Raw genomic sequence first — 49,540 nt, 5'->3', positions numbered from 1 at the left:
TCTCCGGTGTCCACCTCGGCCGCCGCGCTGCTTCCAACCACGCCGGCTCCGTCTTCGTCGTCGCTGTGTTCGTCGTCATCGCGCCGCGCACTTTGCGGCCCCTCGCGCACCTCTACTACCTGGGCTGGATCGGAGGCTTACGGCGTGCCCTTGTAGCGGGGGATGGGCAGGTGCTGGCTCTGTCCACGCTGTCCCGGGGGCGGGGCGAGCGCATCGAGGGCGCGCAGGGTGGCGGCGTCCACCTTGCCGGTGGCCAATATCGCCGGGAAGGCCGGGCGGGCATGCACCTGGAAGTTGCGCACGGCCTTGGTCGACTGCGAGCCGAAGGAGCCATCCACGCCTCCGGGCACGCTGAAGCCCATGTCGGCGAGCGCCTGCTGCACGGCGCACACGCCCGGCCCCTTGGAGCCCACGCCGAGCGAAGTCTGTCCGGCGAGCACTCCCGTCAGCTCCGGTAGGTTGAGGAAGCGCTCGTTGCGCAGGACGGTGGGGGGAGTCGAGGATCCAGTGGAATCTGCGGTCATGGTGCACCCGGAGTCACAGGAGAGCGATGGCCCTTGAGCTTAGCCCTCCTGTCGTTGGCGGGGACACCTCCGTCTGGAGCCGCTGGCGATGGGCCATGCACCCGCACTGGCCGCAGTGACCGAGCCCGACATCTTCGAGTCGTTCAACGTGATGCTGCGCGCCGGTGGGCAGCCTTGCCTGGCGCCTCTTCAATCATGCTCGGCTCGCGAACGGTTTCCGGGTTTGTGTTCTAGAGGGGGATGCTTTCGATGCGCTCGCCGGAGGATGAATGCGCTAGGTAGCGGAACGCCGGGTCACCCCGGCCGATCTCGCTCCAGGTGAAGAGGCCGGCGTGCGTGGCGGCGCCAAAGGGATTTGTTTCGATGACGACGACCTCCTGACTTGCAGGGCTAGGCGTGACCGCGACATCCACGACCAGCTGTGCCATCGGCAGGGCCGCGGCAATACGGGCAGAGGCAGCGCTCAGCGCGGCAGCAAGTCGCGAGGCAGCGGGCGCTATTTCAGGAAAGAGGTCGCGGTAGTGGTATTGGGAAGCCGCCACGAGTCGCCGGCCGTAAAAGAAGAGCCGAAACTCGCTTTGCGGTGGGATGTCGCGCCATTCCCGGACAAAAAGTGAGACGGGCCGGTGATGGTGAAGGCAGAGGCTGGCGAGTCGAGCGACGCGAGGATGGGGGAGCATGAGGCGCTTGAGCGCCAACTCCGCTTTGAAGATCGGCCGCAGTAGGAATTCGTCGCTCTTGAAGCTGGCGCTACCCGTACGGAGGAAGACGCCAGCGGGAAACTCGCGGAGGGCGGTGGCGAGCGCGGAGCGGAACTCGCCGGAGAAGGTGAGCCGGCCATCCAATTCGAGGGGAGGACGTGCCTCGGGAGTCTGGGAAATGAGGGCGAGAAGATCCGGCTCGGCCAAGGGGATTTGCACCGAGCGAAAGGAGAGCCCATGGAGCGTGGGCGGCCAAGCTTCCATGAAGCTGGGCCAGACGTTGGCCAGCGGGGTACGAGGGCCCTGAACTCCCTGCTGGCTTTCCAGATCTTCATCCCCCGGCGAGCTCACGCGCTATTGCCGCTTCTGCAGGGAGTTGAGGAAGGTCTCGAAGGTGGGGGCGATGAGCTCGAGGCCCGCAGTGTTGTCGCCGCCAGCAGCATAGGGATCAAACGAAAGATGCCGGTAGTAGATACCTCCGGGGCGCGGTGCCTTGTCGCGTAGATCGCAAAAGATGCGTGCCTCGTCTATCTCATCCACGGCCGAGCCGATGACGATGATGCCGCGCGGCAGGGTAGGACGGCTCTTTTCGTCGTAGATGCTCGAATCCCAGAAGATCTTGGTTTGGGAGCGCATTTCATCGTGCGCGAAGATCCATTCCAGCCGTGGCTGCAGGAACTTGTCTTTTCGCTTCACACGGAAGCGATGCGTCTCTTCACCAAAAGCAGCGCCATCGCTCTGCTTGAGGAAGGCGCGCAGTTCCATCGGGAGCACGACGTCGAGCGCTTGCTCGAGTTCGAGGATGTCTTTGTCGTTCGCGGGATCGAGATAGCTGGCATCTGAATATTTTTTGAGGCTCATGGCATGGCTCGGCTTCGTGTCTAGAATTCGGGATTGCCCCACATGGAATCGCCGCCGACGTGCGGGGTGCCTGAGTTGGCGGTGCCATCGGCCTTGCGCATGGCGGTGTGGATGTCTCGATCAATCAGCGTCATGGTGACGCCATCTGGCTCATGATGCCAGGTGACGTTCTTTTCGTTCTTGCCCTTGTCCCATGCACCGTACTTCTTCTGGGCGGCCGCGCGGGCGCTGCTGAAGTCTGTATCGTTCCCCTTCATATCTATCTCCACCCGCACGGGTTTACCATCCGGCCCTTTCTGGGCGAAGCTGGTGAAGTCCGGATGGCCATCCTTGAAAGGAATACCTTCGTTTTCCTTGCCGTACTTCTTGAGTGCGGCGTGGAGGGACGGGTTCTTTTCCGGATCGGGAACGTAGTTTCCCGTGCCGGGCGGGACCGGCTTCCCCGTCTTGGGATCCACCCACTTGCCCTTGTCGGAGGAGGGCAGGCGGCCAGGATTCGCCTCGCCCTTCCGTGCATTGAGTGCATCCACCTTTTTCTTGGGGCATTTCTTGACGGCGCATTTCGCGAGTTCGTCATCCACCTTTTTACGGTTGGCCGCGACGACCTTGTCCCAATACTGCCGGGCTGCGGCTTTGCGAATGTTGTAGAGGTCGCCTGTGGCCTTGAGCGCCTCATCGAGGTGGCTCATGGTCTTGGCGGCCAGGAGTGATTTCTGGCGGGCGAGGGCGGTCTTGGCGGCACTGATGGCTTGGGCAACATCGTCCATCTTGGCCGCAATCTTGGTGCCGCGAATGCCGCCCTTGGCCACGATGTCCACGACGGGGATGAAGCCGACGATATCGAGGAGCGCCCCGCCCACATCTCCTTTGGCGACGGACTTGGCCAGACTGGCGATATCGGCCGCCGTGCCAAAAGGAGGCGGGGCAAAGCTGCCGGCGGTGAGGGCCGCATCCGCAGCCAGCTCGGCGTAGGCGGCGTCGAGTTTGCCGAGCTCTGCCTCGGCTTGGCGGACCTTGTCAGCGGCGTGTTTCTGCCCCAGCTCCTGGTAGACCTTTCCCACTTACTCACCTCCGCTGGTTTGCCCCGGCACGCGAAACCAGGCGCGATCATCGGCCTTGAGGATGACCTCGGACGCCACGGCTCCATCCACTTTGTAGAGGCGGTCAATTTTTTCCGTAGGCGAGAGCTTGGGATGATTGACGATGGCGGCGAAGACCGGGAACTCGAAAAAGTCCGCACCAACGGTCCACATGAAGGTGATGAAGTGCGCTTGGGTCGAGGGGTCGGTGAATCCCTTGGATACCGCGACGCGGCGTCCGTTCAAGACCATCCGGCGCAGCATGGCGTTTTCGATGTCGTGGTAGAAATGCGGGAGGTTATCCGGCATGAAGCTTTCGGTGTACCACTCGACGAAGGCTTCGTCGGGCTTGAGCAAGGCTAGTCTTTGCTGGCGGGAAATTTTCAGCACGTCGCGCTCCTTTGTTTCCACGACAAGCTCGATGAGGTGTTGCCCACCAGGAGTGAAGGGAGAGGCGGGGACGGTGTCTTGGTCCGTCTCCCTTCGGTGTAGCCGCCGTCAGGGCCTCCTGATGCGTCGTCTCGGCCCAGCTTTTCTTGCCGTGAGCTTGTGCGCAGGGGGGCCTGGGAGGTTTTGCTCGAAGATGAACACTCCGGTGACGGCGTGCTCAGCCCTTCCCGGCCAAGCGTAAGGGCACGGAGACCTGCGTGTTCTCCCACGAGATGTTCAGCGTGGATGCCTTCTCATCCAAGGCGATGGTGAGGGCCTGGGCGGTTTCCGTGCTCTTCGTCACCTTCATGTCCACGCGCGGATGTCATTGTCCTTGTTGTACTTGTAGGCGCCCCACTGACCGACGTCCTTGTTGATGATGAGCGTCCACTTGTCCTTGAGGAACGCAACAGAGCGACTGCGCATCACCGCCTCACCGATCGCGCGCGAGGAACTTCTTCAGTGCCGGCGAATGATAGAAGTCCATGCACTGTGCGAAGATCTTGTTGAACGGACCGACGTTACCCTCGTCCTTCATCGGCACTTCCGCCAGGTAGTAGTCGGCGGTAGTGGTCTTCACGAAGCTCTCCAGGCGCTGCCGTGCCTTGGGCCGCGAATTGTCCAGCGCGTACTGCAGCAGCAGGTAGGAGCGGTCTTTCTCGGCCCCCGGGCCGAGCGTGCCCACCTTGGCGTAATTGCTGTCCAGGCAGAGCTTCAGCGCATAGGCCTTGAGCGCTTCCGGATCTGGCGCGCGATTGCCGGCCGCGCCGCTCACCGTGGCACCAACGACCAGCGTGGCCAGCATCACCAGCGCGAGAAGACGTGCGTTCATTTCAACTCCCAGAACGAGACGGACGTGGTTTCGACCAGCTTTTTGCCATCGTCGGACGGCTTCACCAACCAGAAGTAGTACTCCGGGCTGGTTGGATTCTTCTCTGCGGTATTGGCACCGACGTACAGCAGGTTCTGCGTGGCGCCTTCCCACAGCGTGAAATGTCCGGTGGCATCGGACCATCCCGTCACATTGAACACCACGATGCCGTTCTTGTTGCTGATCTTGGACAGCAGCGTGTCCTGCGCCAGCTTCTGCCGTGCTAGGTATTCCGTGGGATGCTGCTGGACGTACGTCTCGGCGGTACGCGCCGTGCCACCCGGCTTCGGCATCGGCGTGGGATAGGTCAGAGTCAGGTCCGGCGCCTTGAACAGGCGGTTCAACTCGGCCGCCAGATCCTTGACCCGCAGCCAGTAGTTGAGCTTGTCATCGCCCTTGAGGTTGCCCCCCTTCGATGGCGCGGGCTTCAACTTCACACCGCTGTGGTTGAGCGCGTAGCTCATGCGCAGCGCGCAGGTATTGGCGTACGCCGGCTCGTCCGCGTCCTTGGCCAGCGCCTTGGAGATCTTCGGATAGAAGACATACCTGTCCTGCCCGTCCGGCGGGTAACTGGCCTTCATGTCCTTCCACGACGGCCGATGGACCACTACTGGCTTGGACGACGTGCCGCCTGCGCTTGCGACAATGCCCGTCATTGTTCCTCCTTCTCAGATATGGCCGGCCAGGATGTTGACCGTGCCCTTGTCGCGCAATTTGTTCTCGATGACCGCCTCGCCATCCTCGCCATCCTCGCCATCCTCGCCGACGACCGCGCTGAGTTCGAGCATCTGGCTCCGGCGAGCGGGCTGTCGTCGGCGACCTCGACCCGCACCGTCACCGTGTTACCGGGCGGATGGTTCTCGGTCAACACATGCGGGTTCAGATCGACGAGGAGCGTGGCAGCACCCGAGACGATGATCGCCGGGCGCTGGTGGCGTAGCCCCCACCCGCGCGCCCGCCTTGCCATCGATATACGTGAAAGGACATTCGGTCAGCACCCGGCCGCCACTGTCAGTGGCATCCCCACCACGATTCATGCCCAGGGCATGCCAGCTCCTTTGTTGTTGCGTCGTGGACGCAAATATCGCACTGGAGTGCGGGGTGGTCAAGCTGTGCGTGAAGGCGCGCCTTCCGCCCCGTTTGGCCTGCTGGCGAAACAATCGCGTGAACGCGCACCTCTCTGCTACATTCAGTGTCTCTCAGACGTCTGTCAGCCATGCTTGACGGGGAAAATACGCGATGCCTCCTGCCGCACGTATCACAGACCAGCACGTTTGCCCGAAAGTAAATCCAGGTCCAGTCCCTCACGTGGGAGGCCCCACGACGTCAGGTGAGGCGACCGTTTTTATCGGCTACCAACCTGCCGCAAGGGTGGGAGACTCCCTGTTGTGCGTTGGCCCGGGAGCGACAGATTCAATTTCTCAGGGTGAGCCAACAGTTATTATTGGAGGCAGCCCTGCTGCGCGGCTGGGGGATCCAACCTCTCACGGTGGCGTTCTCGTGGCGGGATGTCCCACCGTCCTTATCGGTTCATCAGTACAGTCAAACGTCATCCAACTTGCTGCCCGCGACGGCACACCATTCTGCGAGGAGTGTGAGAAGAAGCGGATCGTCCGGATGTATTGGACTTACGGCAAAGAGGAAATACCTCTGACCGACCAATCCCGGTTTTATGTCGATATGAATTTGCATATAGAAACAGAAAATTACGCACCAGGAGAGTCTGTCGCCGTAACAATATCCAGGGACGATGGCAGTGGTATTTCCGAAGGCGTCCAGGAACTGAGCTTCACCGCCATCGTCAAAGAGGGAGGAGAGGCGAAAATCGAAGACATCTTCAACAACAGCCGTGTTGACATCGTCATGAAAGATTGAGGCGAGGGAATTGGTACACGCTCACGCGACAGGGAAAAGGAGGAGTCGATGAGCCAGTGGAATCCGCGGTCATGGTGTACCCGGGGCTGCGGGAGAGCGGTGGCCTTCGAGCCTGGCGCTCCTGGCGGTGGCGGGGACATTTAGCTTGGTGTACGTGTCGCCCACCGACATGAGCTCGAACGATCCCATCCTCTACCGTGAGCCCACGCCACTCGTCGTTCCGCCGGTGACGATGGAGGGCCAGACCGTCCGTCTGGATCCGCTGGCGATGAGCCATGCACCCGCGCTGGCCGCGGTGGCCGAGCCCGGCATCTTCGAGCACTTCAACGTGGTGCTGCGCACGCTCGGGGACGTGGAGGCGTACATCGCCGACACGCTGGCGGTGGCGGAGCGCGGGGTGGAACGTGCCTTCGTCATCATCGAGAAGGAGACGGGCTCGCCAGTAGGTAGCACGCGCTACCTGGACATCCAGCGCAATCACCGCACCCTGGAGATTGGCAGCACCTGGTTGGCGAAGCTCGTGTGGCGCTCGCGGGTGAACACCGAGTGCAAGTACCTGCTGCTGCGCCATGCCTTCGAGGAGCTGAAGGTGATGCGGGTGCAGCTCAAGACGGACCGGAGCAACCTTCGCTCGCGGACGGCCATCGAGCGCATCGGTGCGCGTTTCGAAGGCATCCTCCGGCACCACATGCTGGTGCGCGGCGGCGTGGTCCGCGACACCGCCCTCTTCGGCATCACGGATACCGAGTGGCCCGAGGTGAAGACGCGCCTGGAGGCGATGCTCACCGGGCACTGCGCTCGAGGGTGTCCTCCAGCAGGCGCACCCGGATGGAGGGGAGGTAGAGGCTCTCCGCCCGCTGGCGGCCCGCGCGTCCCAGGGCCCGCCTGGCTCCGGGGTCCGCCACCCAGCGCGCGAGCACCTCGGCAATGGCGTCCGCCCGGGGCGCCACCCGGGCTCCACACGTCTCGTCGACGATCTCCCGCGCCCCGCCCATGTCCGTGGTCAACACCGGCAGGCCCGCGTACATCGCCTCGACGAAGACGATGCCGAAACCCTCGGGGACCACGTTGGGGTGGCAGAACAGGTCCGCTCCGGCGAACAGCCGCGGCACGTCCGTGCGCTGGCCGAGGAAGCGCACCCGGTCCGTCAGCCTCCCCTGCGCCGCCTGGGCACGCAGGCGCTCCACATAGGCCTGCTCCTCCGGACGTTGCGCGCCTCCCACCACCAGGCACTCCCACGCCGCGTCGCGCCTCAGCTTCGCCAGGGCCTCCAGCAACAGCGCATGCCCCTTGCCCGGCTCCATCCGGCTCAGCTGGAGGATGACCGCCGTTCCCTCGGCGATGCCCAACTCCCGGCGCACGGCCTCGCGCACCCCGGGCTCCTTGGGGGTGCGGTCCTCGACGGGACAGCCGGCGACGAGCGGCGTGGGCCGGGGCACCAGCGCCGAGACGGACCCGGCCGTGAACTCCGAGTTGGTGAGGAACGCATCCGGAGGAAACCGCGCCATCAACCGGTCCAACGGATGGTGCGGGTCCACCCGGCTGTGCACGAAGAGCGCCTGCCGGTAGCCGAGCAGCGCCGGGGCCGCGACGAGCTTCAGCCACGTGGAGTGGTACACTACCAGGTCCGGGCTCCACGCGCGCAGCAGCCGGCGCAACCTCAGCTGGGGCCCGACGAGCGTCCACGGCCGTCCCAGCCTCGCCGGGCCGAGCACCTCCACCGAGGCGCCCGCGGCCCGCAGCTCCGTGGCCAGCCGGCCCTCGAAGAACAGCGCGAAGCGGTGCTCCAGCCGCCGGGGCGACTTCGCCAGCGTCACCAGGAAGGTCTCCACGCCTCCGTACAGGTTTCCCGCCGCCAGATGGAGCACTCTCCCGGCCACATTGCCTCCTCGCCGCCGCGTCCTACCCTCTCCCCGAGGGCTCCGGCGCGACGCGAATCATCCGCTTGCCGATGTTGGCCCCGTGCAGCAGGCCCATCAAGGCCCGCGGCGCGTTCTCCAGCCCGTCGATGATGTCCTCGCGCACCTTCAGCCGTCCCTCGGCCACCCAGCCCGCCAGGGCCTGCTCGGCCTGGCTCCGGCGGCCGTAGAAGTCCATGACGATGAAGCCCTCCAGGCGCAGGCGGCGGATGGTGAGCAGTCCCGGAACGCCGAGCAGCCTCGGGGGTGGCGTGTCGGTGTCGTAGATGGACACGGCGCCGCAGCAGACGATGCGCCCGTGGGTCTTCATCCGGAACAGCGCCGCCTGGAACACCGCGCCGCCCACGTTATCGAAGTAGATGTCCACGCCCTCGGGGCAACAGGCCGCCAGCCGCTCGGAGAGGTCCCCGGACCGGTAGTCGAGGGCCGCGTCGAAGCCGAGCTCCTCCGTGAGCCATCTGCACTTCTCCGGGCCTCCGGCGATGCCGATGACGCGGCACCCGTGGAGCTTCGCGAGCTGCCCCGCGAACGAGCCCACCGCCCCCGCCGCCGCCGATACGAGCACCGTCTCCCCGGCGCGCACCTTCCCGACCTCCAGCATGCCGAAGTACGCCGTCTTCCCCGTCACCCCGAGCACGCTCATCCAGTGGGACAGGGGCCTCCGCGGCTCCAGTTTGTAGAGCGCGTCCCCTGGGAGCAGGGCGTAGTCCTGCCAGCCGCCATCGCACTCGACGAGGTCTCCGGGGCGGAAGCGCGTGTCCCGCGAGTCCACCACCTCGTTGAGCGTGAACCCGGCCACCACCTCGCCCAGGCCGATGGGCGGACGGTAGGTGGGGTCGGGGAACATCCACGCGCGGTTGGCCGGATCCATGGAGAGATAGACGGTGCGCGTCAGCACCTCTCCGGGACCGGGCTCGGGCACCGGGGTCTCGCGGTAGTCGAAATCGGACTCGCGCAACCGGCCCTCGGGCCTGCGCGCCAGGAGGAACTGGCGGTTGATGGCGGACATGCCGTGCGTCTCCTTCGCGGTTCCAGGAAGGAGTGCCCGGGACGCGGCATGTGATGGGCACCCGAGGGCGGGCTCGCCCGTCCGCCCGGCTGGCGCGGGAGATGGCGTCGTGAACCGGGCCATTCCCGAGGGCGGTGGTAGGGTGGCGCGATGGCTTCCGCTTCCTCTCTTCGTTTCGTCGTGGGCGCGCTCGCCGCGTGGGGGCTGCTCGCCGGCTGTGGCCGCACCGTGGCCCAGCCCGCCACCCTCGTGGACCTGAAGGACCGCACCCTGAAGTTCACCCTCACGGACGTGGACTCCCTCGAACGGGACTCCTCCGTGGGCGCGCATCGCTTCACCCTCATCTTCTCCGAGGGCCTGTCCTGTGTCCGGCTCGCGGACGGCGTCACCGCCACGCTCAATGGCCAGCCCATGAAGCTCGAGCCCGGGGGCGTGCCCGACACCGGTGTCGGCGGGCGCGAGGTATGCGAGCCGCCGCGTGCTACCTTCGACTTCGACCCCGAGCGCTGGGACAGCGAGCCCGTCGAGGACCTCCGCATCATCCTCCAGGACGACAGCCACTCGATGGTGCTCGTCCTGCGCGATGCCAAGGCCAAGCGGCGCTTCCTGCGCGAGAGCGGCTCGCCGGGCACCCTGCGGCGCGGACAGACCTACGCCTATGCGTGGCTGCCCGAGACGGATGTCCTCCAGGAGCCCGCGAAGGCCAGCCTCATCCACAAGAACAGCGGCGCGTTGGCCGTGCTGGACGTGCGGCAGGAGGGCAACACGGCCCGCTTCACCGTCCCCTCCGAGACGGTGGAGGGCCAGTACCTGCTGAGGCTGAGCGGCACCGCCGTGGCGCAGGTGCTCACCTGCGAGGGCGTGGCCGGCTGCGAGGGCGGCCTCTTCCACTCGGGGGACGTGGACGTGACCGTCAGCCCCTGAGCCCGCCCGCCTCCCTGGCGAGGGTTCCTCCTCCGTCGGTTGCCGGGGTTCCGCCCCCTCCCCACCGTGGCAGGGCAAGAAGGTGGAGAAGTTCGAGGCGCTCACGGCCGAGCGCGTCGAGCGCACCTTCCGCACCAACATCCTCGCGATGTTCCACCTGGTGCGGTACGCGCTGCCGCACATGAAGGCGGGGGCCTCCATCATCAACACGGCCTCCATCCAGGCCTACCAGCCGTCACCGGGTATCCTCGACTACTCGTGCACCAAGGGCGCCATCGTCACCTTCACCAAGGGCCTGGCGCAGGAGCTCATCGAGCGCGGCATCCGCGTCAACTGCGTGGCGCCGGGCCCGGTGTGGACGCCGCTCATCCCGCAGTCCTTCGACGCCGAGAAGGTGAAGAAGTTCGGCCAGCAGTCGCCCATGGGCCGGGCCGCGCAGCCGGTGGAGCTCGCGCCCTCGTACGTGTTCCTGGCCTCGGACGAGTCGCGCTACGTGAACGGGGAGATCCTCGGCGTCACGGGCGGCCAGGTCCTCGCCTGAGCCGCGGGGCCTCGCGTGGGGGCGGCGGGTTAGATTCCCGCTGCTTCCAGGAGAGGTTGCCCGCCGCCACGAGTCGAACACACTCCTAAAAAGGAGGCACGGCTCGCATCAGGGGACCAAATCGATCCTTGTCGGACCAAATTTGGACCAAATCCGGAGGCTTATAAGAGGGATGGGGGCCGTGTTGAGGGAGAGGGCTTGGAGCCGAGGGGTCGTGGGGGCTGTTGACGGGTGCCACAAGGGATGTGCGCCGGGCCGGTGCAGACGCGGTGCAGCCCCATTGGGCACACGCCGGCCCAGGTGGCCCCCCTCCAGGGGGACGCCGCAGGGGCGTGGGCGTCTGGGGTGGCGTGACTGCTTGAGGCTCAACACCACGTGTGCTGGGGTGGCCCCTGCGCTGCAGCCAGCTGAGCAGGTCGCGTGGACAGTGACAGGTGCTCCACAAGGGCGCGCACTCCATTGGGTGCTGTCAGGTACGCCAACACCCGGTGCTTGCCTCCACCGATCCCAAGTCGGCCATGCGCTCGCCCGCTTCATCCGCCACGGCCTTCAACTCAGCGCCCGCCTCCTTCTCGCCGAACGTGTCCCAAGCCATCCCTCTTTCTGCTCTAGCGTCAGCGCCCCGGTTGCTGGCTGCGGAGTGGGCACGTTATAAAGCGACAGCCCTTGACGATTCCACGAGTCCCGACGCTCTACTTTGCAGCCAATCTGGAAAGGTGAGTTCCGTATGGAAGAGGACGCTGAAATCATTGAGGAATGGACCTTGCGAGGCGTCGAAGCCGAGATGGTCGCAGTCCTCTCTGAGTTGCAGAAGGAGCATCCAGAACTCGGCATACATTGGGAGGTCCAGTCGGACGAAGACGCGGCTCTGACGCGTCGTGAGCCCCTGCGCGATCTCAACTTCGCCGAGATCCTGGTGACGGCCGTAGTTTCCCAGGCGGCGAAGACCGCGCTTGAGCAGGCCTTCAACTACCTGCGGAATCAGCTAGCCAAGGGACGTTCCAAGGTTGAGAAGCGCAACCGGCGGGACAAGAAGCGGTAGCAGGAGCAAGCGGAGTGACTGTTCCCAGGGCGGCCATTCTCTCCAGGAGAAGCCTGCGCTCCTCGTCCGATGAAGGTGAGTACAGTCCATACACTCAATACTTCACGCTCAACGGTCCCGGCTTCGAGGAGTGGGTCGAGGATCGCAGCGGCGGAAGGCGCCAGGTCGAGCTGAGCTTCGGTGCTCAGTCCATCCTCCATCACGAACTCGCTCATTGGATCCAGAGCCACGGAACGAGCATCGGCGCCTTGCTCTCGTCGCTGCGGGGCCTTCAAGCGGATCTGCTTTTCCGGAGTGCCAAGCGGCTGAGCCCGCAGCTCTGGCACTTCCTCATCTATAGACGTTTTGGCAAGGACGATCTGCCATTCATTCCAGTCGACAAGAATGGCATGGTGGATGATCCGCTAGCTCGAACCGACGAGGCGTTCGCCGCTTTTCGAAGCGTGTGGTGGGCGTTGCAGGTGACCCAGCGTGTGTTCGATGACCCGAGTGCCTTCAAGAAGAAGCACCTGCCGCTCGCCCAGGAGTTGCGGCACGCACTGTCGCTGCTCTGGAGCACCCGCTCGCGCGCGGTCCCCGATGCTCTGTTCGGGAGCGCTATTGCCGGAGCCTCTTCGGCTGAAGAGGAGTGCGCCATTCGGGAGCTGCTGTTCCGGACGGTCAGTGTCAGGTGTCTTCTTGAGGGCTTCGCCTCGGTTAACCAGTTCCTATACTACCGCCTGTATCGGAGCATCGACGATCCCGACTGGCTCAAGCAACGCGTCCAGCTGACGATCCAGTCCCTCTCTGAGACCCAATACGGCCTGGCCCTCCGCTCCTTCACGGACCTGTGTCCCGCCGCCAAGGCGAGCATGAGCGATGGCATGGCCAGCTTCTGCGTGCTCGTTGATCTGGCTCTGAATCCAGCATTGGACTCTGCGCTCGCGGAACTCGTGGGTGGTGGCGAACTGACGCGGTGTTTGTCCGACATCTACCCGGGAGCGAGATTCGAGCGGTTGTGCAGGGCAGCCGGGGAGTGCAGCTTCATCTCGATGAATGCCGACTGGGACGTCGTCCTCCAATACCAGGAGGATCTTCTGAAACGAGCCGGCCTCTCCGTCGCTGAAGGGGCTGTCGGCCGCTCCGAGCAGCCTCGACTGAAGTCCATCAACGCTCTCTCCTACAAGGCCGAGACGCTCGGGGGCTTCACGCTGGCGGATGTGGAAGCGTTCTGGCAGAGCCGAGCCACCATAGGACGTAAGCGCTACCCGACGCTGTTCGTGCTGCCCTCCGTGCAGTACCTCTATGGGAGAGACTGGCTGCGGGAGCTGAGCAATGATTCCGAACTCAATTTCTTGGTACAGCCACCGCTCTGGTCCGACCGTAAGCGGCACATCTATTTCGGGTTGGAGCACAGCCCAAGTCATTGCCTGATTTTCTGGTCGATCGTAGCCACGATCGCCTACGACGTGATCTGTGGGACGGGACGCATCGACCTGTCCGACTACCCGGAAGACACGCAGCACAGCGGAATCGCCCAAGACGCTCTCGGCGCCGTATTCAGGCATTTGGGCTTGGAGGTGAAGTGACAGCCCATTGTCACCGCTGAGGACTTCTCATCAACTGAATCCGCCATCCTACTCAAGGAGCAACCGATTGAAGATACGTAAGCCTCCGCTCCAGCCCAGGTTGAGATGGTGCTCGAGGAGCCGCAGAGTGAGCGGCGCGATGACGACGAACACAGCGACGACGAAGGCGGAGCCAGCGTGGTTGGAGGCAGCGCGGCGACCGAGGTGTGCAGCGCCCCCCGCGCACCAGCGCGCGTACAGCCTCTGACTTGGTGCAATTCAGGACCTGTTAGGTCCTGGCGGCCTTTCTGAGTATGGCGGTGCGCTTCGCCAGTGCCGAGGCTGGCCGCATTGGTAGCGCTGCACCTTGAGCTTCCATGCTTCCCCGGAGGGCCGCCTGCGTACCGTGCGGCGCCTTCGGGCTCCCACACATCCAGGGGACTGACCTCTCATCTTTTAGCAAGGGAGGGGTGTGCGTGAACGAGGCCCGGGAGGTCAGATGCGCGAGAATGCAGAAGAGAAGGACTCCTCCCTGTGCTCTGAGTCGGATGTCTCCTTCTTGAAGGAGTTGCTCCAGGGCGAACAGTGGTGGCGGTTGCCACTCCCCGGGGAGTGGCTCGGGGGGGTGGATGGCCGGCGCTTCGAACTGCTGGAGCCGATGGGATGCGGGGGCATGGGACAGGTCTTCCGCGCGCGCGACACAACCCTGGGACGCGAGGTTGCGCTCAAGTTCCTCTTGCCCCGTCCTGGCTTTGAGGAGTTGGTACTCGCCGAGGCACGTGCCGTGGCCCGGCTCGACCACGAGAACATCGTCCGCATCTTCGACATGGCGGAGTGGAGCCGCCCACCCGAGCAGACCCGTATTCCCTTCCTGGTCATGGAGTGCCTGGCAGGCAGGTCGCTCGCTCGGTTGCTCGAACACGAGCGCCCGGAGTTCCGGCGCGCGCTGGCATTCTTCGAGGCCATTACCACGGGTCTGGCCCATGCTCACGAGCGGGGCATCGTCCACCGGGACCTCAAACCGGGCAATGTCTTCGTTACCCGGGAGGGGTCGTTAAAGCTGCTGGACTTCGGCTTGTCACATCTGACTGTGGGGTCGGCCCGCGCTCCGCTCCAGCCCGCCGGAGGCACCCCGGCCTACATGGCACCAGAGCAGTGGCTCGGCGAGGCGCAGGACGCGCGCACCGATATCTGGGCTGCGGGTGTAGTGCTGTATGAGTTGCTCACCGGCGAGTTGCCCTTCCAGGGCGCCACACTGAAAGAGCTCCGCGAGCGGGTGGTGTCGCCGGAGCCCGTGCCTCCGGTGTGTCTACGCTACCCGGAACTGCCTCGGCAGGTGGAGGCGCTGTTGGCCACCGCGCTGGCTAAAGAGCCCGCCCGGCGATTCGCCTCGGCGCGGGAACTGCTCAAGGGTGTGAGCGAACTGCGCGAGCGGCTCTTCGGCACCGGGCGTGGGCGACCGGGCCCCACCGCCGGCTCTCCTCCTCGGCGGTGGGTGTCGCTGGTGTCCTGCCGGCTCTCGGGACTCGTCGAGGGCGAAACGCTACTCGATGCCAGAGAGCTGACCGAGTTGGAGCGGGCCTTCCACGGAGCATGCCTTGAGGTCATCGAGCGACATGGCGGCAGCGTGGTCCTCTCCACAAGTGGCGAGGTGCTCGCGAGCTTCGGTTGGACGCAGGGGCACGATGATGACGCGGTGCGCGCGGTGCGCGCGGGGTTCGAACTCTCCCAGGGCCTGCGCGATACCCTCCAGCACATACTGCCGCACCTGCCTCTCTCCCGACTGTCGGTGGGCGGTGGTGTCCATACGCAGCGCATGGCAGTGGGCACACTGCTCCCGGGAGAGTCCTCGAAGGTGGCTGCGGTGCTCGCACGCCAGGCGGCGCCCGGAATCCTGCTCGTCAGTCACAGCACCTGGAGGCTCGTGCAAGGCTCCTTCCTCGGCAGGTTTCTAGGGTTCCAATCCTTCGAGGAGCACTCAAGCCACGCGCTACTGGCAGCTCATCAGGTGCTGCGAGAGCGGGAGGGCTCCTCCAAGGTTGAGTCGGAGCAACCGTTCGCGTGGGTCGCGGGGGTCACGGCGGAGGCGACGGTGCGGAGCCAGGCACGAATAGAGAGAGCCGTTCAGGAGCTGGTGGCGAAGCAGGTAGATGGCATTGCCTCCCTCATCGAGAAGATGGTGCGCAGGGTGCTGGAGTCCACGTTCACGGCCTTGGAGCAAGACTGACTTGGGCAAGAGAGCGCACGAGAGCATGGGCTTCAGCGAGTGAACTCTTCTCGCCGCAGGAGGCCGTCTTCAGGTACTTCGTAATAGTCGCCTTTGCTCCCCAGGTAGATATGGGCCTTCGGCCTCAGCCCGGTCGGGGCATCGAGGGTCCCCGCGCAGATCGACATCTTCGGCGCGCCCTCTTCGTCCCAGAGCAAGCTCGAGCCACACTCGCCGCAGAAGCCTCTCCGCACGGTCGGCGACGCCGCGTACCACCTGAGCCCTCGCTGCTCGGTGAGTTGAAGACCGGGGCGGTCGACGGCGGTGTACGCCCCGACGTGTCCATGCCAGCGACGGCACTTCGAGCAGTGGCAGAACGTGACAGGGGTCAGCTCGAGGGTGAGCGCGTACCTCACGGCGCCACATGCGCATCCGCCTGTTTTCATCGCTCCACTATACCCACAGGTCCGAAGCTCAAGCTCCCATCTGGAGGAGCACGGTGCCCTGCTTGTGTCCGAGTCGACGCGGTGGTGGGTCTGGGCGCTGTCCTCCCAGGGATAACGGCCGTCGATGACCGCGCGGATCCGTCCCGTCTCGGCGAGCTCCTTGAGAAAGCACAGGTCCTTCTTCTTCTCGCCCGGCGGCTGCAGGCCGGTCAGCGCCAGGACCGCTCTCTTGTTGCCGAAGAGGCGCGTCCAGAGCATGTCCGCGAACACGAACATCCCCAGGGTGGGAACGGTGGAGAGGTAGATGCCCCCATTCGTCAGCGCCTCCTTGCAGCGAGAGAAGGCGCTCTTTCCCACGGCATCGAACACCACGTGGTAGGCGCCCCGGCGCCGGGTGAAGTCCTCCCGCGTGTAGTCGATGACCTCGTCCGCTCCGAGGGCTCGAACCCTGTCGACATTCCCCGTGCTGCAGACCGCGATGACATGCGCGCCGTAGTGTCTGGCCAGCTGCACCGCGGCGGAGCCCACGCTCCCGGAAGCGCCGTTGATGAGGACCGTCTGCCCGCTCCGCACGCGCCCGTGGTCGCGGAGGAAGGGCAGCGCCGTCATGGCTCCGTCACAGAGAGACGCCGCCGGAGAGGTGTCAAAGGACTCGTTCCGGCGCCTGGGGTTCCAGGGTTCCAGGGTTGATTGGACTTTCCGCGCGGTCACATTTTTCCAGAGCTGTCTCTACCCGGGCCGAGGGGCCTGCTTCCGGGCCCTCCTCTCTTTGGAAAGGTGTGGAAATGAAAGAATTGAAAAGCCGATGGGTGCTGGGGGCATGGATGTCGTTGCTGGCCGTGGGGGCCGGTTGTGGCCCGGCCCCGAGCGAGCCCGTCCCCGCCAGGCAGGCACGGCTGGGACGCGGCGCCTCCGCCCTGGCGTCCCCCAACGTGATGGGCTCCTTCGATGGCGCCTCGGCCTCGGGCGCTTTCGGCTGGGCGTATGACCCGGATCACCCGGACGCTCCGGGCCAGGGGTGCACCTCCGTCCAGAGCCCGGTGAAGATCCTCCTGCACGTGGACAAGAACCCCCACAAGGTCTTCTACGCCAACACGTACCGCGGAGATCTTCCGGGCGGCACCGGGGGCATGGTGGGGTGCTACCACGGCTTCTCCAGCCCGTCGTTGGCGGCCCTCAGCCCGGGCACGCACACCGTCGATGCCTATGGCTTGGATCCGGAGGCCGGGACCTGGGTGTTGCTGCCCGGCTCGCCGAAGACGCTCTCCATCCCCGCCGGCGCGGACCACGTGCTCTCCTCCACCTACGGCAACGTCACCGTGCGGTTGGACCTGTACCGGGGCGGGATGGTGGACAACATCCTCATCAACGGCCTGCCCGAGCCCGTGCTCATCAATGACCAGGATGGGCGTGGGCTTGGCACGAGCGGCTTCAACTTCATCAACAACCTCTACCGCGGCGGCGCGCGGTGGACGCCCCTGTTCAACGAGAGCGGCAACGCCAACGCGGTCGACGATGCGACCCAGGTCTACTCCGGAGATCTGGGCAACCGCTGCGGCCTGCTGCAGACGGCGCGGGGCATGGAGTCCACCGGGCGCCCGTGGCTATGGGCCAACTGCACCAACACCGTGGACTGGCAGACGCTCGACTTCCTCTCCTACGACAGCGACTTCCGGGTGAATGAGCCGGGTGGCCCGGTACTGGACCTGCACATCGCCCACCGGGCGAGCTGGCCGGACGTGTATGACGGCACGCTGAAAATCGAGCAGACGCTCTACAACGGCACGGCCACCGCCCTGGCCCCGGCCGCGTACAACGATACGTACCTCTTCCCCATCTCGCCGCAGCTGCACCTCAACCGCCGGATGTTCTCCACGGCCGGGCAGAACGGCGGGGCGGGCTACTGGTACTACCGGGAGGCGAGCGGCAACTGGATGCCTTTCACCCCCGCGAAGGACGGGGGCTGGCTGGCCAGGCCCGTGCCTCCCAGCAACTACAGCGCCGACTACTACGCCGCGAGCGGCCATGCGATCGCCGTCTACTCGAACGCCAGCCGCACCTGGGGGGTGGGGGTCTCCTGCCCGGGTGGCCAATACGACTCGGGCTTCTACGTGAAGGACATGGATGCCCAGGGCATCATGTTCATCGGCAGCCGCTGGCCCCTGCCGAGCACGATCGGCGCCTACCAGTCCCTGAAGAAGAGCTGCTACGTGGTGTTCGGCTCGGAGTCCGTCATCCGCTCCATGATAGACCGCTACCCGCAGCAGTAGCGGATGGGCGGGAGGGGGGGAGCCACCACGGCGAGGCTCGCGCGCGTCAGGCCGCTCAGACGCGCACCCCTCGTGCCATCGGCACCTCGACGAGCACCAGCTCCGCCAGCGCGGCCGCCTCCACGTCGACGCCGCCGGTCTCCCAGAAGCCGGCGGCGTCGCCCTCGCGCAGCCGCAGACCGCTGACGAGCACCTCGCCCCGCGCGCAGTGCACGTACACCCCGTTGCCGGGCGCCCGGAGCGCGTACCGCCCCCGCTTGCCCGCCTCGAAGGCCGCCACCGAGAAGAAGGCGTCCTGCCCGATGAGCGCGCTGCCCTCGCGCCGGTCCGGCGAGAGCGCGAGCAGGAACTGGTTCTGCTTCTGCTCGGGCCGGTACGAGAAGGTGTCGTAGCGCGGCGCCGTGCCCTTGTGCCGCGGGTACACCCACACCTGGTAGCTGTGGAACGGCGCGTGCTCCGAGTCGTTCATCTCGCTGTGACTCAGGCCCGTCCCCGCGCTCAGGGTCTGCACCGCGTGGGGGCCGAGCACATGCGCGCCCCCCGTGGTGTCGGCGTGCCGCTGCGCGCCTTCCCGCATGAGGGTGGTGATTTCCATGTCCCGGTGCGAGTGCATGCCGAACCCGCGCCCGGGCGCGACCACGTCATCGGCGAAGCCGCACAGCTCGCCAAAGTGCGTCTCGTAGGGCACGAACGCGTACGCGCTCGTCTTCCAGGTGTCGGCGCGGTGCATCCGCGCACCCTCGGGCCGATACAGGGTCTTCATGGTGTCCTCCTCCGAAAAGCCGGGCGGCGGCTCAGATGGCCCCGCGGCCGATGGCGTCCTTCACCGCCTCGGCCTGGATGTCGGGGTAGCGCGCGTTCTGCGTGGGCCCCAGCAGCGCCCGCCCTCCGAACACGGCGTGCGCGTACATGAGCGGCAGCCACGCGAACATGTTTTGCGGCTCGGCGGCCAGGCGCCGCTTCGTCTCCGCCTCGAGGTCCTCGAGCGAGCCCAGCCGCTCGAGGGTCACCTTCCGGCCGCGCGCCGCCTCCCACGTCCTCGCCATCGTGAGCAGGTCCATGCGGTCCCCGGAGACGAAGAGCTTCTCGGGCACCGCCCGCTCGTCGAGCGCCGCCGCGGCCGTGAAGCGCGCCGTGTCCTCCCACGTCGTCCAGTCGATGGGCGTCATCCCATCACCCCAGTAGCGGGCCACGCCCTTGTCCGGGTCGAAGGCGCCGAGGAAGCCCAGGACGTCCTTGTCCGCGAAGATGCCCTGCAGCACGTGGACGACCTCGAAGGAGGCGGTCACCTCGCGGCGGGCCTGCTCGCCGAGCGTCCGGCGCCAGTCCGAGTTGAGGTTGACGCCCGCGGGCAGCGCGAAGAAGTCATACGAGTAGTCCGAGGGGATGAAGCGCCGGGCCCCGGCGGCCTTGGCGGCCCTCAGCAGCGCCAGCTGCGCATCGATGATGATGTCCGGCCCGCCCTGGAGCGCCGACACCACCGCGAACGCCCCCCGCACCGCGAGCGCCCGCTCGGCCTCGCTCGCCGCCACCGCGTCGAAGGCGGCCAGCTCCACCTTCGGACCGGCCAGGCTGGCCACCTCCGGCTTCCGGGGCTCCCTCACGAGGGCACGGACCCGCACGTCCGGCTTCGACGCCAGCGCCCGCACGATGAGCTGGCCGAGCTTCCCGGCCGCACCAACCACCACGATGAGTTTTTCGTTCATGGGTCCAACGTGCCTGAAGGGTAGTCTCCAGACAATGCGGACCCTTTCGAACACTCTGTCAGGTACACCATGACAATCCCGGTCTCTCCCGCCGACATGCTCCTGTTCGCCGCCGTGGTGCGCGAGGGCAGCTTCACGCGCGCGGCCGCCCAGCTCGGTGTGACCAAGCAGACGGTGAGCGAGCGCATCGCGAAGCTGGAGGCGCGGCTCGAGGTGCGCCTGCTCGAGCGCACCACGCGCCGCCTGCGCACGACGGACGCCGGGGCCGCCTACGCCGAGCGGTGCGCCGCCATCGCCGTGCAAATCGAGGAAGCCCATGCCGAGCTCCGGCGGCGGCAGGGCGAGCCCGTGGGACTGCTGCGGGTGTCCGCGCCCGTGCTGTACGGCAGGCGGTTCCTCGCGCCCGTGCTGGCCGACACCCTGGTGCGCTACCCGAAGCTGCGCGTCGAGCTGCTGCTCGCCGACCGGCGCGTCGACCTCATCCAGGAGGGGTTCGATCTCGCGATTCGCGTCGGCGAGCTCGATGATTCGACCCTCACCGCGCGCAAGCTCGGCGAGGGACACATGTACTACGTGGCCAGCCCGGCCTGGTTGGCGAAGCACGGGATGCCCACCGCCAGGACACTGCGGGAGGTGAGGTGCATCGGCGTCCGCGCCCACGAGACGTGGGAGGTGGGAGGCACGCCGGTGCGCATCGAGCCCCACCTGGTGGTGAATGATCTCGAGATCGCCTGTGACGCCGTGGCCGCGGGCATCGGCGTGGCGCGGCTGCCCGGCCTGGTGTGCCGCGACCTGGTCCTGGCGGGCCGCTTGCGCGTGCTGTTCAGCGAGGAGACGGCGCGCGTACGGCCCGTGTACGCCGTCTACCCCAGCCGCCAGTACCTCCCTCCGAAGGTGCGGATCTTCGTCGAGGCCCTCGCCAGGCTGGTGGAGCCGATGCGCCCGCTGGACAAGCGCCCCGCGAGGGCCTCGCGGCGCTGAAGACGTTGAGCGCGAGGGCCGCTCGTTCGGGCCGGTGGAGCTGGAGGCCGTTGGGCCTGGCTCCTCCACGAGGTCCAGGTCTGGCGGCTGCACGAAATCGCGTGCCCGCCTGCCCAGCGTCCCGCCCTTGGACGTCACCTTTCGGGTTGAACTTTCCGAGTAGGGTCTTATCGTGCAAGGAGAGCCGCCGTCCGTCCTGGCCGAAGTGGAGGCACCATGTCCAGCCCCCCTGTGGAAACGGGCCTCGCGCCCACCGACTTCGCACCGCTCGCGCCGCAAGCGCTGGGGCCGCTGCTCACCCATCCCCGCGACTCCGTGGCCTGCGTGGCCCATACCCTGCGCGCCCATGCGCTCGCGGCCGCCGAGCAGTTCGAGGAGCTGCTCGCCTTCTCCTCCCTCCAGGGGGTGGAGCCCCACACCTACCAGCTCGAGACGGTCCGGCGCGTGCTGCGCCAGCACCGGGGCCGCGCCCTGCTGGCCGACGAGGTCGGCCTGGGCAAGACGGTGGAGGCCCTCATGGTGCTGCGCGAGTACCAGCTCCGGGGCATGGTGCGCCGCGTGCTGGTGCTGGTGCCGCCCGCGCTCGTCCTCCAGTGGAAGGGCGAGCTGGCCGGGAAGGCCGGGCTCGAGGCCCTCGCCTCCACGGACCTGCCCCCCGGCACGCCGCCCGAGTCCTTCTGGGGGCGCGAGGGCGTGCTCATCGCCTCGCTGGCCCTCGCCCGCGGCGCCCGCCATGCCCCGCTCGTCCAGGCGCAGCCGTGGGATCTGGTCATCGTCGACGAGGCCCACCACGTGAAGAACCGGCGCACCCTGGCCTGGAAGCTGGTGGACGGCCTCAAGAGCCGCTTCCTCCTGCTGCTCACCGCCACCCCGGTGGAGAACGACCTGGAGGAGGTCTACAACCTCGTCACCCTGCTGCGGCCCGGGCAGCTCGCCACCCCCGCCGACTTCCGGCGCCAGTACGTGGACCCGAAGGACCCCACCTCGCCGCGCAACCGCGAGAAGCTGCGGCGCCTGCTGTCCGAGGTGCTCATCCGCAACACCCGGGCCCGGTGCGGGCTGAAGCTGCCGCCCCGCTACGTGACGACGGTGGCGGTGGAGCCCCTGGAGGCGGAGCGGGCGCTCTACGCGGAGGTGGTGGACTTCCTGCGCCGCCACGCGGGCGAGGCCCGGGCCCGGCTGTCGGCCTCGACGCTGCTGCTGGAGGCCGGCTCCAGCCCGCATGCGGTGCGCGCCACCCTGGAGCGGCAGCGCGAGCGCCGGAGCTCCGGTGAGGACGTGCTCCCCTCGCCGCTGGCCCGCGAGCTGGAGCGGCTGGGACGGTGCGCCGGAGCGGTGCGGGAGTCGGCCAAGGCCCGGGCGCTGGTGGACATCCTCCGCGCCCACCGCGAGCAGGTGCTCGTCTTCAGCCGCTACCGCGAGACGCTCGGCTACGTGGAGCAGGTGCTGGAGGAGGCCGGGGTGCCCCGCGAGGTGGTGCACGGGGGGATGAGCCAGGCCCACAAGCACGCGGCCCTCGAGCGCTTCCGCGGCGGGGCCGTTCCCGTGCTGCTGGCCACGGACGTGGGCAGCGAGGGGCACAACCTCCAGGCCTGCCACGTGCTGGTGAACTTCGACCTGCCGTGGAACCCCATGGTGATCGAGCAGCGCATCGGCCGGCTGCACCGCTTCGGGCAGACGCAGGAGGTGCGCGTCTACAACCTGTGCGCGCGAGGCACGGCGGAGGACCGGGTGCTGGACGTGCTGGACCGGCGCATCCACCTCTTCGAGCTGGTGGTGGGGGAGATGGACATGGTGCTGGGCAACCTGGCCGACGAGAGGGATTTGGAGGAGCGCATCCTCTCCATCTACGCCGAGTCGCGAGGGGAGGACGAGGTGGCGCGGGCCTTCGAGACCATCGCGGAGGAGCTGGCCCGGGCGCGCGGGCAGTACGAGCGGACGCAGGCGCTGGACGCGGCGCTCTTCGGAAAGGACTTCGAGGCATGAGGGAGATGCGGACGCGGGCGGTGCCGGATCCTCTCGCCTTCGCGGCGCGGGCCCTGGCGCGGCGGGGGGCGCTGCTGGAGGAGGAGGAAGGCCACGAGGTGCTGGCGCTGTTGCCGCCGGAGCTCTCCCGGGAGCTGGGCCTGACGGAGGAGGTGCGGCTGTCGGCGGCGGGGGAGGGGGGCACGGTGGCGTGCGGCCTGGGGACACCGCTGCTGGAGGCGGTGGTGGGCGAGGCGCGGCGGGAGGTGCCCGTGGCGGGGGCGCGGCTGGTGCGGGAGCCGGCGCCCAGGGTGGGCCACGCGCGCAACCTGGCCGGGCGCTATGTCATCCGCAACGGCGTGGCCGAGGTGCTGGAGGCGGCGGGAGGCGAGGCGACGTACCTGGTGGCGTGGCTGGCCTACGTGGCCGAGGCGGACGAGCGGCACGAGGGCGTGGGCGTGCTGGGGGTGTACCCACGGGACGGGGCCCGGCCCGGCGAGGGTTTCCTCGCCACGTGTGACGTGGAGGCGGAGGGCGCGCTGGCGCCATGGCCCAGGCCCGCCGTGGAGCCCGGAGCGGAGCAGTGGCTGGCGCGCTACGCCCCGGAGGTGGAGGAGCGGGTGCTGCGAGGGGTGCGCGAGGCGACGGCCCGGCGGCACGCGAGGGACCGTGAGCGCATGAGCGAGTACTACGCGGCGATGGTGGCGGAGGCGCGGGCACCGCGGCGGCGGGTGGACGCGGACGCGATGGAGGCCAAGGTGCGCCACCTGCTGGCCGAGCGCGACAGCAAGCTGAGGGACCTGGCCGAGCGCTTCACCCTGCGTGTCCACACCCGGCTGGCGGCGGCGCTGTGGGTGGCGGCGCCGGTGGCCCGCGTGCGGGTGCGCGTGCGGCGGCGCAAGGGAGAGCGCGAGCTGGTGCTGCGGCTGCCCGCGGGTGCCCATGGCTTCGACTGGCTGCCCTGCGAGGGCTGCCCGGGCACCACCGAGCGGCCCGCCCTCTGTGACGAGCGTCTCCACGTGCTGTGCGAGACGTGCGTCCCCCTGGCCTCGGGCCGCCCCCGCTGTCCCGCCTGCGGTGCGTGAGCGCCCACTGCCCGAAGACTCCGCTTACGCGGTTTTATCTTTTATTTCGCGAAAAGCTGTTCTACGTGCCTCCTGCTTCAGCGGACGAGGGGAGGCCGGTATGCGTGAGAAGCCGTGGGTGGCCGTGACGTGGAACCTACCCCGGCCTCCAGATTTCCGTGGTCAACAGCGACTGGACCGCGCTGACGCCGTGAGCCCGGGGGCTCGGAGGGAAGTAGGATGGAGGTGAAGGGGAGGACCAACATGCCGAGCCAGAGCCGCCTGCCGTACTTCAAGCCGTGGGATGCCGCCTTTGTCTTCCTGCTCCTGGGGGTGCATGGCGCCGCCGGGTACGCCGTGAGCGTGCTCGGCATGCGGGGGCTGCTCTGGTTCTGGGTGGCGTACGAGTGCCTGCTGCTCTTCACCCACCTGCCCTTCCCGTTCTCCAACACCCTGTACCGCGCCGCGAGCTGGCTCTACGGCAACGTCAATCCCACGCTGTACTGGGGCCTGGAGACCGCCTCGGCTGTCTTCGCCTTCGCCACCGTGGGTGCTCCCGTCTTCGTCCTGCTCAATTCCCTCACCCACGGCCTGTTCCTGGCCAGGGCCTACCAGCACGGCGCTCTTCGCAGCAGCCGGTTCTACACCCCGCCCCACAAGACCCCCCGCATCAACGCCATCATCACCTTCGACAACCTCTGCCACCTCACCTGTCTCTGGTTCTACCTGCGCTTCGCCCTGCACGACGCGACCACCGCCACCGGCGTGGGGCTGGGTCTGCTGGCGGGGGTGGGCCTGCTCACGGCCTGGTACCACCGGGGGGAGGTCCAGTGGGGGCACTTCTTCCACTACCTGAGGCTGGGACTGGCCCCCACCCGCCGCGGGGCCTGAGGCCGGCTCCTCTTGAGCCGTGAAACGATGGAACCTCATCGTTTCACGGCATGAAGTGTCGAGGAGGCCCTCTCCGCTGCCGATGAGGACCGACGACAGTCCCCCTGTGACGCCTGGGGGTCTGGTCATTCGAGCCTCATGGCGCCAGAGCCACAGGGCCGTGGCCTGGGTGCCAAGGCCTACCGCCAGGTAGAGCCCGTGCAGCCAGTGGAAGGAGCGCAGCATCGCCATCTCCGTCACGATCCACACCGTGAGCGCGCTCCCCGCCCCCAACGCGAAGACTTCGCCCCACCTGTGGCGCCGAAGGGCCAGTGCGCCCGCCGCGAGGTTGGGGATGCCCACTCCCGAGAAGAGCAAGAGCCCCGGCACGAAGAAGTCACGGAACGGGGCGTGTTCGAGCACCGACAGCGGTACCGTGAACCCCGGCGCGCCGCCTTCGGGCCAGCCGAACAGCTCGATGCCGCCCCAGGAGGCGGTGGCGCCGGTGAAGAAGCAGAGCCCCGTGAGCAGGCGGCGCGCGGTCCGGTGGGCACGGCCCGGCGGCGTGACGATGCCCTCCCGCTCCGCCCGCTGGCTCCGAGAGCGCGAGAGCAGGCGAGGGAGGCTCCGCGCCCTGGTGCCCAGCCCCGCCAGGGCGAGCGCTCCGCCGAGCCAGCGCACCATCTCCTCTCGTTCCATTTCAGCACCTCGCATGTCCTTCGTGGCTGCCAGCGGTGCCACGGCCGTCCACTGAGAAAATGGAACCCCAAGATGGGGAGGACAAGCCTGCGCGCTGCCTCGCCCGGGGAGGCGGGCGGACGCGCACTCCCTGCGCACGGTCCGCGGGGTGGATGACGCGGTCACTTCTGGTGGGACGAGGCTCGGGGCGGGGGGTGCTGCGCCAGCCAACGTGAGAGCTCGGCCACTTCGTGCGTCTGCTGCACCTGCTGGTAGTAGCGCAGGGCCTGGGTGGCCAGCTCCACCGCGCGTGCGCGCTCCCGGCCCACCGCCCACAGCGCACGCGCCAGGGCCTGGCTGGCCTCGGCCTTGTCGTCGTCCTGGCCCAGCGCCAGGGCACGCTCCAGCAACGGCAGGGCCTGCGCGAGCCGCCCGCTCGACCGGGCGAGCTCCCCCAGCCCCAGCAAGGGCAGGGCGAGCTGTGAGTGCTGGGGGCCCAGCTGCTTCTCGTACACATCCAGGGCGCGCTGGTAGTGGGCGCGGGCCTCGTCGTGGCGGCCCAGCTCCCTCAGCGCGTCCCCCAGCGCACACATCGAGAGGGCCGTGGAGGGGTGCTCGGGCCCCAGCGCCTTCTGCTTCACCGCCAGGGCGCGCCGCAGCAGTTCCACCGCCTCCCCGGCGCGCCCCATCAGGTGCAGCACGTTGCCCAGGTTGCCGAGGGTCCGGGCCGTGGAGGGGTGCTCGGGCCCCAGCGCCTTCTGCTTCACCGCCAGGGCGCGCCGCAGCAGGGCCACGGCCTCCTGCTTGCGGCCCACCTCGTCGAGCGCCAGCGCCAGGTTGCCCAGGGCCAGGGCCACGTCCGGGTGCTCGGGGCCCAGCACCTTCTCCCAGATGGACAGGGCGCGCTCGTACGGGCCCACCGACTCCGCGTAGCGGCCCGTCTCGTAGAAGAGGCTGGCCAGGTTGTTGAGCGAGGAGGCCACCTCCGGGTGCTCGGGGCCGAGCACCTTCTGCCGCAGCACCAGGGCACGCTCGTGCCAGGCCCTGGCCTCCTCCGGGTGGTCCATCTTCAGGGCGACGTTGCCCAGGTTGCTGAAGGTGGTGGCCACGTCCGGGTGCTCGGGGCCGAGCACCTTCTGCCGCAGCGCCAGGGCGCGCTCGTTCCAGGCCTTGGACTCCTCGTAGCGGCCCATGTCGTAGAAGAGGCCGCCCAGGTTGCCGAGCGAGGCGGCCACGTCCGGGTGCTCGGGCCCCAGCGCCTTCTGCCGCAGCGCCAGGGCGCGCTCGAGGCGCTCCCGGGCCTGCTCGTAGCGGCCCATGCGGTAGAGGGTGAGCCCCACGCTGCCGAGGGCGGAGGCCAGGGTGGCCTCGTCGGCGGCGCGCCGGGCGGAGACGAGCAGCGTCAGCTCCAGCTGCAGCGCCTCCTCGTAGCGCGCCTGCCGCTCCCCCACCAGCGAGCACAGCAGCGTCCACGCCCGCAGCACCATCCGCTCGTCGCGCGCCCCGGCCAGCAGCGGCAGCGCCTCACGCACCCGCGCCTCGGCCCCGGCGTAGTCCCCGGCCGCCTCCTGCAACCGCGCCAGGTGGTAGAGGGCCTCCGCCTTCAGTGGAGGCCAGGGCACCGCCTCCAGCGACGCGAGCAGCGCCTCGCCCTGGCGCACGCCCTCGCGGTAGCGGCCCGCCGCGTACAGCGCCGCCAGCGCCTCCAGCTCCATCCGCAGGGCCGCCACCCGGGCCCGCAGCGCCGCGTCCTGCGGGGGCGCCGCCCCCTGCGCCTCCGCGTCCGCGCAGGACTCCAGCGACTCCAGCGCCTGCACCGCCTGCACCGCCCTGGGCAGCAGCTCCGGGTCCGGACCTCGCGCGAAGAGCGCCGTGAGGGCCTCGAGGCGGCCGCGCCGCCGCTCCAGGCAGGCCTCCTCCTGCAGCCGCAGGCTGGAGGCGTTGCCCCCCCGCAGCGCCTCGCACACCGCCTGCCCGCGCCGCCCCCACTCGGAGGCATAGGCATCCAGGGCGGCGGCGGTGCGCTGGAAGGTGTCCTCCGCGTAGGCCAGCCCCGTCCCCAGGAAGGCCCGCCGCACCCGGGCCTCCACCGTCTCGTCCCAGACTCCCGCCAGCCGCCGCGGCATCTGCTCGCACCGGGGCCCCTGCTCCCGCTGTCTCAACCAGCCCACCGCGGCCAGTCCGCTCAGGGCCAGCACCAGCGCCCCCACCCCGGCGGCCCGCAGCCGGGCCCGGCTGCGCTGCTCCGGGTCATCCTCCAGCGCCCGCAGCAGCGCCCGCATGGAGTCCGGGCGCCGCCGCGGCTGCGCCTCCAGCCCCTGCCGCACCACCCGCCCCACCCAGGCCGGCACCTGCGTCTGCGCGGGCAGCGGGTTGAGCCTCCCCTCGCGCTGCGCCCGCATGCGCTCGGCCGGGGTCTTCCCCGCGAAGGCGGGCTGGCCATGGAGCGCCTCGTGGAGCGCCACGCAGAAGGCGAACATGTCGCTGCGCGCATCGGCGGCCTGCCCGTCGAGGATTTCCGGGGCCAGGTACTTGGGCGTCCCCACCATCCTGCCCGGCAGCGTCAGGGGCGTCTCCCACACCCCCGGGGAGGGCGTCTCGTCCGTCTCGTGCGCCTCCGCGGGCGGCGGGGCGTGCGGGCCGTCCACCCGGGCCACCCCGAAGTCCGTCACCCGCGCCCGCCCATCGCTGCCCACCAGCACGTTGTCCGGCTTGAAGTCCCGGTGCACCAGCCCCGCCTCGTGCGCCGCCACCAGGCCCCGGCCCGCGGCCACGTACATCGCCACCACCTCGCGCCAGGAGCGCGGCTGCTGCTTGCACCACGCCCGCAGCGTCTGGCCCTCCACCTGCTCCATGGCGATGTAGAGACTGCCGTCCTCCAGCGTGCCCGCGTCGTACACGGCCACCACGTTGGGATGCGCGAGGCGCGCCATGGCCTGCGCCTCCCTCAGCATGCGCGTCCTGTGCGCGTGGCCGCCGCCGGAGCCGCTCGGGTCCTGGTGCCTCACCTTGAGGGCGACGCGCCGGTCCAGCCGCGCGTCATAGGCGGACAGCACGACGCCCATTCCCCCCTGTCCCAGCAGCGCCAGCACCGTGTACCGCTCCGCCACCACCTGCCCGGGCGCCAGCACCGCGCCGCCCCGCGCCGGGGAGGGGCCCGGCAGGGGTTGTGTCGGGGCCTCCGGGGGGGAGCCCACCCGCCGCGGCCGGACGTCGGTCCGGGTGGACTCCTCTTGCGTGGCCTGGCCATTGCCGGGGGGCGTGCGTGGCTCGTCCATGCGTGTCAGCTTCACAGCAAGCACTCCGTCCTGGCAATCCTCACCGCCTCCCCGGCCGGCCCCTCACCGGGCGCCCGCCTGACGAGCGTCACGAGCTCGTCGACGGAGAAGAGGATGTCGCCGCCCAGCCCCATGTTCGCCGCGCCCGCCGGGGCGATGATGACGTCGGGCCGCAGGCGCTCCACGGCCTCCAGGCGCTCCTCCGTGAGCACCGCGTCCGAGGTGAGGTACACGCTCGGCTCGTCCGGGTGCGCCAGGTCGTAGCCCGAGACGGGCCCCATCAGCCAGGAGAGCAACCCGCGGCCGTGCCGGGCTGGGATGCGCTCCACCGCCATCCCCAGCGCGCCGTCGTCGAGCTCGTGCACGGTGAGTCCCTTCCTCCTGAGGTTCGGCGCGTCCACGCGGCTCGCCCACACGGGCAGCCCGCGCTCCTGAATCCACCGGATGCCCGCCGTGTCCAGGTGATCCGGGTGCTCGTGGGTGACGAGCACGCCCGTCACCTCCTCCAGCCACGAGTGCGTGCCGGGTGGCAACGGTGCTCTCCCAGTGTCAGCAGGGTGGTGGCATTGCGCAGGTGGCGGATCTTCATGGGGGGAACTCCTGTGAAGCGGGGTTTCCCCACGAGCGAGGGGCCGCGGGAACGGATGAAAGCTGGTATTCCTTGAGAATTCGGTATTGCCACCTTCGCGGCCATGGCTCGATTTTGTATCATCTGCCGCGGGCCCACATCCCATACCCGAGGAATACAACCATGAGACCTGCGCTGATTCGTTCTCCCCTTCGTGCCCTGCTGTCTGGAGTGATGCTGGCCGCCTGTGGCGGCGCTCCCGGGAGCGAGCAGGTGGCCTCCGAGGAGCCCGTGGGCACCCGGGAGTTGGCGCAGTGCGCCGGCACGAGCGTGTCCACCCTCACCATCCTGGGCGTCAGCTCCTACGGCAACGAGGTGGCCGGCAGTGGAAGCTGGGCGGTGTCCTACCCCGCCAACGCCATCCATCTGGACTACTACATCGACGGCGTGAAGATGAGCTCGGAAGAGCGCTGCAACGCCTCGGGAGGCCTGAGCTCCTGCACCGGCTCGGGGGATTGGAACTTCAGCTACGACCACACCGCGTTGAGCTGTGGCTCGCACACCTTCGAGGTGAGGGCCTATCCCATGGTGATCGACAGCGCCGGCAACCGCATCCAATGCCAGACGTCCGGCCCCAGGTCGGCCTCCAGGAGCTTCACCCAGTCCTGCCCCGGCGCCTCGCTCTCCTGCTCGCGCTCGGGTGACTACGTCGTCTGCGAGGGGAGCGGCAGTGGGGGCACCGGCAGCCCCTACACCCCGTTCTGGCAGCTCGAGGCCTCGTCCACCCAGAGCGATTACTACCTGAGCACCTGGAGCAGCGGGGATTGGAGCCGCTCGTATTACTGCCCTCCCACCTACGTCTATATTCCCTCCGAGACGCTGAACATCTCCTTCAAGGTGCGCGACAGCGCCGGAGCGGAGTCCTACTCCGTCGGCAGCTACGGCTTCACCTGCCAGGCCGGTACGTATTTCTATTACGACCCCGGCTTCGGCTGGTAGCCCTGGTGGCGCCTTAGTCTTCTTATCTCGTAAATCGAGAATTCGAGGTATGATGGCTCCTGCCCTCCGGCGATGATCGCCGCCGTGCAATTCCAGGAGCCACGTGCATGCAAACGAAACACAAACACCTCATGACGCTGTTGTCGGCCATGGCGCTGGCGGCCTGCGGCCCCCTCGAGGAGGAGAAGGACTTCGGCCTGAAGGACGGCCCGAGGGAGCTGGGGCAGGTTGAGGCCGAGCTGACGGTGACGCAGCAGCGCGCCCGCGCTGACGCCATCAAGGCGAACACGGCGCCCAAGGGCATCACCAACCCGCTCGTGTACGCGGGGGTGTCGTACCAGGAGACGGGGCTGGCGCATTGCTGGTCCGAGGCGACGTGGGCCTGTCAGGGCCCGTACTCGTCCGACTGTGGGGGGCCGGTCATCGCGGGCTCGGGCGACGGGGCGTGCTCCCTGCAGCAGGGCGGCCTGGGCATGTATCAGCTCGACTCCGGCACCTACTCCCAGACGCTGGCCCAGCACGGCAACGGCATCCTCAATGTCGCCGGCAACATCGACAAGGGCAGCAACTTCATCATCTACAAGGTCCGCTACTGCCCCAACACGCCCAACTTCAACAGCGACGCCGAGGTCATCGCGTGGATCAACTCGGCGACCCCCGGCACGGCCAACTACGAGACGTTCATGGCGGCGATGGCGTGGTGCTACAACGGCTGCGCCCCGGGCTCGACCTCCTGCAGCCATGAGACGATCAAGCAGAAGTACAAGGACTCCACCAGCTACCTGTTGAACACCTTCGGGTCGAGCTACTGGTACGGCGGCACCACCCCCACCACCGTCATCGTCGATGACAGGAGCAGCGGCTTCACCCTGCAGGGCCCGTCGTCCTACTGGAAGGAGGCGGCCATCGGCTACAACGGCCACATGTGGTGGACGTATGTGAATGGGACGACGCTGAGCAACTCCGCGCGCTGGACGCCGGCGCTGAGCGGCTCGGGCAGCTACACGGTGTCCGTGTACATCCCCAGCAACTACGGGACGACGCAGCAGGCCAGGTACCGCATCTACCACAACGGCATCAACGACTACGCCACGGTCAACCAGAACAACTATTACGACCAGTGGGTGACCCTGGGGACCTATACCTTCGCGGCCAACGGCACGGAGTACGTGGAGCTGGGAGACAACACGGGGGAGGCGGCCAGCTCCTACCGGATGATCGGCTTCGACGCGGTGCGGTTCGTCAAGAACTGAGAGCCGCCGCGTCCGGCCAGGGCTTCCAGGGGGGGCGCGGGGCAGGGCCTCGCGGCCCCCGCCCGGCGTGAGCACGCTGAAGAAACGAGCGCCCGGCGAGCGCGGGGCTCACCGGGCGCTGGAGACGCTCGGGCGGTGCGCGGCTCAGCGCACGCCGATGCCCCACAGGTAGTCCTCACCCACGTGCGTGCAGGTGGTGTTGTTGGCCCAGGCCCAGGGGCGGTTCCAGTCGTAGTTGGGGTCCTCGTACGCCGGAGAGGGATTGCAGTTGTATTCAATGGCGTAGTCGGCGATGTGGCCGCGGGCGGTGCCGCCCACGGTCCAATCCGTCACACAGGCCCACTCGGCGAACAGGGAGCCGTCATAGTTGTAGCCCACGCAGGCCTGGGTGATGTTGGAGTTCGAGGGGCCGTAGGAGCCCTGGTTGAAGGAGCGGCCCGGCTCGCCCAGCGCGTAGGGGGTGCTCGTCACCTGGAACTGCGAGCCATTCAGCGTCTCGGTGAAGTACTCCCCCGAGGTCTTGTTGAAGACCATGGTCTCGTTGAAGGGCAGGCACTGGAGTCTGCGCGACCAGCTCCCGGTGTCCGAGGGGGTGCCCCAGTTGCTCACGCCCAGGTTGGTGGTGGCCGAGGCGTGCTGCCAGCCCGGCACCGTCCAGCCGCCCTTGATGCCGTTGGCGCCCGTCTTGTCCATGTCGCAGTAGAAGGTGTTCTTCTGCGCGCCCTGGGTGCCGCACGGGTCCAGGAAGTAGTAGCCGCTGCTGGCCGCGGGGTTGCGCGTCTTCACCGCCTGGCAGCTCGCATCCGGGTCGATGTCCGGGTTCTGGATGATGAGACAGCCCGCGGGCTCCCAGTTGATGACGAAGACCACGTCGTTGAAGTCGTCATCCGAGCTGCCGCCGCGGTTGAGGTCCTCGTAGCCCATGACGAGACGCTGGGAGTCCGCGTGGCGGACGATGAGGGCGTGGCGCCGCTTGGCCGCGGTGGACTCGGGGTTGAGCGCATCCACCGTGTAGTAGGTGGGCCTGGAGAAGTCCACGGCGGTGCCATTCCAGCCATCGGCCACCAGGTAGAAGCCGATGCGGCTGCCCGCGGAGAAGGTGGTGTTGGTGCCGGAGCCGAGCAGGTAGCGGTTGCCCTGCACGAGCGTGCCGCCGCTGCCCTGGGCCGAGGCGTTCGCGAAGATGACGTTGGACTGGCGGGTGCTCAGCGGGACGCTGAGGGGAGGCTGCCCGTTCGGGTAGGTGAAGTAGCCCAGGGTGTTCTTGTAGCCGGCGCCCTCGGAGTAGAAGGACACCCACACCTTGCACAAATCCTGGGCCACCTGGAGATCCGGCACCAGGTTGGGAGGCAGCAGCTCGGGGTGCTTCAGCGGCACGGACTGACTCTCCTTGAGCGCGGCGGCGATGTCGTCCTTGAGCTGCTGGCTGTAGGTGTCATTGGGGGCGGCGGTCACGCCGGTGGGAGCCAGGGCCTGCTGCACCTGGCTGAGCTCCGGGGAGGTGCGGGGGGGGTCGCCCAGGGCGCCGCCACAACCCAGGCCCTGGAGGCCGGCCACCGCCAGCGTGCCTGCCATGAGACGGTTCTTGAGGCTCTTGTGCATGGATGTCTTCCTGTCTGCTCGAGGTTGCCAGAAGGGGGGAGAAGGAAACTCCGGGGCGGAGCACTGCGGGCCTCCGCCCCGGAGAGAGGGGGGGTGCTACTGGGAGGACACGGTGGCCGGGTAGGCGCGCGTGCCGGGGACCAGGCTCTTGGGCTCGCTCTGGCTCTCCCAGAAGAGCTTCATCAGCGTCGCCGTGCTCGAGTTCTTCACGTACTCGACCTTGACGGGCACCCGCTCACCGGCGCTCAGGCCCACCGGCGCGGAGGCCGTCTGCCCCGGGTTGGCCTGGGTGTCGATGACGAGCGTGTTCTTCACCCACACCCGGGCCGGGTGGTTGGCCTGCACGGAGAAGGTGTAGGCCTGCGCGTAGGCGGGGATGACGGTGCCCGTCCACCGGACGCTGAAGGCGTTCGGGTCGAGGATGTCCTGCGGGAGCGGGTTGTTGATGGCCCCGTCCAGGAAGAGCGTGTACTCGGAGCGGGTGAACTCGAAGGTGTTGAAGTTGGTGCCGTTGAAGTAGTCCGCCAGCAGGCCCTGGCCCACGCCGGTGCCGGCGGGCGAGGGCAGGACGCGGACGGCCACCGGCTTGGACGTCTGCGTGAGCGCCACCGTGCCGGCCGTGGTGGTGACGGTGGCCGTGGTCCGGGCGCTGAAGGTGTACACCCCGGCGGAGGCGAGGCTCACCGGCCAGCGGTAGGGAGGCGCCGTCTTGGTGCCCAGGCTCACGCCGTCCTGGAACAGCTGGATGCCGTCGAGGGAGGCGTACAGGCCCAGCGCCTCCACGTCCACCAGGACGCTGGCGGGGGCCAGGTACGAGGTGCGATCCATCGGGCTCTTGATGCGCACCGCCACCGGGCTGTTGATGGCCGGGGTGAGCATTCCGCGGGTGAGCGTCTCCGTCCACCCGTCGGGCCGCGTCCACTGCAGCTGCACCTGGGCGCTGCCGGTCCCCTCGAAGTACTCGAGCATGATGCTGTAGCGCTTGCCCTGCTCCAGGTAGATGGAGCCCTTGGAAATCATGCTGACGGGCACGTTCCAGTTGTCGATGATGCGCTTGCCATTGACGTACAGGCGCACCCCGTCATCGCTCGCGAGGGTGAACTCGTAGCGGCCGGTGTAGTTGATGCCGCTCGGGGTGGAGACGTCGCCCGTCCACCGCACGGAGAAGTTGTCCGCGTTGACGGAGACGCCAGGCGAGCCGGTGCCCCAGTTGAAGCTGAAGGGCGTGGTGAGGACGCCGGAGGGATCGATGCGGTTGAGCGCGAAGGGCTCGGTGAAGGTGGTGTTGTTGTAGTAGCGGCCGTTGAGCCCCTTGGGAGGCACCGTGCAATCGCCCACGGTGTTGCAGGCCGCGGAGTTCAGGCCGCACGAGGTGCCGGAGGGGCGGACCACGTCCGTGCCGCAGGTGGTGCTGGAGCCGTTGCACACCTCCTCGAAGTCGCAGACGCCCTTGGCGCTGCGGCACACCGTGCCGGCCACTGCGGCGCCGCAGGTGCCGTCCGCCGTCGCGCCCGCGAGCCGGCTGCAGGCCTGGCAGTCCGCGGCGTCACCGCCACCGCACGCGCTGTCGCAGCACACCCCGTCCACGCAGAAGCCGCTCAGACACTGCGCGCTGGTGGAGCACGAGGCGCCCTGCGAGTAGCCGATGGAGAAGGTGCCGTCCGCCTTGGAGCCCTTGTAGTTGATGAGGAACTGGTTGGTGTTGGGATCCTTCTTCGCGTAGCCGTTGTAGGTGGCGGTGAAGGTCTGCGGGCCGAGCGGCGCGCTGGCGGGCACCGGCCAGTTGTAGGCGAACGTGCCGTTGGCATCCGCCTGCACCGTGGCGATGACGGCGCCTCCCGAGTAGAAGGTCACCGAGCCCACGTTGAGGAAGTTGCCCGTGGAGTCCAGCTTCACCTTGGCCGCCAGGTTGACGGAGGTGCCGGGCGCGAAGACGGAGCCGTTGACCGGCGAGAGGATGCTGGTGGTGGTGCTCAACCCATTGGCATCCGGCTGCGGCGGGATGAAGACGTTGAAGGTCACCGCCTTGTCCACCATGCCGCTCTTGGTCAGGTAGGACACCTTGACGGACACGGGGATGATGAGGCTCTCGGGAAGGTTGGCGGGCAGGGTGACGGTGACGACGTCCGTGGCGGAGCTGCCCGGGGCGAGGGTGAGCGAGGGGTTGTTGTGGCTGATGACCATGCCCGGCCAGCTGCCGCTGGGCACCAGCGTATAGGTGTTGAGGGTGTAGCCGGTGTTCGTCACCGTGACGTTGAAGCTGGTGGTCTGCGGCGAGGAGATCAGCGGGGCCAGCGTCACCGAGGGCGGATCCAACGTCACCCGCATGTTGAGCGAGCCGTAGCAGGCCATGGCCAGCGTGGCGAAGGTGCTGGGCACGTCGCCGCCGAGCGTGGTGCCGTTGGGACGCGTCATCTTCCAGCTCCCGTTGAGGCTGGCGTTGCCCGTGGCACAGGAGTTGTTGGCGCTGGTGCACTGCTGGCTGGCCAGCCAGTTGAGGGCGTTGAACACCGTGGCGTTCTGGTCCGAGCGCACGTCCATCAGGCACAGCGAGTAGAGCGCCACGCCGGTGGAGTAGATGTTGGGGCTGCCGTTGGTGGTGTCACCCCAGCCGCCGCCGCTGTAGCGGTTGAGCAGGTCATCCCGCATGGAGGCCACGCTGACGTCGGTGTTGGGGGTGCGGCCGTCCTGGATGGCGCCAATGGCGGCGAACGCCACCTCCGCCGACCGCCAGCCGCCGTTGGAGCGCACGTACTGGCCCACCACCGAGTCCGCCAGGCCGCGCAGGAAGGTCTTGTAGTTGTCCCGCTGCAGCGGGGGCAGGCCGGGGGCCGAGTCCAGCAGCGCCCGGGTCGCCAGCGCGAAGTAGGCGGTGGGCATCTGCCAGCCATAGGTGACGGGGTCCGAGCCGTGATCCTGCGGCACGTACACGCTGCTGACACCCTGGAGCGGCTTGCCGTCCATCGGGTTGTTGAACCGGGTGCCGGCGGTGGCGCCAATGGCCCAGTCGATGACCTTCTCCACCTTCGTCTGGTGCACGGTGCTGTCGAACTGCGTGTAGCCCGCGAGGCCAAACGCGTTGTAGGCGGACTTGATGAAGGTGTGGGAGCCCGCGCCGTGCGTCCAGTAGCCGGCCGGCAGCTGCTCATTGGCCAGGAAGTTGGCCAGGTAGCCCGTGCCGTTGACCGTGCTGGTGTTCACCGAGTAGCCCGTGTAGGCACCCAGCGAGCCGGCATAGAGGGGCGCTCCCACGCGGTGGCAGGCGCCGCAGCCGTTGCTCTGCGTCCACGCCACCGTGTCTGGCACGATGAAGTCCAGGCCGCGCTGGGCATACTCATCCAACTCCTGGGCGGTGAGGGCCGCCTGGACCCGCCCCACCTCGCCCGCCTCTTCCACGGCCCCTTCCCCAGCCCCCTGCTCCATGTCCGCGGGGTCGCAGCCCCACAGCGTCAGGCCCATTGCGAGCGAGGCCATGGCGGACCACCTGCTCCAGTTCGTTTTCATGCGTCTTCTCGTCTCCCTTGGACTCACGCTTTCGCGCGATTTCCGGTGGGCTAACAGAGAAGTCCGGAGTGCGGCGATGACAGCCGATGACAGCGGGGGACGGGAAGCTAGGGAGGAGCGGAGGGGGAGCGCCCGCCGCAGCGCGCCATGTCCGAGAGGAGGGAGAGGAGCAAGGGGTGGCGGGGGCCGAGGGCGTGGTGGCGGATGAGGCGGGCCCGCTCCCAGACGGGGAGCGCGGCGGCGCAGCGGCCCTGGCGCGCGTGGAGCTGGCCCAGGAGGTGGAGGGTGGTGGCCAGGTCCGGGTGGGAGGCGGGCAGGGCGCGCTGCTGGAGCTGGAGGGCCTGGTCGAGCACACGCCGCGCGCGCTCGGGGCGGCCCAGGTGGAGCCAGGCGAGGCCCTGGGTGGTGAGGAGGTTGGCCTCGAGTGGCGCGGCCGGTGGGAGCCCCTGGCGGCGCAGCTCCTCGAGCGTCTGGTGCAGCAGCTCGCGCGCGCGCCGGGGCTGGCCCTGGGCCACCCGCAGCCTGCCCAGCAGGTTCACCCCCTCCAGGTAGGGCGGAGCGGCGCGCTCGCGCGGCCCCTCCTCCAGGGCCAGCAGCTCCGTCAGCGACGCCTGGGCCTCCTCGTGGCGTCCGAGCCAGAACAGCGCGTGGGCCCGGACGAGCTCCCCGAGGCGGACATGGGTGTGACGGGCTCCCAGCTCCGCGCGCAACGGCACCAGGCTGGCCTCCGCCTGCGCCAGCGCCCGGGCGTACTGCCCCAGCTCCACCAGCACATGGGCCTCGTTGAGGCGCAGCAACAAGACCTTCGGGTGCTCGGCCCCGAGCTGCCGCTCGCCCAGGTCCAGTGCACGCGAGAGCACCTGCCGCGCCAGCGCGTACTGGCCCATCATCTTGTGCGTGGCGGCCAGGTTGTTGAGCAGCGTGGTGCCGGACAGGCGCTCGCGCCCCCTGTGCCGCTCGTACAGCGCGAGCGCCCGCTGGAAGTGGGTCAGCGCCTGGGCATGCTCACCGCGGTCGAAGGCCCTGCCGCCCTCCGCCGTGGCCAGCAGGGCGCGCAGCTCCTCGCGCCCCGAGCGGAGGATGGCCGCCTCCGCGCGCTCGCGCAGCTCCTCGCGCTCGGTGTCCACCTGATACATCAGGCTCAGCGCGTAGGCCGCCACGCCGTCATGGTGGCTGGCCTCGGCGGCCCACACGGCCTGGCCCAGGTGCTGGCGGGCCGGCTCGAGCCGCAGCAGCGAGAGGCAGGCCCGGCCGCGCAGCAGCTCGAGCTCGGCCCGCAGGGGCAGGTAGCCCAGGGCGAGCACGTGCCCGGCCTGGGCGCTGGCCTGCCGCAGGGCCTGGCCGTAGCGCCCGGCGTCGAGCAGCACCTGGGCCCGGGCCAGCTCGTGCCGCAGCGCACTCACCTGGCGGCGCGGCCCGGGCGCGTCCGGCAGCGGCTGCGCGTCGAGGAGCGCCTCCACGTCGGCGCACGTCTCCAGCTCCGGCAGCTCCCGCAGGGCCTCGGGGGCCGCGCGCACCAGGGCCCTGTCGCCCTGCTGGAGCAGCTCCACCAACGCGGCCACGCTCCGCAGCCGCCCCTCCAGGCACGCCATGCGGTGATCCAACAACCGGGAGGACTGCACCTGGCGCACGTGGGTGGCGGCGCAGGCCTCCGCGTAGGAGGCCACCCAGCGCGTGGTATAGCCCTCGAGCACCTGCTCCACGCGGGCCCAGGTGGCCTGGGCGTGGGGGCCGCCGTGGGTGAGGATGGCCGAGCGGGTGCGGTCCCTGGAGGGCTCGTCCCAGATGCCGGCGAGCCGGTGCGCCCCGTCCTCGCAGGGGGCCGGGGAGGTGTGCTCGCGCAGGCTCCAGGCGGCGGCGAAGCCTCCCAGGTGCGTGGCCACCAGCGCGCCCGCGAGCAGCCAGCGGCGCCGGGGGCGGCGCGTGTGCCGCCGCAGCTCGGCCAGCAGGGCCTGCATGGAGGGCCAGCGCTCCCCGGGCGCCGCGCGCAGCCCGCGCACCACCACCCGGTGCACCTGCGCGGGCACCTCCGTCTCCAGTGGCGGCGGCAACCACGCCTCCGCCCGCTTGAGCATGGCCAGCCGCTCCACCTCGCCCGTGCGCTCGAAGGGGCGCTGGCCGTAGAGCCCCTCGTACAGCGCCACGCAGAAGCTGTACTGATCGCTCCGGGCGTCCACCTCCCGCCCGGGCTCGTGCTGCTCGGGCGCCATGTAGGCCCACGTGCCCGGAGCCGGGCCCGGGGGCGCGCTGCCCACCCCCGGCTCCTCCCCCAGCAGGGCGATGCCGAAGTCCAGCACCCGCACCCGCCCGTCCCCGCCGAGCAGCACGTTGTCCGGCTTGAAGTCGCAGTGCACCACCCCCACCGCGTGCGCCGCGGCCAGGCCCTCTCCGGCCCGCGCGTACACCTCCACCACCTCGTGCCAGGAGCGCCGCCCCCGCTTCAGCCATGCCGCCAGCGTCTCCCCCTCCACCAACTCCATGGCGATGAAGAACTCCTCGCCCACCACGCCCGCGTCGTACACGGTGATGATGCGCGGATGGGACAGGCGGGCGAGGGCCCGCGCCTCGCGCAGCAGGCGCCGCTGCTCGCCGAGGCCGGGGCGCAGCACCTTCAGCGCCACCTTGCGTCCCAGGTGCGGATCCCACGCCGCGTATACCAGCCCCATTCCGCCCGCCCCCACCAGCCCCCGCAGCTCGTAGCGCCCCAGCCGGTGTCTTGGCTCCAGCTCCCCACGCCCCGTGGCCCCTCCACCGGCTCCCTGCTCCGTGGGGCCTGTCTCCAGCCCGCCCGTCGCCTCCCCCAGGAGTCCCTCCTCCTCCCTGTTGTCTTCATCCGGGCCGGACATGGAGCTCTCCTGACGAGGGAGGGGTCAGGTGCCGCCCGCCGAGCGGAAGGAGAGCCGTTCCGGAGGCAGGCCGAAGCGGAGCTGGCCGGTGCTGCAGCGGCGCTCGATGAGCCGGGCGGCATCCTGGAAGCCGAGCGAGGCGATGAGCCGGCGGGCGCGGGACAGCTGGGTGTTGAGCAGGAGGCGATCCACGGCGAGCATGGCCTGGAGGGCCCTCGGGTAGATCCACCCGGCCTCCTGCGGGGGCAGGCGGCTGGCCTCGTCCACGCGGAGCCGGGCGAGCAGGAGGAGGGCGTAGTTGTGGGCGCGTGCGGACAGGGAGTGGTCGGCGCCATTGCAGGAGAGGGTGAGCTCCACGTGCTCCTCATCGCGGCTGACGGTGAAGCGGACGAAGGCGTGGCGGAGCAGGAGCGGGGGCGGGTGGAGATCCGCGGTGCGCTCGAGGACGAGGGGCAGGTGCAGGCGCCAGCGCAGGCCACCGGCTTCCACGAGCTGCCCGTCCTCCACGGGGGTGAGGCCCCGGGCGGACTCGGCCACCCAGCCGTGCTCGGCGCCGACATACACGCGCAGCTCGGGCTGCTCCGCGCCGGGCAGGAGCAACAGGCCGTCCTCCGCGAGCTGGCGCACGTTCGTGTCTGGCTGGGAGGCGGACGCCACGGGGGGCGTGTCCTCCACCAGGCGCCAGGGGTCCTCCTGGTTGCCAAAGGCCAACAGCGCCGCGGGCTTGAGCGGCAGGGGCAGGCCGGGCTGGAGGTGCTGGTTCTCGAGGAAGGTGCCGTTGCGGCTGCCCAGGTCGCGCACGAGCCAGGAGTCACCGTCCCAGTAGAGGCTGGCGTGCTCGCCGGACACGCGGCTGTCGGTGAGCCGCAAGCTGCTCGTGCGCGAGCGGCCAACGAGGCAGCGCGGCTCGAGCAGATGCCGGCGGTGACTCGCGAGGTGTTCGATCAGAGCCATGGGGCCGGGGACTATAAGGGACCGCCAGGGCGATCGCGCGCGGCCGCGGACTGTCTGACGCGGCGCTGACGCGGCGCTGACGCGGCACTGACGCGGCGCTGACGTGGCGGCCCGGGCCCGTTGGGTCCGCCACGTCATCCCGCGTATCGCTACTCGTCCGCGTCCAGCACCCCGTCCGCGTCGCGGTCGATGCCCATGCGCTTGCCCGTACCCGGCGGCACGCCCATGAGCGTGAACTGCGATTGGCCCGAGGCCGCCAAGGACTGCAGTTGCGTCCAGCTCAGCGTGGGCGCGCCCGCCGCGTCCTGCTCATACACCCGGCTGAGCCTGTTGTAGAACAGGCCGCGCGCCACCCCGTTGAGCTTGCCCTTGACGATCAGATCGATCTTCCCCGCCTGGGCCTGCGACTCGAGCAGCGCCACGTCCGTGGTCACCGCCGCGCTGGTGGCGTTGGCCGCGCTCACCGTGCGCGAGTAGCCCACCGCCGGGGCCATGCCCGTGGGGAAGTTGAGCAGGAAGGCGTTGAGGTTGGCCCGGGCCGTGGGGTTGGTGGTGAGCGTGCCGAACACCGGGTGGGAGAGGAACTCGTCGAGGGTGGCATCCGCGCCGTCGTGCGAGAAGCCGTAGCCGCCCACGCTCTGGCCGCCCACCGTCTTGCGGAAGCTGTTCTTGTGGTACATGTTGCGCAGCTGCGCCGTCTTGAAGGGCTGCGTGGTGCCCAGCACCGTGCCCGGGAAGATGACCTGGTTGGTGCCCCCGTTGGTGATGGAGTGGCACTGGTTGCAGGTGAGGGTGCCGCGGAAGGGCGTGTTGAGGAAGAAGCTCTCGCCCGCGCGCGGATCCGCCCCGGCGAAGCTGGCCGGCAGCGTGTCATCCAGGTTGCGGTGGGGGTTGGGGGACATCCGCACGGTGAGGATGAAGTCGGTGAAGGCCTGCATGTCCGCCGCGGGCAGCACCGCGCCGCCCAGCAGCGAGTCGAAGGCGCCGTTGAAGTCGTTGAAGGTGGCCTTGTCCCCGCGCCAGTGCAGCGGCTCGGTGTTGCGCAGCCCCTTGAGCGTCTGCGTCGTCATGGGGCCCTTCATCGGGTGCATGCTGAAGTTCTGCCCGCTGTTCTGCACCGTCTGCATGCTGCCGCCCGGGTTGCCCAGGTCCCACGCCAGCAGATCCAGCTCCGCGTCCACGTGGCACGAGGCACACGAGCTGGTGCCGCGGCCCGACAGCATGGCGTCATACAGGAAGCCGCGCCCCACGCGGATGGCGGCCGGGGTGGGATCCACGCCGCCCACGTTCAGCTCCGCCACCGCGGCGGCGTTGGCCGTGTCCACCACCGAGAGCGTGTTGGAGATGCGGTTGACCACATACAGCGTGTTGGAGCTGGCATGCAGCGCCAGCCCGCGCGGGCCCCGCTTGGTGCGTGAGCTGGTGTTGGGGCCAATGGCCACCCGCGCCACCACCCCACCCGTGCCCGCGTCCACCCGCGCCACCCGATCCGTCCCGAAGGACGCCACCCACAGGTGCGAGCCCGAGCTCTCGAAGGCGAGGTCCGTGGGCTGCGCCAGCGCCGTGCTCCGCGAGGGGCTCGGGTTGAGCTCCACCGGCGTCACCGTGGGCGTGCTGCCCAGCACCACGCGGCTGATGCGGTTGGACACGAAGTTGTCGCGCAGGTTGGGCTCGAAGCGCACCAGGTTGCGCGCATCCGTGTTGGCCACGTACAGGTTGCCCGTGCTCGGCTGCACCGCCAGCCCCAGGTTCACCGTGCCCACCCGCGGCACGTAGCGCACCACCGACTGCGTGTTGGCGTTGATCTCCACCACGTCGTTGTCCGGCAGGGTGTAGCGGACGGTGGTGCTCCAGGTGGGATTCGTGGCGTCCACGATCAGCCCCACCTGCGGGGGGGCCGGCAGCAGGGGGTTGGTGGGCGCGGGAGGCGGCGGAGCCACCTCCTCGGGGATGATGGTGGTGCGGTTGCCCGACAGCGCGAACGCCGCGTACACCCGGTCTCCCGCCGCGTTCACCGCCAGCGCCCGCGGGTGCTCGCCCTGCAAGGGGATGGTGCCCACCAGCGCGCGCGTCGCCGCATCATACACCTTCACCTCGTTGCGCCGGGCCACCGTGACGAAGGCCCGCTGGGGCGAGCCCGCGAACACCACGTCCGCCGGCTCGTCCCCCACCCGCAGGGTGTCCACCACCAGCCCCTGGGACAGCGAGACGATGCTGATGCTGTCGGAGACGTAGTTGACCACCCACACCTCGTCATTGGTGCGGGCGTTGACGGACACCGGCTCCAGCCCCACCGGGATTTCCGCCATCAGCGCCGGTGAGCGCGGGTTGGACACGTTGAAGACGGACAGCCGCGAGTCGGCCGTGTTGGCCACCAGCAGCTTCGTCCCGTCCGGCGTCAGCCGCGCCGGGTGCACCTGCGGGCTCTCGAAGTGCTCGTACGCCGTCTGCGCCTGGGCCCGCTCCGCCCCCAGCACCATCAACGCCGCCGACAGAAATACCGCTTTCGCTCCTCGTCTCATGTGACTTCCTTCCTGGAGGTTTGAACTTGAATCACGGCTCACGGGCTGAATTTCACCGCCCGCACCGGCGTCTCGCGTTGAGTGGTCATCCCGTCTCCGAGCTGGCCGAAGACGTTGTCACCCCAGCCCCAGACGCTGCGGTCCTGCTTCAGCGCCATCGTGTAGGAGGAGCCCGCCTCGATGGCGATGACGCCGCCGAGGCCCACGGCCTGGACGGGCGAGGAGCGGTCCAGGGTGGTTCCATCCCCGAGCTGGCCGCGGAAGTTGCCGCCCCAGGACCAGACGGTGCCGTCACTCTTGAGCGCCACGGAGTGGTAGTAGCTGGCGGAGATGTAGCCGACGTTGCTGAGGCCCGGCACCCTCACGGGAGTCAGGCGCTGGGTGGTCGTCCCATCCCCGAGCTGGCCGCTGCCATTGTTTCCCCAGGCCCAGACGGTGCCATCGTCCTTGCGCGCCAGCGTGTGCAGGCGGCCGGCGGCCACGGCGACGACGCCGCTGAGGCCCGGTACCTGCACCGGCGTCAGGCGCCGCAGGGTGGTCCCATCCCCGAGCTGGCCGTTGGTGTTGTCTCCCCACGTCCAGACGGTGCCGTCCGCCTTGAGCGCCACGCTGTGGGAGTAGTCGGCGGCGAGGGCGATGACGTTGGTGAGGCCCGGCACCTGCACGGGCGTGGTGCGGCTGGTCATCGTCCCATCCCCCAGCTCGCCGTAGTAGTTGCTGCCCCAGGCCCAGACGGTGCCGTCATGTTTGCGCGCCAGCGTGTGCCAGCCACCCGTGGTGATCCGGGCGACATTGCCGATGCCCACCTGCACCGGCGAGGTGCGTTTGAAGGTGGTCCCATCCCCGAGCTGGCCGCTGCCGTTGTCGCCCCAGGCCCAGACGGTGCCGTCATTCCTCAAGGCCACCGTGTGGTGGTAGCCCGTGTCGAGCGAGAGGATGTTGCCGAGGCCCGCCGACACGGGCGTGGTGCTGTGGGTGCTGGTCCCGTTTCCGAGCTGGCCGGAGTAGTTGTAGCCCACGCTCCAGACGGTGCCGTCACTCTTCAGGACCGCCGTGTGGAACGCGCCCGCGGAGACCGCGTTGATGGTGGTGCAATATGAGGTGACGCTCTGGGTGAGAGACCTGACGTTGGCGTAGCAGGTGGTGCGGTTGCCGGAGCTGTCGATCACCATCGGCCAGGCCTTCACCACGAAGGTGTGCGGGACGCAGGAGACCCCCGACTGGCTGAAGTACCAGCCGCCGGAAGCGCCGGTGCGCTCCTCGCCGCTGTAGAGGGCACCATCCAGGTAGTACTCCAGGCGCACCGCGTTGGCGCCGCCGGAGACCGCCCAGTTGCCGCTGCCGGCCATCTCGCCCTCGTAGTTGCTGATTCCCTGCAGGCTGAGGGTGCTGACGCTCGTGCCGGAACACAGCGCCGCTTCCTGGGTGCCCAGGGGCTCCTCGCGCCCGTCCGGCGCGGTCTCGGGGGCGCCGCCACAGGCGGCCAGCAGCAGCCCGCCCAGCAGGGCGAAGAGGGGGGCGCGGACCAGATGTCGTTTCATCGGAGATTCCTTGGTGCGGGAAGCGGTGCGGGAAGCGAACCTCCCGGGGGGGAAACAGCGTGAGCAAGATATTGCAGAATAGCTGTTTTTTCAATGATTGATAATCTTGGGCGTATTTCCAGGAATGCCAGGGTGGAGAGGCTTCACGCGCGGCGCCAGGCCCGAGACAGAGCGGACCGCCCCCCCAAAGAAAACCAGATGGTCCGTATTTTTTATCGAATTCTCTTAATTTCGTATGTCCGGGTCTTGCGGTTTTCTCGCAAGATTGTGAAACTCCGTTGCTGTTGGGACGCGGCTACTGAAGTCATGGGTGTCCCAACAAGAGAAGAGCGGTTCCCCCCCCAATGAAGGAAGGAGTCCCCCCATGTCGAACGGACGTTTCACGCTGGGAAAGACCCTGGCGATGTGTCTGGCCTCGTCCCTGCTGCTCGCCGGCTGTGGTGAGAGCGGAGGCGGAGCGATCGATGGCCAACCCTACGTGGTGGATGGAAACATCGTCCTGATGAGGGACGGCGGGAAGTCGCCCGTCATCGATCTGGAGCTGGACGTCCAGGTGAGCTTCGGCGTGGCGGGGGACCGGGTGCTCTTCGGGGCCGAGCGGCAGGTGAAGGAGGGCACCGATGAGCTGGTGGGCTTCAACCTCTGGTCGGTGGGAGCGGATGGGAGCGGCGCGCGGAAGCTGGTGGATGGCCAGAAGGTGCTGAGGGCCATGTGGAGCCCGGAGCACCAGGCGGTCCTCTACTCCACCACGGACATGGAGGTGTTCCTCCTCAAGGGCGGCAAGAGCGAGCTGCTGGTGGGCCGGGCCACCTCGCCGGCCCTCTCTCCGGACGGCACCCGCCTGGCCTACGCGCGGCTGCCCGCCTCCTGGGAGCCGGGCAGCATGCCCGGGGCGTATGAGCTGCACGTGCTGGACCTGAGGAGCGGCGAGGACAAGGCGCTCACCCAGGGCCACGACGATGCCGAGCCGATGTGGACGCCGGACGGCAAGAGCCTGCTGTTCCTCTCGGGCGGGCGCACCGGGCTGACCTCGATGTGGCGGGTGGACGTGGACGGCGGCAAGCTGGCGCAGGTGACGAACATCGGCCGCGGCACGGTGGATGCTTCCTTCGTGCGCAACCCCTCGTCCAACACCGAGGTGTCCTGGTCGGCCGACGGCGGCAAGCTGCTGTACGGCACCCACTACACGCCGGAGGGCGAGGTGCTGGTGCTCGAGCTCGACGGCGCCCGGGAGCTGCGGCGGGTGGTCAGCCTCGGCCAGGGCCACTCGCCCCGGTGGGAGGCGGACGGGGACGTGGTGTTCGCGCGGCAGGCGGCGGGCCAGGTCACCTTCGTCGAGGCCAGCGCCACGGGTGGGCAGGTGAGGGAGCTGGCCACCACGGGCGGCAGCCTCGGCCTGATGGTGTCCGCCGCGGCCACCGGGCTCGCCCCGGATGCCAACGAGGGGCCGCAGACGGTGGCGTGCGGCGACGGCGTCAGCGCCATGCACGGCACCTCGGCGCGCTTCCGCTGGCCGCTCACCTACTGGCCCGGCTTCAGCGCCTACTACGACAACGACTCGGCCGGCGGCCTGAAGGACTGGCGCTGCGGCACGTACACGTACAACGGCCACCGCGGCACGGACATCCTCGCCTCCGCGGGCAGCAACATCTACTCGGGTGACAGCGGCACGGTGTCCGCGCGCAACGACGGCTGCGCCACCGTGGGCTTCGTGGGCAGCACCTGCGGCGGCGGCTTCGGCAACTACGTCAAGGTCAGCCACGGCTCCAGCTGGTTCAGCGTCTACGCCCACATGACGAACGGCACCGTGGCGGTGGCCCTCAACCAGGCCGTCTCCTGCGGCACCTACGTCGGCAGGTCCGGCAGCTCCGGCAACTCCTCCGGCTACCACCTGCACTTCGAGGTGCAGCGCTACGGCTACCCGTACGACGATCCGTTCGCCGGCAGCTGCAGCGGCACCGAGAGCTTCTGGACGAACCAGAACGGTGGCTCTCCGACCGCCACCTGCCACTGAGTCCAGGCGGCTGTCGCTCCCGCGGGCGTGAGTGTGCCCGCCCGCGGGTGCTCGAAGGTGGCGCCGCCGGACAGGGCGGGCCCCGGCACCGCGGACCCGCCCCGCCGGAACGCCCGCGTCAGGGCACGTTGAAGATGTTCGGCCGGTACACGCGGAAGCGGACAGCCTCCTTGAACTCGATCTGCACCGTCTCCAGCGACTTCTCGAAGGTGTTGACCGTCTGGTACGTCAGCAGCACCTTGTTGTCTCCCAGCGCGGCGGTGTCGATGCGCGTCACCATCATGAAGTGGTTGTAGCCGTCGCCGTAGAGGTTGGCGACCACCAGGTCTCCCAGCTGGAAGTTCACCTCGTTGACGATGGCGTCGCTCCAGGTGAACTCGCGGGTGCCATTGGGCAGGCGGGTGAACTCGATGCCCGCCGAGGTGGAGCTGGCGATGGCGTTCTGCGCGTAGGTCATGAGATCCGTCACGCCGGCCCACGTCGTGGTGCGGGCCGCGTAGGGCACGCCGTCGTACTTGAAGTACCACATGTCCGGGTTGAGGCCCCACTCATCCCAGAAAGCGGCCTTGTTGTTCCAGGTGAAGTCGATGTCCGAGTTGCGGGCGTAGAGGCGGCCCAGGAAGCCGGCCAGCATGGACTGGCTGATGAAGTTGGTGCAGTTGCCGCCGCCGGTGCCGCCGGTGCTGCTGGAGTAGTTGGGGAAGCGGTTGGTGCCCACCGTGGTGCCGTAGGGCGTGTTGACGTAGGTGCGCGCGTACCAGGCGGCCCGGCCCCCGTCGTACACCACGTCGCTGCCCACCACGCCCTGCAGCAGCGGCGAGGGCACGTCCTCCTCGGTGTCGTTCACCGCGTGGATGTACTCGTCATTGACGTGCAGGGTGATGGACTTGCCAGCCACCACCGTCATCGTCTGGTTGGAGAAGGTGGAGCGCTCCCCATCCTTCCGGATGATGGACGGCGTGCAGTAGTGCGCCGCGGGAAGCCGCACGGAGTCCTTCCCCGTCAAATCGATGCGCACCTCCTGCGCGCCCTCGGCGTCCCCACAGGCGCTCAGCTCGAGGGCAAGCGCCCCCTCGAACCTGCCCTGGAGATCCAGGTGGAGGGTGCCGGTATTCGCATCTCCGGCCTGGGCCTGCCCGGCGTCGGGCTCGCCGCCGCAGCCCGCCAGCAGGGCGGTGAGCGCCGCGGTGCAACCCAGTGTGCTGAACGTCTTCATCGTCGTTTCTCCTATGCGTCCCGTGAGGGCGCCAATTCATGGCGCGGCCGTGATTCAACCTGTTTCCAGGAAATGCCCTGAAAATGGGCCCGCAATCCCTAACGAGGTACCACCGGCGTGCAACCCGATGTGACTGGTTTTCACGAATGTGACGCTTCCGGCCCGCATCGAGGAATGCTTGACAATAATGAAATTCAATTGCATCTGTGGCGCGCCTTGCCCGGCAAGGTCTCACACCTCACTCAGGACACCTCATGAACACCCGTTCGCGCTTCGCTTCGCCGAGGGGCTGGCTTTCCGCCGCCCTGCTGATGTCTTTCGTCACCGCCTGTGGCGGTGAGCCCGTGCTGGAGGAGGGCGGCATCGCGGACGCACCCGAGACGTCGGCCGTGGACGTCACGCCGGGCGAGCGCACCGTGTCGGCCCAGGTGTATTACCATCCCATCAGCTCGGGGACGCTCACGTATAGCTCCTGGCAGCAGAAGTCGAGCTTCTTCAACTTCTTCGAGATCTCCTGTGGCGGCGTCCGCATCTCCTACGGACCCAGCAACGTGCAGTACAACCGCACCGTGCGCGCCAAGCTCTTCCGCTCCACCGACTCCGGCGCCACCTACACGAACGTCACCGTCAATGGCGGCAGGTCCTACGTGGACACCACCATCGCCCTGCTCTCCAACCTGACGCTGCAGCCGATGGAGCCGGATGTGACGGTCACCCACGCCACCTCGGAGCGCTGGTACGTGCTGCTGGAGCTGCTCAACCGGCGCACCACGGACAGCCAGGGCTGGAAGATCGACGGCCGCTGCGGGTGAGTGGACCGGAGGGGCGCGCGCCCCTCCGGCCCCGTCCCGGAGACGGCGTGTCTCCGGGGCGGCTTCAGCGCGCCTGGCGCCAGAACATGTTGTCGCTCGGCACCTCCGTGCTCATGCCGGCCCACTGGTACCAGGTGTAGGCGGAGTTCATCATCTCCCGCGTCCGCACGTCGGTCGTCTTGGCCGAGGCGGCGGTGCCCGTGCAGCTGTAGCCACCCGTGGAGAGGTCAAAGCACTCGGGCGGCGCGGTGTAGGCGAACGAGCGGAAGTACATGTTGGGGGCCGCCACATGGCGCGCCGACTGGTTCGTGTTGGGAATCCACTGGGGGATGAGCTCCGTCTGGCCAATCATGCCCGTCAGCGGGATGTTCGAGTCCCCGATGAAGAAGTCATTGATGTTGGAGGACTTGTAGCGCTCGAAGATGACGCCCCGGGCGATCATGTCGCCGATGTGCTCGCGCGCCACCTCTCCCGTCCAGCGGCCGCCCAGGTAGTCCTTGCCATTGTTGGACCAGAAGGGATCCATCAGCGCCACGCGGGTGGGCTGCAGGCGCGCGTTGATGCGTCCGGCCGCCACGTTGTCGCTCAGCATGTCGCCGGTGCGGTGCGCCATCTGCGCGCCCAGCGAGTGGCCGGCGAGGCGCAGGTGCGGGCCGCTGAAATTGGCCATGTTGGCGGTGATGGCGTTGTAGAACAGCTGGGCGGCGCTCACCGTGGGCGAGCCCACCGTGGTGTAGGTGCCGTCACACTGGCGCCAGCGCATGCCCTGCGGACCCGCGCCCGTCCAGATCTTCGTCTCCGCGTTCTTGACCTCGGGCTCGTCCGCGAACTGGTTCCAGTAGAAGATGCCGATGTTCCAGCCCGCGTTGATCCACGCGTCGGCCATGTTCACGTTGACGCCGTACGTGGGATCGTTCTCCGCG

38 protein-coding genes and 3 pseudogenes are annotated in these 49,540 nt (G+C 68.6%); 18 read left to right on the top strand and 23 right to left on the bottom strand.

The genetic code is table 11. The features are described 5' to 3' along the window. Window positions 1–137 precede the first annotated feature (137 nt). The 8 genes from VFZ09_RS42785 to VFZ09_RS42750 form a co-directional block, all read right to left on the bottom strand. Window positions 138–524, bottom strand: coding sequence for a peptidoglycan-binding domain-containing protein (locus tag VFZ09_RS42785; protein ID WP_329733582.1), 387 nt, complete (start codon window positions 522–524; stop codon window positions 138–140). Window positions 525–754: 230 nt separating this feature from the next. Beyond that, window positions 755–1,576, bottom strand: coding sequence for an ATP-grasp domain-containing protein (locus VFZ09_RS42780; protein WP_329733581.1), 822 nt, complete (start codon window positions 1,574–1,576; stop codon window positions 755–757). Between the two features lie 3 nt (window positions 1,577–1,579). After that, window positions 1,580–2,086, bottom strand: coding sequence for an SMI1/KNR4 family protein (locus tag VFZ09_RS42775; RefSeq protein WP_329733580.1), 507 nt, complete (start codon window positions 2,084–2,086; stop codon window positions 1,580–1,582). A 20-nt stretch (window positions 2,087–2,106) separates the two neighbouring features. Next, window positions 2,107–3,147: an HNH endonuclease gene (locus VFZ09_RS42770; RefSeq protein WP_329733579.1), complete on the bottom strand. Its 1,041-nt coding sequence runs from the start codon at window positions 3,145–3,147 to the stop codon at window positions 2,107–2,109. Further along, window positions 3,148–3,576 (bottom strand): hypothetical protein, encoded by a 429-nt coding sequence (locus VFZ09_RS42765; protein WP_329733578.1) that lies wholly within the window; start codon window positions 3,574–3,576, stop codon window positions 3,148–3,150. A 196-nt stretch (window positions 3,577–3,772) separates the two neighbouring features. Beyond that, window positions 3,773–3,898, bottom strand: a complete 126-nt coding sequence (locus VFZ09_RS42760) for a hypothetical protein (RefSeq protein WP_329733577.1) — start codon at window positions 3,896–3,898, stop codon at window positions 3,773–3,775. Between the two features lie 129 nt (window positions 3,899–4,027). Further along, window positions 4,028–4,426, bottom strand: coding sequence for a hypothetical protein (locus VFZ09_RS42755; RefSeq protein WP_329733576.1), 399 nt, complete (start codon window positions 4,424–4,426; stop codon window positions 4,028–4,030). Beyond that, window positions 4,423–5,121 (bottom strand): type VI secretion system amidase effector protein Tae4, encoded by a 699-nt coding sequence (locus tag VFZ09_RS42750; protein ID WP_329733575.1) that lies wholly within the window; start codon window positions 5,119–5,121, stop codon window positions 4,423–4,425. The genes VFZ09_RS42755 and VFZ09_RS42750 overlap by 4 nt, the downstream gene beginning before the upstream one ends. A 583-nt stretch (window positions 5,122–5,704) precedes the next feature. Between VFZ09_RS42750 and VFZ09_RS42745 the strand changes: the two are divergent. The 3 genes and pseudogenes from VFZ09_RS42745 to VFZ09_RS42735 all read left to right on the top strand — a co-directional run. Further along, window positions 5,705–5,959: pseudogene (locus VFZ09_RS42745) on the top strand (PAAR domain-containing protein); the annotation flags it as partial. A gap of 6 nt (window positions 5,960–5,965) precedes the next feature. Further along, window positions 5,966–6,340 (top strand): hypothetical protein, encoded by a 375-nt coding sequence (locus tag VFZ09_RS42740; protein ID WP_329733583.1) that lies wholly within the window; start codon window positions 5,966–5,968, stop codon window positions 6,338–6,340. Between the two features lie 169 nt (window positions 6,341–6,509). Continuing rightward, window positions 6,510–6,944, top strand: a pseudogene (locus tag VFZ09_RS42735) (GNAT family N-acetyltransferase); the annotation flags it as partial. Window positions 6,945–7,122: 178 nt separating this feature from the next. On the opposite strand, the gene VFZ09_RS42730 reads toward VFZ09_RS42735, so the two are convergent. Together VFZ09_RS42730 and VFZ09_RS42725 are read right to left on the bottom strand one after the other, a co-directional pair. Next, entirely contained in the window at window positions 7,123–8,220 is a 1,098-nt protein-coding gene (locus tag VFZ09_RS42730) for a glycosyltransferase family 4 protein (protein WP_329733574.1), read from the bottom strand. Window positions 8,221–8,242: 22 nt separating this feature from the next. Beyond that, window positions 8,243–9,268, bottom strand: a complete 1,026-nt coding sequence (locus VFZ09_RS42725; RefSeq protein WP_329733573.1) for an NADP-dependent oxidoreductase — start codon at window positions 9,266–9,268, stop codon at window positions 8,243–8,245. Window positions 9,269–9,418: 150 nt separating this feature from the next. Here VFZ09_RS42725 and VFZ09_RS42720 point away from each other — a divergent pair, with 150 nt between their 5' ends. The 5 genes and pseudogenes from VFZ09_RS42720 to VFZ09_RS42700 all read left to right on the top strand — a co-directional run bounded on the left by VFZ09_RS42720 (window position 9,419) and on the right by VFZ09_RS42700 (window position 15,549). Beyond that, window positions 9,419–10,192, top strand: coding sequence for a hypothetical protein (locus VFZ09_RS42720; protein WP_329733572.1), 774 nt, complete (start codon window positions 9,419–9,421; stop codon window positions 10,190–10,192). 67 nt (window positions 10,193–10,259) lie between these two features. Beyond that, window positions 10,260–10,733, top strand: a pseudogene (locus VFZ09_RS42715) (SDR family oxidoreductase); the annotation flags it as partial. A gap of 727 nt (window positions 10,734–11,460) precedes the next feature. After that, the gene (locus VFZ09_RS42710) at window positions 11,461–11,775 is read left to right on the top strand and encodes a hypothetical protein (protein ID WP_329733571.1); all 315 of its coding nucleotides are present in this window, start codon (window positions 11,461–11,463) and stop codon (window positions 11,773–11,775) included. A gap of 14 nt (window positions 11,776–11,789) precedes the next feature. Next, on the top strand, window positions 11,790–13,343 hold the full coding sequence (locus VFZ09_RS42705; RefSeq protein ID WP_329733570.1) for a hypothetical protein: 1,554 nt from the start codon (window positions 11,790–11,792) through the stop codon (window positions 13,341–13,343). A 478-nt stretch (window positions 13,344–13,821) separates the two neighbouring features. After that, complete coding sequence (locus VFZ09_RS42700; RefSeq protein ID WP_329733569.1) at window positions 13,822–15,549, top strand: protein kinase domain-containing protein; 1,728 nt, start codon at window positions 13,822–13,824, stop codon at window positions 15,547–15,549. A 32-nt stretch (window positions 15,550–15,581) separates the two neighbouring features. On the opposite strand, the gene VFZ09_RS42695 is transcribed toward VFZ09_RS42700, so the two are convergent. Then, a complete protein-coding gene (locus VFZ09_RS42695; protein WP_329733568.1) occupies window positions 15,582–16,583 on the bottom strand; it encodes a zinc-binding dehydrogenase in 1,002 nt (333 codons plus the stop codon). Between the two features lie 176 nt (window positions 16,584–16,759). Here VFZ09_RS42695 and VFZ09_RS42690 point away from each other — a divergent pair, with 176 nt between their 5' ends. Further along, the gene (locus VFZ09_RS42690; RefSeq protein WP_329733567.1) at window positions 16,760–18,244 is read left to right on the top strand and encodes a hypothetical protein; all 1,485 of its coding nucleotides are present in this window, start codon (window positions 16,760–16,762) and stop codon (window positions 18,242–18,244) included. A 55-nt stretch (window positions 18,245–18,299) separates the two neighbouring features. On the opposite strand, the gene VFZ09_RS42685 is transcribed toward VFZ09_RS42690, so the two are convergent. Continuing rightward, window positions 18,300–19,007, bottom strand: a complete 708-nt coding sequence (locus VFZ09_RS42685; RefSeq protein WP_329733566.1) for a pirin family protein — start codon at window positions 19,005–19,007, stop codon at window positions 18,300–18,302. A 31-nt stretch (window positions 19,008–19,038) separates the two neighbouring features. Next, window positions 19,039–19,950, bottom strand: a complete 912-nt coding sequence (locus tag VFZ09_RS42680) for an NmrA family NAD(P)-binding protein (RefSeq protein WP_329733565.1) — start codon at window positions 19,948–19,950, stop codon at window positions 19,039–19,041. Window positions 19,951–20,019: 69 nt separating this feature from the next. Here VFZ09_RS42680 and VFZ09_RS42675 point away from each other — a divergent pair, with 69 nt between their 5' ends. The 5 genes from VFZ09_RS42675 (at window position 20,020) to VFZ09_RS42655 (ending at window position 25,584) form a co-directional block, all read left to right on the top strand. Then, window positions 20,020–20,931 carry a LysR family transcriptional regulator gene (locus tag VFZ09_RS42675; RefSeq protein ID WP_329733564.1) on the top strand — a complete coding sequence of 304 codons (912 nt, stop codon included), beginning with the start codon at window positions 20,020–20,022 and terminating at the stop codon, window positions 20,929–20,931. A gap of 216 nt (window positions 20,932–21,147) precedes the next feature. Continuing rightward, window positions 21,148–22,917, top strand: coding sequence for a DEAD/DEAH box helicase (locus tag VFZ09_RS42670; protein WP_329733563.1), 1,770 nt, complete (start codon window positions 21,148–21,150; stop codon window positions 22,915–22,917). Next, on the top strand, window positions 22,914–23,981 hold the full coding sequence (locus tag VFZ09_RS42665; RefSeq protein WP_329733562.1) for a zinc finger, RING-type domain-containing protein: 1,068 nt from the start codon (window positions 22,914–22,916) through the stop codon (window positions 23,979–23,981). The genes VFZ09_RS42670 and VFZ09_RS42665 overlap by 4 nt, the downstream gene beginning before the upstream one ends. A 243-nt stretch (window positions 23,982–24,224) precedes the next feature. Beyond that, the gene (locus tag VFZ09_RS42660; RefSeq protein ID WP_329733561.1) at window positions 24,225–24,851 is read left to right on the top strand and encodes a hypothetical protein; all 627 of its coding nucleotides are present in this window, start codon (window positions 24,225–24,227) and stop codon (window positions 24,849–24,851) included. 334 nt (window positions 24,852–25,185) lie between these two features. After that, window positions 25,186–25,584 carry a hypothetical protein gene (locus tag VFZ09_RS42655; RefSeq protein WP_329733560.1) on the top strand — a complete coding sequence of 133 codons (399 nt, stop codon included), beginning with the start codon at window positions 25,186–25,188 and terminating at the stop codon, window positions 25,582–25,584. Window positions 25,585–25,690: 106 nt separating this feature from the next. Here VFZ09_RS42655 and VFZ09_RS42650 read toward each other — a convergent pair whose 3' ends face one another. Next, the gene (locus tag VFZ09_RS42650; RefSeq protein WP_329733559.1) at window positions 25,691–28,786 is read right to left on the bottom strand and encodes a serine/threonine-protein kinase; all 3,096 of its coding nucleotides are present in this window, start codon (window positions 28,784–28,786) and stop codon (window positions 25,691–25,693) included. A gap of 11 nt (window positions 28,787–28,797) precedes the next feature. Continuing rightward, complete coding sequence (locus tag VFZ09_RS42645; RefSeq protein ID WP_329733558.1) at window positions 28,798–29,319, bottom strand: MBL fold metallo-hydrolase; 522 nt, start codon at window positions 29,317–29,319, stop codon at window positions 28,798–28,800. Between the two features lie 218 nt (window positions 29,320–29,537). Between VFZ09_RS42645 and VFZ09_RS42640 the strand changes: the two genes are divergently transcribed. Both VFZ09_RS42640 and VFZ09_RS42635 read left to right on the top strand, forming a co-directional pair. Next, a complete protein-coding gene (locus VFZ09_RS42640) occupies window positions 29,538–30,353 on the top strand; it encodes a hypothetical protein (RefSeq protein ID WP_329733557.1) in 816 nt (271 codons plus the stop codon). 107 nt (window positions 30,354–30,460) lie between these two features. Further along, complete coding sequence (locus tag VFZ09_RS42635; protein WP_329733556.1) at window positions 30,461–31,606, top strand: hypothetical protein; 1,146 nt, start codon at window positions 30,461–30,463, stop codon at window positions 31,604–31,606. A gap of 144 nt (window positions 31,607–31,750) precedes the next feature. On the opposite strand, the gene VFZ09_RS42630 is transcribed toward VFZ09_RS42635, so the two are convergent. The 6 genes from VFZ09_RS42630 to VFZ09_RS42605 form a co-directional block, all read right to left on the bottom strand. Continuing rightward, window positions 31,751–33,208, bottom strand: coding sequence for a DUF4114 domain-containing protein (locus VFZ09_RS42630; protein ID WP_329733555.1), 1,458 nt, complete (start codon window positions 33,206–33,208; stop codon window positions 31,751–31,753). A 96-nt stretch (window positions 33,209–33,304) separates the two neighbouring features. Next, complete coding sequence (locus tag VFZ09_RS42625) at window positions 33,305–36,682, bottom strand: PA14 domain-containing protein (RefSeq protein ID WP_329733554.1); 3,378 nt, start codon at window positions 36,680–36,682, stop codon at window positions 33,305–33,307. 137 nt (window positions 36,683–36,819) lie between these two features. Beyond that, a complete protein-coding gene (locus VFZ09_RS42620) occupies window positions 36,820–39,558 on the bottom strand; it encodes a protein kinase domain-containing protein (protein WP_329733553.1) in 2,739 nt (912 codons plus the stop codon). 24 nt (window positions 39,559–39,582) lie between these two features. Beyond that, window positions 39,583–40,512 (bottom strand): FHA domain-containing protein, encoded by a 930-nt coding sequence (locus VFZ09_RS42615; protein ID WP_329733552.1) that lies wholly within the window; start codon window positions 40,510–40,512, stop codon window positions 39,583–39,585. 149 nt (window positions 40,513–40,661) lie between these two features. Further along, window positions 40,662–43,034, bottom strand: a complete 2,373-nt coding sequence (locus VFZ09_RS42610) for a YncE family protein (RefSeq protein WP_329733551.1) — start codon at window positions 43,032–43,034, stop codon at window positions 40,662–40,664. Between the two features lie 38 nt (window positions 43,035–43,072). Then, window positions 43,073–44,575 carry a hypothetical protein gene (locus VFZ09_RS42605; protein ID WP_329733550.1) on the bottom strand — a complete coding sequence of 501 codons (1,503 nt, stop codon included), beginning with the start codon at window positions 44,573–44,575 and terminating at the stop codon, window positions 43,073–43,075. 364 nt (window positions 44,576–44,939) lie between these two features. Here VFZ09_RS42605 and VFZ09_RS42600 point away from each other — a divergent pair, with 364 nt between their 5' ends. Then, window positions 44,940–46,589: a peptidoglycan DD-metalloendopeptidase family protein gene (locus VFZ09_RS42600; RefSeq protein ID WP_329733549.1), complete on the top strand. Its 1,650-nt coding sequence runs from the start codon at window positions 44,940–44,942 to the stop codon at window positions 46,587–46,589. Between the two features lie 118 nt (window positions 46,590–46,707). On the opposite strand, the gene VFZ09_RS42595 is transcribed toward VFZ09_RS42600, so the two are convergent. Next, on the bottom strand, window positions 46,708–47,805 hold the full coding sequence (locus VFZ09_RS42595) for an amidase domain-containing protein (RefSeq protein ID WP_329733548.1): 1,098 nt from the start codon (window positions 47,803–47,805) through the stop codon (window positions 46,708–46,710). A gap of 254 nt (window positions 47,806–48,059) precedes the next feature. Between VFZ09_RS42595 and VFZ09_RS42590 the strand changes: the two genes are divergently transcribed. After that, window positions 48,060–48,617: a hypothetical protein gene (locus tag VFZ09_RS42590; protein WP_329733547.1), complete on the top strand. Its 558-nt coding sequence runs from the start codon at window positions 48,060–48,062 to the stop codon at window positions 48,615–48,617. A 64-nt stretch (window positions 48,618–48,681) separates the two neighbouring features. On the opposite strand, the gene VFZ09_RS42585 is transcribed toward VFZ09_RS42590, so the two are convergent. After that, the coding region (locus tag VFZ09_RS42585; RefSeq protein WP_329733546.1) for a hypothetical protein at window positions 48,682–49,540 on the bottom strand (859 nt) is incomplete at its 5' end.

The organism is Archangium sp. (genome assembly GCF_036277355.1).
Classification (GTDB): domain Bacteria; phylum Myxococcota; class Myxococcia; order Myxococcales; family Myxococcaceae; genus Archangium.
This window is presented reverse-complemented; position numbering and strand designations above follow the sequence as displayed.

Coding starts and splice junctions, on each gene's coding strand:
- VFZ09_RS42785 (WP_329733582.1), bottom strand. CDS start 524: ATGACCGCAGATTCCACTGGATCCTCGACTCCCCCCACCGTCCTGCGC.
- VFZ09_RS42775 (WP_329733580.1), bottom strand. CDS start 2,086: ATGAGCCTCAAAAAATATTCAGATGCCAGCTATCTCGATCCCGCGAAC.
- VFZ09_RS42755 (WP_329733576.1), bottom strand. CDS start 4,426: ATGAACGCACGTCTTCTCGCGCTGGTGATGCTGGCCACGCTGGTCGTT.
- VFZ09_RS42750 (WP_329733575.1), bottom strand. CDS start 5,121: ATGACGGGCATTGTCGCAAGCGCAGGCGGCACGTCGTCCAAGCCAGTA.
- VFZ09_RS42725 (WP_329733573.1), bottom strand. CDS start 9,268: ATGTCCGCCATCAACCGCCAGTTCCTCCTGGCGCGCAGGCCCGAGGGC.
- VFZ09_RS42720 (WP_329733572.1), top strand. CDS start 9,419: ATGGCTTCCGCTTCCTCTCTTCGTTTCGTCGTGGGCGCGCTCGCCGCG.
- VFZ09_RS42710 (WP_329733571.1), top strand. CDS start 11,461: ATGGAAGAGGACGCTGAAATCATTGAGGAATGGACCTTGCGAGGCGTC.
- VFZ09_RS42700 (WP_329733569.1), top strand. CDS start 13,822: ATGCGCGAGAATGCAGAAGAGAAGGACTCCTCCCTGTGCTCTGAGTCG.
- VFZ09_RS42695 (WP_329733568.1), bottom strand. CDS start 16,583: ATGACGGCGCTGCCCTTCCTCCGCGACCACGGGCGCGTGCGGAGCGGG.
- VFZ09_RS42690 (WP_329733567.1), top strand. CDS start 16,760: ATGAAAGAATTGAAAAGCCGATGGGTGCTGGGGGCATGGATGTCGTTG.
- VFZ09_RS42685 (WP_329733566.1), bottom strand. CDS start 19,007: ATGAAGACCCTGTATCGGCCCGAGGGTGCGCGGATGCACCGCGCCGAC.
- VFZ09_RS42680 (WP_329733565.1), bottom strand. CDS start 19,950: ATGAACGAAAAACTCATCGTGGTGGTTGGTGCGGCCGGGAAGCTCGGC.
- VFZ09_RS42675 (WP_329733564.1), top strand. CDS start 20,020: ATGACAATCCCGGTCTCTCCCGCCGACATGCTCCTGTTCGCCGCCGTG.
- VFZ09_RS42670 (WP_329733563.1), top strand. CDS start 21,148: ATGTCCAGCCCCCCTGTGGAAACGGGCCTCGCGCCCACCGACTTCGCA.
- VFZ09_RS42665 (WP_329733562.1), top strand. CDS start 22,914: ATGAGGGAGATGCGGACGCGGGCGGTGCCGGATCCTCTCGCCTTCGCG.
- VFZ09_RS42660 (WP_329733561.1), top strand. CDS start 24,225: ATGCCGAGCCAGAGCCGCCTGCCGTACTTCAAGCCGTGGGATGCCGCC.
- VFZ09_RS42655 (WP_329733560.1), top strand. CDS start 25,186: ATGCCCACTCCCGAGAAGAGCAAGAGCCCCGGCACGAAGAAGTCACGG.
- VFZ09_RS42650 (WP_329733559.1), bottom strand. CDS start 28,786: ATGGACGAGCCACGCACGCCCCCCGGCAATGGCCAGGCCACGCAAGAG.
- VFZ09_RS42640 (WP_329733557.1), top strand. CDS start 29,538: ATGAGACCTGCGCTGATTCGTTCTCCCCTTCGTGCCCTGCTGTCTGGA.
- VFZ09_RS42635 (WP_329733556.1), top strand. CDS start 30,461: ATGCAAACGAAACACAAACACCTCATGACGCTGTTGTCGGCCATGGCG.
- VFZ09_RS42630 (WP_329733555.1), bottom strand. CDS start 33,208: ATGCACAAGAGCCTCAAGAACCGTCTCATGGCAGGCACGCTGGCGGTG.
- VFZ09_RS42625 (WP_329733554.1), bottom strand. CDS start 36,682: ATGGCCTCGCTCGCAATGGGCCTGACGCTGTGGGGCTGCGACCCCGCG.
- VFZ09_RS42620 (WP_329733553.1), bottom strand. CDS start 39,558: ATGTCCGGCCCGGATGAAGACAACAGGGAGGAGGAGGGACTCCTGGGG.
- VFZ09_RS42615 (WP_329733552.1), bottom strand. CDS start 40,512: ATGGCTCTGATCGAACACCTCGCGAGTCACCGCCGGCATCTGCTCGAG.
- VFZ09_RS42610 (WP_329733551.1), bottom strand. CDS start 43,034: ATGAGACGAGGAGCGAAAGCGGTATTTCTGTCGGCGGCGTTGATGGTG.
- VFZ09_RS42605 (WP_329733550.1), bottom strand. CDS start 44,575: ATGAAACGACATCTGGTCCGCGCCCCCCTCTTCGCCCTGCTGGGCGGG.
- VFZ09_RS42600 (WP_329733549.1), top strand. CDS start 44,940: ATGTCGAACGGACGTTTCACGCTGGGAAAGACCCTGGCGATGTGTCTG.
- VFZ09_RS42595 (WP_329733548.1), bottom strand. CDS start 47,805: ATGAAGACGTTCAGCACACTGGGTTGCACCGCGGCGCTCACCGCCCTG.
- VFZ09_RS42590 (WP_329733547.1), top strand. CDS start 48,060: ATGAACACCCGTTCGCGCTTCGCTTCGCCGAGGGGCTGGCTTTCCGCC.